58 protein-coding genes, 6 pseudogenes and 1 riboswitch (1 of these 65 running past the window's edge) are annotated in these 57,671 nt (G+C 38.4%); of the genes and pseudogenes, 56 read left to right on the top strand and 8 right to left on the bottom strand.

The window, feature by feature from the left end:
* The 28 genes and pseudogenes from COE25_RS20310 to COE25_RS20190 all read left to right on the top strand — a co-directional run.
* Positions 1-629: the 3' portion of an LLM class flavin-dependent oxidoreductase gene (locus tag COE25_RS20310; RefSeq protein ID WP_098933898.1), read on the top strand. Its footprint begins 430 nt before the window's first position; only the last 629 of its 1,059 coding nucleotides appear in the window; its start codon lies off the left edge, out of view; its stop codon occupies positions 627-629.
* A 411-nt stretch (positions 630-1,040) separates the two neighbouring features.
* Positions 1,041-1,598 (top strand): NADPH-dependent FMN reductase, encoded by a 558-nt coding sequence (gene ssuE, locus COE25_RS20305; RefSeq protein ID WP_098933897.1) that lies wholly within the window; start codon positions 1,041-1,043, stop codon positions 1,596-1,598.
* A 54-nt stretch (positions 1,599-1,652) separates the two neighbouring features.
* Positions 1,653-2,675 (top strand): LLM class flavin-dependent oxidoreductase, encoded by a 1,023-nt coding sequence (locus COE25_RS20300; RefSeq protein ID WP_098933896.1) that lies wholly within the window; start codon positions 1,653-1,655, stop codon positions 2,673-2,675.
* Between the two features lie 22 nt (positions 2,676-2,697).
* Entirely contained in the window at positions 2,698-2,967 is a 270-nt protein-coding gene (locus tag COE25_RS20295; protein WP_098933895.1) for a glutaredoxin family protein, read from the top strand.
* Positions 2,968-3,049: 82 nt separating this feature from the next.
* Positions 3,050-4,384, top strand: coding sequence for an LLM class flavin-dependent oxidoreductase (locus COE25_RS20290; RefSeq protein WP_098933894.1), 1,335 nt, complete (start codon positions 3,050-3,052; stop codon positions 4,382-4,384).
* Between the two features lie 16 nt (positions 4,385-4,400).
* Positions 4,401-6,050, top strand: a complete 1,650-nt coding sequence (locus COE25_RS20285) for an ABC transporter substrate-binding protein (protein ID WP_098933893.1) — start codon at positions 4,401-4,403, stop codon at positions 6,048-6,050.
* A gap of 39 nt (positions 6,051-6,089) precedes the next feature.
* Positions 6,090-7,004, top strand: coding sequence for an ABC transporter permease (locus COE25_RS20280; RefSeq protein WP_098934042.1), 915 nt, complete (start codon positions 6,090-6,092; stop codon positions 7,002-7,004).
* 32 nt (positions 7,005-7,036) lie between these two features.
* Complete coding sequence (locus COE25_RS20275; RefSeq protein WP_098933892.1) at positions 7,037-7,927, top strand: ABC transporter permease; 891 nt, start codon at positions 7,037-7,039, stop codon at positions 7,925-7,927.
* 13 nt (positions 7,928-7,940) lie between these two features.
* Entirely contained in the window at positions 7,941-9,968 is a 2,028-nt protein-coding gene (locus tag COE25_RS20270) for an ABC transporter ATP-binding protein (RefSeq protein ID WP_098933891.1), read from the top strand.
* 87 nt (positions 9,969-10,055) lie between these two features.
* Positions 10,056-10,394: a hypothetical protein gene (locus COE25_RS20265; RefSeq protein ID WP_098933890.1), complete on the top strand. Its 339-nt coding sequence runs from the start codon at positions 10,056-10,058 to the stop codon at positions 10,392-10,394.
* A gap of 126 nt (positions 10,395-10,520) precedes the next feature.
* Entirely contained in the window at positions 10,521-10,667 is a 147-nt protein-coding gene (locus tag COE25_RS30925) for a hypothetical protein (protein ID WP_179195791.1), read from the top strand.
* Between the two features lie 116 nt (positions 10,668-10,783).
* Positions 10,784-12,031: an allantoate deiminase gene (gene allC, locus COE25_RS20260; protein WP_098933889.1), complete on the top strand. Its 1,248-nt coding sequence runs from the start codon at positions 10,784-10,786 to the stop codon at positions 12,029-12,031.
* Positions 12,032-12,556: 525 nt separating this feature from the next.
* The gene (locus tag COE25_RS20255) at positions 12,557-14,137 is read left to right on the top strand and encodes a phytoene desaturase family protein (RefSeq protein ID WP_218964333.1); all 1,581 of its coding nucleotides are present in this window, start codon (positions 12,557-12,559) and stop codon (positions 14,135-14,137) included.
* Positions 14,138-14,440: 303 nt separating this feature from the next.
* A complete protein-coding gene (locus COE25_RS20250; RefSeq protein ID WP_088087155.1) occupies positions 14,441-14,908 on the top strand; it encodes an SRPBCC family protein in 468 nt (155 codons plus the stop codon).
* A gap of 325 nt (positions 14,909-15,233) precedes the next feature.
* Positions 15,234-15,371: pseudogene (locus tag COE25_RS20245) on the top strand (aldo/keto reductase); the annotation flags it as partial.
* A pseudogene (locus COE25_RS20240) lies at positions 15,370-15,753 on the top strand (oxidoreductase); the annotation flags it as partial. The pseudogenes COE25_RS20245 and COE25_RS20240, both read left to right, overlap by 2 nt.
* Positions 15,754-15,947: 194 nt before the next feature.
* Positions 15,948-16,043, top strand: coding sequence for a MerR family DNA-binding transcriptional regulator (locus COE25_RS32340; RefSeq protein ID WP_373605365.1), 96 nt, complete (start codon positions 15,948-15,950; stop codon positions 16,041-16,043).
* 15 nt (positions 16,044-16,058) lie between these two features.
* Positions 16,059-16,160 (top strand): annotated as a pseudogene (locus COE25_RS31725) (MerR family transcriptional regulator); the annotation flags it as partial.
* A 3-nt stretch (positions 16,161-16,163) separates the two neighbouring features.
* On the top strand, positions 16,164-16,673 hold the full coding sequence (locus tag COE25_RS32140) for a TipAS antibiotic-recognition domain-containing protein (RefSeq protein ID WP_306572798.1): 510 nt from the start codon (positions 16,164-16,166) through the stop codon (positions 16,671-16,673).
* Between the two features lie 81 nt (positions 16,674-16,754).
* Positions 16,755-17,024, top strand: coding sequence for a spore germination protein (locus COE25_RS20230; protein WP_180247558.1), 270 nt, complete (start codon positions 16,755-16,757; stop codon positions 17,022-17,024).
* 171 nt (positions 17,025-17,195) lie between these two features.
* Positions 17,196-17,333, top strand: a complete 138-nt coding sequence (locus COE25_RS20225; RefSeq protein WP_098933886.1) for a BA3454 family stress response protein — start codon at positions 17,196-17,198, stop codon at positions 17,331-17,333.
* 45 nt (positions 17,334-17,378) lie between these two features.
* Complete coding sequence (gene rpiA, locus COE25_RS20220; protein WP_098933885.1) at positions 17,379-18,050, top strand: ribose-5-phosphate isomerase RpiA; 672 nt, start codon at positions 17,379-17,381, stop codon at positions 18,048-18,050.
* Positions 18,051-18,124: 74 nt separating this feature from the next.
* Complete coding sequence (gene zwf / locus COE25_RS20215) at positions 18,125-19,636, top strand: glucose-6-phosphate dehydrogenase (protein WP_098933884.1); 1,512 nt, start codon at positions 18,125-18,127, stop codon at positions 19,634-19,636.
* Between the two features lie 24 nt (positions 19,637-19,660).
* Positions 19,661-21,655 carry a transketolase gene (gene tkt / locus COE25_RS20210; RefSeq protein ID WP_098933883.1) on the top strand — a complete coding sequence of 665 codons (1,995 nt, stop codon included), beginning with the start codon at positions 19,661-19,663 and terminating at the stop codon, positions 21,653-21,655.
* 24 nt (positions 21,656-21,679) lie between these two features.
* On the top strand, positions 21,680-22,579 hold the full coding sequence (gnd, locus tag COE25_RS20205) for a phosphogluconate dehydrogenase (NAD(+)-dependent, decarboxylating) (RefSeq protein WP_098933882.1): 900 nt from the start codon (positions 21,680-21,682) through the stop codon (positions 22,577-22,579).
* A gap of 30 nt (positions 22,580-22,609) precedes the next feature.
* Positions 22,610-23,272: a fructose-6-phosphate aldolase gene (gene fsa / locus COE25_RS20200; protein WP_098933881.1), complete on the top strand. Its 663-nt coding sequence runs from the start codon at positions 22,610-22,612 to the stop codon at positions 23,270-23,272.
* 91 nt (positions 23,273-23,363) lie between these two features.
* Positions 23,364-24,701 (top strand): glucose-6-phosphate isomerase, encoded by a 1,338-nt coding sequence (locus COE25_RS20195; protein ID WP_098933880.1) that lies wholly within the window; start codon positions 23,364-23,366, stop codon positions 24,699-24,701.
* A 129-nt stretch (positions 24,702-24,830) separates the two neighbouring features.
* Positions 24,831-26,189: an IS1182 family transposase gene (locus COE25_RS20190; protein ID WP_098933879.1), complete on the top strand. Its 1,359-nt coding sequence runs from the start codon at positions 24,831-24,833 to the stop codon at positions 26,187-26,189.
* Positions 26,190-26,444: 255 nt separating this feature from the next.
* On the opposite strand, the gene COE25_RS20185 is transcribed toward COE25_RS20190, so the two are convergent.
* Both COE25_RS20185 and COE25_RS20180 read right to left on the bottom strand, forming a co-directional pair.
* Positions 26,445-26,768 (bottom strand): winged helix-turn-helix transcriptional regulator, encoded by a 324-nt coding sequence (locus tag COE25_RS20185; protein ID WP_180247557.1) that lies wholly within the window; start codon positions 26,766-26,768, stop codon positions 26,445-26,447.
* 306 nt (positions 26,769-27,074) lie between these two features.
* Positions 27,075-27,557, bottom strand: coding sequence for a hypothetical protein (locus tag COE25_RS20180; RefSeq protein ID WP_098933878.1), 483 nt, complete (start codon positions 27,555-27,557; stop codon positions 27,075-27,077).
* A 197-nt stretch (positions 27,558-27,754) separates the two neighbouring features.
* On the opposite strand from COE25_RS20180, the gene COE25_RS20175 reads away from it, so the two are divergent.
* The 8 genes and pseudogenes from COE25_RS20175 (at position 27,755) to COE25_RS20145 (ending at position 31,870) form a co-directional block, all read left to right on the top strand.
* Positions 27,755-28,003 carry a LysM peptidoglycan-binding domain-containing protein gene (locus COE25_RS20175; RefSeq protein WP_098934040.1) on the top strand — a complete coding sequence of 83 codons (249 nt, stop codon included), beginning with the start codon at positions 27,755-27,757 and terminating at the stop codon, positions 28,001-28,003.
* A gap of 69 nt (positions 28,004-28,072) precedes the next feature.
* Complete coding sequence (locus COE25_RS20170; RefSeq protein WP_098933877.1) at positions 28,073-28,471, top strand: Ger(x)C family spore germination protein; 399 nt, start codon at positions 28,073-28,075, stop codon at positions 28,469-28,471.
* 25 nt (positions 28,472-28,496) lie between these two features.
* Positions 28,497-28,754: a Ger(x)C family spore germination C-terminal domain-containing protein gene (locus COE25_RS32335; RefSeq protein WP_180247563.1), complete on the top strand. Its 258-nt coding sequence runs from the start codon at positions 28,497-28,499 to the stop codon at positions 28,752-28,754.
* A gap of 103 nt (positions 28,755-28,857) precedes the next feature.
* A pseudogene (locus tag COE25_RS32330) lies at positions 28,858-29,088 on the top strand (GerAB/ArcD/ProY family transporter); the annotation flags it as partial.
* The gene (locus tag COE25_RS32325) at positions 29,069-29,806 is read left to right on the top strand and encodes a GerAB/ArcD/ProY family transporter (RefSeq protein ID WP_098933875.1); all 738 of its coding nucleotides are present in this window, start codon (positions 29,069-29,071) and stop codon (positions 29,804-29,806) included. The pseudogene COE25_RS32330 and the gene COE25_RS32325, both read left to right, overlap by 20 nt.
* A 276-nt stretch (positions 29,807-30,082) precedes the next feature.
* On the top strand, positions 30,083-30,796 hold the full coding sequence (locus tag COE25_RS20155; protein ID WP_098933874.1) for a pirin family protein: 714 nt from the start codon (positions 30,083-30,085) through the stop codon (positions 30,794-30,796).
* Entirely contained in the window at positions 30,796-31,068 is a 273-nt protein-coding gene (locus COE25_RS20150) for a hypothetical protein (protein ID WP_098933873.1), read from the top strand. Before COE25_RS20155 ends, COE25_RS20150 begins: the two co-directional genes overlap by 1 nt.
* A 202-nt stretch (positions 31,069-31,270) precedes the next feature.
* Complete coding sequence (locus COE25_RS20145; RefSeq protein ID WP_098933872.1) at positions 31,271-31,870, top strand: nitroreductase family protein; 600 nt, start codon at positions 31,271-31,273, stop codon at positions 31,868-31,870.
* Positions 31,871-32,130: 260 nt separating this feature from the next.
* On the opposite strand, the gene COE25_RS30915 is transcribed toward COE25_RS20145, so the two are convergent.
* On the bottom strand, positions 32,131-32,271 hold the full coding sequence (locus COE25_RS30915) for a hypothetical protein (protein ID WP_180247556.1): 141 nt from the start codon (positions 32,269-32,271) through the stop codon (positions 32,131-32,133).
* A gap of 189 nt (positions 32,272-32,460) precedes the next feature.
* Here COE25_RS30915 and COE25_RS20140 point away from each other — a divergent pair.
* The 3 genes and pseudogenes from COE25_RS20140 to COE25_RS20130 form a co-directional block, all read left to right on the top strand.
* A pseudogene (locus COE25_RS20140) lies at positions 32,461-32,595 on the top strand (NAD(P)H:quinone oxidoreductase, type IV); the annotation flags it as partial.
* Positions 32,596-32,772: 177 nt separating this feature from the next.
* Positions 32,773-33,193: pseudogene (locus COE25_RS20135) on the top strand (NAD(P)H:quinone oxidoreductase, type IV); the annotation flags it as partial.
* Between the two features lie 621 nt (positions 33,194-33,814).
* Complete coding sequence (locus COE25_RS20130) at positions 33,815-34,300, top strand: hypothetical protein (protein ID WP_098933871.1); 486 nt, start codon at positions 33,815-33,817, stop codon at positions 34,298-34,300.
* A 425-nt stretch (positions 34,301-34,725) separates the two neighbouring features.
* Here COE25_RS20130 and COE25_RS20125 read toward each other — a convergent pair whose 3' ends face one another.
* Positions 34,726-34,923: a peptidase S53 propeptide gene (locus COE25_RS20125; protein WP_098933870.1), complete on the bottom strand. Its 198-nt coding sequence runs from the start codon at positions 34,921-34,923 to the stop codon at positions 34,726-34,728.
* 44 nt (positions 34,924-34,967) lie between these two features.
* Positions 34,968-35,339, bottom strand: coding sequence for a hypothetical protein (locus tag COE25_RS20120; RefSeq protein ID WP_098933869.1), 372 nt, complete (start codon positions 35,337-35,339; stop codon positions 34,968-34,970).
* Positions 35,340-35,381: 42 nt separating this feature from the next.
* Here COE25_RS20120 and COE25_RS31715 point away from each other — a divergent pair, with 42 nt between their 5' ends.
* Both COE25_RS31715 and COE25_RS20115 read left to right on the top strand, forming a co-directional pair.
* A complete protein-coding gene (locus COE25_RS31715) occupies positions 35,382-35,510 on the top strand; it encodes a hypothetical protein (protein WP_257208906.1) in 129 nt (42 codons plus the stop codon).
* A gap of 591 nt (positions 35,511-36,101) precedes the next feature.
* On the top strand, positions 36,102-36,824 hold the full coding sequence (locus tag COE25_RS20115; protein ID WP_098934039.1) for an aldo/keto reductase: 723 nt from the start codon (positions 36,102-36,104) through the stop codon (positions 36,822-36,824).
* 137 nt (positions 36,825-36,961) lie between these two features.
* Here COE25_RS20115 and COE25_RS30910 read toward each other — a convergent pair whose 3' ends face one another.
* Positions 36,962-37,117, bottom strand: a complete 156-nt coding sequence (locus COE25_RS30910) for a hypothetical protein (protein ID WP_179195803.1) — start codon at positions 37,115-37,117, stop codon at positions 36,962-36,964.
* 73 nt (positions 37,118-37,190) lie between these two features.
* Positions 37,191-37,622, bottom strand: coding sequence for a CBO0543 family protein (locus COE25_RS20110; RefSeq protein ID WP_257208905.1), 432 nt, complete (start codon positions 37,620-37,622; stop codon positions 37,191-37,193).
* Between the two features lie 315 nt (positions 37,623-37,937).
* Between COE25_RS20110 and COE25_RS20105 the strand changes: the two genes are divergently transcribed.
* Together COE25_RS20105 and COE25_RS20100 are read left to right on the top strand one after the other, a co-directional pair.
* On the top strand, positions 37,938-38,480 hold the full coding sequence (locus COE25_RS20105; RefSeq protein WP_098933867.1) for a hypothetical protein: 543 nt from the start codon (positions 37,938-37,940) through the stop codon (positions 38,478-38,480).
* A 147-nt stretch (positions 38,481-38,627) separates the two neighbouring features.
* Entirely contained in the window at positions 38,628-39,284 is a 657-nt protein-coding gene (locus tag COE25_RS20100) for a DUF6944 family repetitive protein (RefSeq protein WP_098933866.1), read from the top strand.
* A gap of 109 nt (positions 39,285-39,393) precedes the next feature.
* Here COE25_RS20100 and COE25_RS20095 read toward each other — a convergent pair whose 3' ends face one another.
* The gene (locus COE25_RS20095) at positions 39,394-39,522 is read right to left on the bottom strand and encodes a hypothetical protein (protein WP_088087160.1); all 129 of its coding nucleotides are present in this window, start codon (positions 39,520-39,522) and stop codon (positions 39,394-39,396) included.
* Between the two features lie 155 nt (positions 39,523-39,677).
* Positions 39,678-39,822, top strand: a riboswitch (cyclic di-AMP (ydaO/yuaA leader).
* Positions 39,823-39,981: 159 nt separating this feature from the next.
* Between COE25_RS20095 and COE25_RS20090 the strand changes: the two genes are divergently transcribed.
* The 13 genes from COE25_RS20090 to queE all read left to right on the top strand — a co-directional run bounded on the left by COE25_RS20090 (position 39,982) and on the right by queE (position 57,620).
* Positions 39,982-41,808 (top strand): APC family permease, encoded by a 1,827-nt coding sequence (locus COE25_RS20090; RefSeq protein ID WP_088087161.1) that lies wholly within the window; start codon positions 39,982-39,984, stop codon positions 41,806-41,808.
* Positions 41,809-42,172: 364 nt separating this feature from the next.
* A complete protein-coding gene (locus tag COE25_RS20085) occupies positions 42,173-44,257 on the top strand; it encodes a glycoside hydrolase family 3 protein (RefSeq protein ID WP_218964332.1) in 2,085 nt (694 codons plus the stop codon).
* A gap of 400 nt (positions 44,258-44,657) precedes the next feature.
* Positions 44,658-45,683 carry an ROK family transcriptional regulator gene (locus tag COE25_RS20080; protein WP_098933865.1) on the top strand — a complete coding sequence of 342 codons (1,026 nt, stop codon included), beginning with the start codon at positions 44,658-44,660 and terminating at the stop codon, positions 45,681-45,683.
* A gap of 43 nt (positions 45,684-45,726) precedes the next feature.
* Complete coding sequence (locus COE25_RS20075) at positions 45,727-46,959, top strand: MFS transporter (protein WP_098933864.1); 1,233 nt, start codon at positions 45,727-45,729, stop codon at positions 46,957-46,959.
* Positions 46,960-47,160: 201 nt separating this feature from the next.
* Positions 47,161-47,550: a cupredoxin domain-containing protein gene (locus COE25_RS20070; RefSeq protein ID WP_098933863.1), complete on the top strand. Its 390-nt coding sequence runs from the start codon at positions 47,161-47,163 to the stop codon at positions 47,548-47,550.
* 377 nt (positions 47,551-47,927) lie between these two features.
* Positions 47,928-48,635 (top strand): DNA alkylation repair protein, encoded by a 708-nt coding sequence (locus COE25_RS20065; protein WP_098933862.1) that lies wholly within the window; start codon positions 47,928-47,930, stop codon positions 48,633-48,635.
* A gap of 333 nt (positions 48,636-48,968) precedes the next feature.
* A complete protein-coding gene (locus COE25_RS20060) occupies positions 48,969-49,544 on the top strand; it encodes a hypothetical protein (RefSeq protein ID WP_098933861.1) in 576 nt (191 codons plus the stop codon).
* 135 nt (positions 49,545-49,679) lie between these two features.
* Complete coding sequence (locus COE25_RS20055; protein WP_098933860.1) at positions 49,680-50,738, top strand: PrsW family glutamic-type intramembrane protease; 1,059 nt, start codon at positions 49,680-49,682, stop codon at positions 50,736-50,738.
* Between the two features lie 364 nt (positions 50,739-51,102).
* Entirely contained in the window at positions 51,103-54,285 is a 3,183-nt protein-coding gene (locus COE25_RS20050; protein ID WP_098933859.1) for a glycoside hydrolase, read from the top strand.
* Between the two features lie 191 nt (positions 54,286-54,476).
* Positions 54,477-55,508 (top strand): LacI family DNA-binding transcriptional regulator, encoded by a 1,032-nt coding sequence (locus tag COE25_RS20045; RefSeq protein ID WP_098933858.1) that lies wholly within the window; start codon positions 54,477-54,479, stop codon positions 55,506-55,508.
* A 253-nt stretch (positions 55,509-55,761) separates the two neighbouring features.
* Entirely contained in the window at positions 55,762-56,415 is a 654-nt protein-coding gene (gene queC, locus COE25_RS20040) for a 7-cyano-7-deazaguanine synthase QueC (RefSeq protein ID WP_098934037.1), read from the top strand.
* 3 nt (positions 56,416-56,418) lie between these two features.
* Complete coding sequence (gene queD, locus COE25_RS20035; protein ID WP_088087171.1) at positions 56,419-56,895, top strand: 6-carboxytetrahydropterin synthase QueD; 477 nt, start codon at positions 56,419-56,421, stop codon at positions 56,893-56,895.
* The gene (gene queE, locus COE25_RS20030; RefSeq protein WP_088087172.1) at positions 56,892-57,620 is read left to right on the top strand and encodes a 7-carboxy-7-deazaguanine synthase QueE; all 729 of its coding nucleotides are present in this window, start codon (positions 56,892-56,894) and stop codon (positions 57,618-57,620) included. Before queD ends, queE begins: the two co-directional genes overlap by 4 nt.
* Positions 57,621-57,671 lie beyond the last annotated feature (51 nt).

Raw genomic sequence — 57,671 nt, 5'->3', positions numbered from 1 at the left:
GGAATGAGGAGAACGTAAGCTGGGAGGGGCGCTACCGAACATCATTAACCAATGTCACGACACAACCGAGGCCTTTTCAAAAGGGCATTCCAATATGGCATGGGAGCGCATCAAGTACGCGTTCTACTGAATTGGCCGCAAAATATGGGGATCCTATTTTCTCATCCAACACTTTTCATCCCCAAGCCAAGTATAAAGCGTTAATTGATCATTATCGTGAGCGGTTGGCTTACTATGGTCACGATCCTAAGAAAGCAATCGTTGGATCGGGTGCTAGCAGTCTATATATTGCCAATACTGCTGAGGAGGCAATCAACCGTTTCCGAGCTTACTACAATGCTTTTCATGATACAGAAGCAGCGAAGCATAATAACTCGCCTTTTAAAGATCTTGAAGATAATATAGCAAATGGGCCAGTCTTGGTTGGTAGTGCAGAGCAAGTAATCGAGAAAATCTTAAACTACCATGAGGCATATGGAAATCAGGTATTAAGCATCAGTGTTGATGGCTTAACGGAATCAGAACAGCAGGAACAATTGCATAGATTTGCAACAGATGTGGCACCAGTGTTGCGGCGGGAGAAACCCAGCACCGTTTGGGAACAAACCAGTGAAGTGGCTGCCACCTAATATATCTAACATGGCTTATTTATACAAGGAATCCCATGAATCGAGATCCAGTGGTATGGATCGATAAATTAAAATAAGATTGCGCCGATTGGTCTACCAAAGGCTCCTGTTAAAAAAACAGGAGCTTTTACTTTTTTAACTCACTATTGCACACGAGATAAGTCGGGTTAGTTTTTCTAAAAAGGTTGTGTAAAAAGTCATTATTGAATTTATAGCCATGTTGATTGGAGCGGAAGGCGCGAAGACTCCTGCGGGAGGACGGGGCAGGGGAGACCCCGCAGGCGCTTAGCGCCGAGGAGGCTCACCGGACCGCCCGCGAACCGCACGCGCCTGGAGCGGAAATCAACAACTAGGTTTAACAGAGATTTTAGAAAAGATATCAATTTACACATAAGAAAGGGAGTAACAAAGATGAGTAAAATAACGATTATTTCGGGAAGTCCTTCTGAACATACGAGATTAAATGGGGCATTGGATTATGTTGTAGAGTTTTTCGAGGGAGTGAATCATTCTCCTGAAATCATCCATATCCGCAATCTTCCAGCAGAGGATTTAATTCAAGCGAGATTTGACAGCGCAGAAATAATTAAGGCAAATAAAAACGTCGAAGATTCATCTATTATTGTAATTTTAACGCCGGTTTATAAAGCATCATTTACCGGGGTCTTAAAAACTTATTTGGATCTTCTGCCACAAAATAGTTTGGTGAATAAAACGATTTTACCCATTGCCATTGGAGGATCGATCGGACATCTCCTTATGATTGATTACGCACTAAAACCAGTGCTCGCATCCCTCGGAGCTACCCACATCTTAAAAGGGACTTATATCGTAGATAGTCAAGTAAAAAAACTAGTGAATAATCGTTATGAACTTGATGGAGAAGTTGAAAAACGATTAGATACTGAATTAAATACGTTAAAGCCTTCCTTGTTATCTGATAAAGGAGTGATCAGCTCGATCATTTAACCACTTAAGCATCTTGGATTTAATAGATATTTATTTTACTAGGAGGGGATCCTTTTGGGATTGAAACTTAGCATTTTGGATCAAAGCGTCATTGCTGAAAATGAAACTGCCTTTGACGCCTTTAACCATACAATTGAATTAGCACAACGGGCAGAGGAGTTGGGTTATCAACGCTTTTGGGTATCTGAGCACCATAATGCTGAGAAATTAGCAGGATCAGTTCCAGAAGTATTAATAGCCCATCTTCTCGCAAAAACGAAACAAATTCGAATTGGCTCAGGAGGTGTGATGCTCCAGCATTACAGTCCTTATAAAGTGGCCGAAACCTTTAATGTATTAGCTTCATTATCACCTGGGAGAGTGGATTTAGGGTTGGGGAAAGCACCCGGAGGGCTTCCGTTATCAACAAAAGCCCTTCAGCAGGATTTTGATGGAAATCCAAAAGAATTATGGGAAAAGCTGGTCGACCTTAAAAAGTTTATCTCTGACACGCTTGAACCATATGATCCGTTTTATGGACTTAAAGCTGAGCCGGTTCCACCAACGCCACCCGAACTATTCTTATTGGGAGCAAGTGCCTCAAGTGCGAAACTCGCTGGTGAATTAGGATACTCTTTTGTATTTGCTCAGTTCATTAATAGTGAGGAAAGGATTCTTAATGAAGCTTTTGACGAGTTCAGCCATTTGCAGAAACGGAAAAAGTTACAGTCCCTTTCTTTTATTCTAGCACTCTCTGTTATTGTGGCTGATACAGAGGAGGAAGCAAAGGAACTCGTGGCTAATTCTAAAATCGTCAAAGTGCATCTTAAGAGTGGCAAGACCGTTACTGTAGGGAGCGTGGAGCAAGCAGAACTGTTTGCGAAGCAGGCGAATGAAAGCTATCAACTAGAAATACAAGAAGCAAACATCCTATATGGTTCAAAGGAAACAGTGAGAGAAAAACTTCTTCACCTCCAAAATATATACGATTTGGAAGAAGTTATTGTCGTGATACCTGTTCAAAATTTTGAGAAGAGACTTAAATCATACGTACTCTTAAGCGAGGCATTTTCGGAAATATCTGTTCCAGTGAAATAATAAAATTTAGGAGGAAATTGTCATGTCAAATCCATTATCAGTTGTTGTGTGGTCAAAACAAGGTTGTCACTATTGTTTAGAGGTTAAACAATTTTTAGAAGAAAAACAAGTGAATTATCAAACGGTTGATGTGACTAATCACGATGAATACCGCGATATATTAGAGGTTAAATATGGGATTCGTCATGTACCAGTGGTTGAAATTGGTCAAGACGGCATTTATCAAGGGGTAACCGAGGTGGGGATCAACCATCTTGAAAAGGTATTAGCTCCATTTTTACAGAACCGTTGAATTTTTTTGATTAAAACCAACTAAATTTATAGGATTAATTGGATTGATTTCTAAGAATAAGAGAATGAGAGGGGAAATGGTTATGTCAGAACAAAGAAAATTAAGATTTGGAACGATAATTCATGGAGTAGGCGGCAATATTTCAGGCTGGAGACATCCAGAAGTTCCATCAGATGCGAGTGTAAACTTTGAATATTATAAAGCTCAAGCACAAAAATCGGAAGAAGGAAAATTTGATTTTGTTTTCATTGCAGATGGTTTGCATATTAACAAGAACTCTATTCCTCACTTCTTAAACCGTTTTGAGCCTATTACTATTCTATCTGCTTTGGCGGCTGTCACCTCACGTATTGGTCTTGCGGGAACACTGTCTACTTCGTACAGTGAACCGTTCAATGTTGCACGGCAGTTTTCGTCATTAGACCACATCAGTGGAGGACGTGCAGGTTGGAATGTGGTGACCTCACCACTAGAAAAAACGGCATTAAACTTCAGTAAGACGATTGAAGGGCATCCTGACCATCCAAAACGATATAAAATTGCCGCTGAATATATTGATGTTGCGAAAGGCTTGTGGGATTCGTGGGAAGATGACGCATTTGTCCGGGACAAAGAAACGGGTGTGTTTTTTGATCCAGAAAAATTGCATGAATTGAATCACAAAGGTGAATTTTTCTCTGTATCAGGTCCGCTGAATATTGCTCGATCAAAGCAAGGGCGCCCGATTATATTTCAAGCTGGATCATCAGAAGATGGCAAAAATCTGGCCGCAAAAGAAGCGGATGCAGTGTTCACAGGGCATCCATCATTAGAGGAGGCACAGAAATTTTATCAAGATGTGAAGGGCAGGGCAGCATCTTTTGGTAGAAATCCAGACGAAATTCTCATTTTGCCTGGTATTGGGCCCATCATCGGTCATACAGAGGAAGAAGCAGAGCAAAAGTATCAAGAAATTGCTAACCTAGTGACAATCGAAAAGGCACTTGCCTATTTGGGGAGATTCTTTGAGCACCACGATTTCTCTCAGTATGAATTAGATGAACCCTTTCCTGAATTAGGAGATTTAGGAAGTAATAGTTTTAAGAGTGGCACAGATCGGATTAAACAAGAAGCAAAAGAGAAGAACCTGACACTCAGACAAGTGGCACTCAGTTCAGCGACAACTAGAACTCCATTTATAGGCACCCCAGAACAGGTAGCGGATCGTATTCAAGAGTGGTTTGAAGGACGCGCTGCCGATGGATTTATTATCGGTACAAATATCCCGAGCGATTTAACAAATTTTATCGATTATGTCGTCCCAATTCTTCAAAACCGGGGTCTTTTCAGAACGGAATATGAAGCAGACACTTTACGAGGAAATCTTGGTCTGCCTTATCCAATCAATCGATATGCAAAAGAAACAATAAAAAAATAATTGGGGTGAATCGGAAATGAAGTTATTAGCAAATTGGACGAAATTATTCACGATTACATCGGTTCTTGTACTCCTATTAGCGGGTTGCTCCAGTGGTGCAAGTACGAGCAGCAGCAATGAAACCAACGGCAAGAATAAAGGGAAGGCGCCTATAGGTGGAGAGCTTACATATGCATTGGCTACTTCACCAGATTCGCTGGATCCTCATCGCAGCGGTTTAGCGGTAGCGGTTCGTGCATTTAGAACTATTTTTGATAGTTTAGTTGTGCTAGCACCGGACAATACGATTCAACCATGGCTCGCAACAGAATGGACTGTATCGGATGATGGAAAAAGCTATACCTTTAAGCTGCGCAAGGATGTGAAGTTTCACGATGGGACACCCTTTAATGCCGAAGCTGTGAAATACAATTATGACCGGATCATTGATCCCAAAACAAAAGCGGCCAATGCGTTAGCGTTAATCCAACCATATGAATCATCAGAAGTCATTGATGAGTATACGATCAAAATTAACCTTTCCACCCCTTCTACATCGTTTTTAAGTAATCTCAGTCAAGGTTTACTAGGGATTGTATCGCCAACAGCGGCAGAGAAATATGGAGATCAATTTGGTAAAAATCCAGTAGGAACGGGACCGTATAAATTTGTCAGTTGGACAGAAAATGCAGACATTCAAGTGGAGAAAAATAATGAATACAAATGGGCTCCATCTATCGTAGAAAACAAAGGTGCTCCTAAGATAGATAAAATTACTTTTAAAATTATCCCAGAGGAAGCAACTCGAATTGGCAGTGTACAAAGTGAGCAAGTTCTCGCAGCCGAAACGGTACCGCCACAAAATATTCTTTCGTTAAAAAATGATCCAAAAACTCAATTGCTCCAAGTGAATACACTCGGGCTTCCGTATACGCTCTTTTTCAACCAAAGGAAAGAACCTTGGAATGATGTAAAGGTTCGGAAGGCAGTGCAGCTAGCGGTTGACGTGGATGCGATTGTTAAAACGCTCTACCTAAACACGTATGCAAGAGCTTGGTCACCACTTTCACCAGGAATATTAGGGTACGATCAATCGCTAGAAGGCAGTGTAAAGCCGGATATTAAAAAGGCAAATAAACTCCTTGATGAACTTGGCTATGAAAAAGGAGCAGATGGGATTCGAGTAAAAGACGGCAAGAGATTGGCATTGAATTATGTTGATGGGTCTCCTAACCGGGAGAAACGAAATGATATCGCTATAATCATTCAACAACAATTGAAAGAGATCGGAATTGCAGTGGAAATTAATATTACCAAAGATGTTGCCTCAGTCGTCTATCAAAACGCGGACTATGATTTGTATGGAAATAGCCAAGTAAATTCCGATCCAAATGCGCTGCGTGCCATATATCATACACAAACTCCAGAACAGGAGGCGGCCTTTAAAGGGTTAGGTGGAGGATCAAACCCAGAATTGGATCAATTATTGGAACAAGGAACAATAGAATCGGATTCAACAAAAAGGGAAGAAATCTATAAAAAAGTGCAGCAAAAAATTATTGAAGAGGCATGGATTTTACCTATTTATGTATTCCCGTACACAGTTGCTGCATCAAAGAAGGTAAATGGAATTGGATTTGATGCATTAGGTTATCCATTGTTTAACGATGTAACGATTGGAAAATAAAGAGTAGAGGAGCTGATATATGTGGCATTAGTCAATAAGATGATTTTAAAAATCTCGACTGCATTTGTATCGATTATAGGCTCCTTAATCCTTGTCTTTTGCATCAACTATTTGCTTCCGGGGGATCCAGTACTCTCTATGATTGATCCCTCTGTTGCAACACCCGAAATGGTTGAAAATTTGCGCAAGGAATTGGGGCTCGATCAACCGTTTTACATGCAATTTATCCACTATTTTACCAATATTCTTCAAGGAGACTTCGGACAATCGTTAATGAATAGCGAACCAGTCCTTCCTAAGATTTTAGAACATTTTCCTGCAACACTCGCATTAACCTTTGCTAGCGCGGTTATTTCTGTTGTGATTGGGGTTGCGTTCGGGGTGTTTTCAGCGATTTATCAGAATAAGTGGATGGATCTCATCGCTCGTTTAATTGGATTATTTGGAATTTCCATGCCAACATTTTGGTCAGGAATCTTACTCATTCTTATATTTTCAGTCTCATTGAACTGGTTTCCTGCTATGGGGTCAGAGGGGTGGAAAACCATCGTGCTGCCATCACTTTCACTTGGTTTTGTCGGGGCAGGATTAATTATTCGGATGGTTCGAAATAGTATGCTGGAAGTGATTAATGAGCAATTTATTGTCACGCTGCGTGCGAAAGGTCTATCAGAACGGGTCGTCATGTATCGTCATGCCCTTCGTAACGCACTTATTCCAGCTATTACGATTATTGGTCTGAATATCGGAGAACTGATGGCTGGTACAGTGGTAATTGAAACCGTATTTTCAAGACAAGGAATTGGGAGAATTGTGGCCGATGCGATCATGGCGAAAGATCTGCCTGTGATTCAAGGTGTTGTCTTCTTTAGCGCCATAGTCTATGTGATTGTCAATCTATTAGTGGATCTTTCGTATTCAATTATTGACCCACGAGTACGCAGGTCTCAGTAAAAGGCAGACCATCAAAAAAAGGGGTGATGACGATGAGAGAAGTGACGAATACCAAAGCAGTACTAAAGATACCAAAATGGAATTTTGCCAAATATAAAACAAACTTTTCCGTATCGAACCTATTTATCTATGTTTCTGGTTTTATTGTGTTCTTCATTATTGCTTGTGCGCTATTTCCTAAATGGATCGCACCTTATTCACCAACATTTATGAACACTGAACTTATATTAAGTGCCCCAAGTGCAGCCCACTGGTTTGGGACAGATTATTTTGGGAGAGATGTGTTTAGTCTTGTTGTTTATGGGAGCGGGGATTCGCTCATTATTGGTGCTGCTTCAGTAGTTATTGGAGGATTAATAGGTGGGGCGATAGGTGCTCTTGCGGGATATATTGGTGGTTTAATTGATGTCATTTTTATGAGGTTTATCGAAATCTTGATGACGATTCCTGGTATTCTTCTGGCATTAGCCATTGCTGCTGTGCTCGGACCAAGCTTGTTTAATATTGTCTTAGCTGTTGCGGCTGCGTCTATCCCGGGGTATGCCCGTGTGATGAGAGGACAAATGATGAGTATTAAAAAACGTCAATATGTGGATGCCTCTCGATCGATTGGTACGCCTAAATGGCGGATTTTTCTTTGGCATATATTGCCGAATTCTTGGTCACCACTGTTAGTCATGGGGACAATTGGTCTGGGAACATCCATTTTAGTGGGTTCAGGATTAAGCTTTCTTGGACTTGGCGTGATCAAAGAAATCCCTGATTGGGGGGCACTTCTTTCCCAGGGAAGAGGTTACTTAACAGTGGGTTGGTGGATCTCCACATTTCCTGGGCTAGCGATTACTCTTTTTGTCCTTTCGGTAAATATTATTGGAGATAAACTTCGGGATATTTTTGATCCGAAAACAAGCAGAATGAGATGAAGGAGAGTAAAAGATGGAGAAGCTGCTAGATATTCAGAATTTGAAAGTGGATTTCACGAATAATTATGGAGACCTTACAGCCATTAAAGATGTGTTTTTGCATATTCACCAGGGTGAAACTGTCTGTATAGTAGGTGAATCAGGAAGTGGCAAAACGGTTACATCCAAAACGATCATGAGACTGATTGATTATGAAAATGGAAAGATAACAGATGGAAGTATCGTACTAAATGGTATTGATCTGACACATCTACCTCAAAAAAAGCTTCGTTCCATTCGCGGGAAAAAAGTGGCGATGATTTTTCAAGAACCAATGGCCGCTTTCGATCCTGTTTTTACGATTGGAAGCCAGATTATTGAAACGATCCTTGAAAATAAGCAATCTAGTAAATCAGAAGCGAAGGCACGCGCGCTCTATTTACTGAAGCAGGTGGGTATATCGGATGCAGAAATGAGGATGAAACAATACCCCAATGAGTTGTCTGGAGGTATGTTGCAGCGGGCCATGATTGCCATGGCATTGGCCTGTGGTCCCGACTTACTGATTGCAGATGAGCCAACGACAGCACTCGATGTCACCATACAAGCACAAATCCTTAGGCTTCTTCAAGAGTTAAAAGAAGAGTTTGGAATGTCGATTCTCTTAATTACCCATGATATGGGAGTTGCTGCAGAAATGGCCGACCGGATTATTGTGATGTATGCGGGAAGAATTGTTGAGCATGCGGACGTCAAACAATTGTTCGAGTTGCCACACCATCCATATACCTTTGGGTTGTTGCAATCGATTACGACAATGGATAGTGATCGAAGTAAAAAACTTTATTCCATTAAAGGGTCTATTCCAGGGTTATCCCAATTACCTTCTGGATGTCAGTTTCATCCACGCTGTCCGTTTGCAACTGCACGCTGTTCTGTCGAATCACCTCCATTGTTAGAAGTGAATGGCCGCCAAACCGCATGCTGGCACGCAGAGGATCTAGTCATAACAGATAATTGGAAACAGCCTAGAGTAGAAATTAACACAGACGTATGGTCTGAAAAAGAAGTAGTTCAAACCGGATCAGAACAAACCCGTCAACCGTTGTTTACTATTCAAGAATTGAGCAAATTTTATCCGATTGGCAAGCGTGTATTTTCGCGAAATCCTTCCCATGTAAAAGCAGTCGATAAGGTTTCCTTTACGATCGAAAAAGGGGAGACTTTTGGACTTGTGGGAGAATCTGGAAGCGGAAAGTCCACCTTAGGGCGAGTTCTTTTACAGCTAGAGAAAGCAACTAGTGGAAAGGTATTTTTTCAAGAACAGAATTTGTCAGCTCTTGGTGCGAAAGAATTACGTGAAATGCGGAAGGATATGCAGGTGATTTATCAAGATCCGTACGGTTCAGTAAACCCTCGTTGGAAAGTAGGAGACATTATCGGAGAACCTCTTCGAGTCCATGAATCACTTAGTGAGAAAGAAAAGGAGGCGAGAGTCCGAGCGTTATTAGATGTAGTTGGATTAAATAAAAATGGCTACAATCAGTATCCACATGAATTTTCAGGAGGACAGCGTCAACGGATTGCGATAGCAAGAGCCATCGCACTTAATCCTCAGTTTATTCTAGCAGATGAAGCGGTTTCGGCGTTAGATGTGTCTGTACAGGCTCAAATTGTAAATTTATTACAAAATTTACAGCGTAAGCGGGATTTAACCTATCTATTTATTACGCACGGTTTAAATATCGCTCGTCATATATCTGATCGCATTGGTGTGATGTATTTGGGTCAATTGGTTGAGATTGCAACGAGTGAAGAAATGTTCTTGCATCCTGCCCACCATTATACAAAAGGGTTAATTGACTCGATACCCCATGCCGACCCAACCCGTCCTAGAGAAAGAATTTCCATTCAGGGGGAAATCCCATCTCCTGCTAATCCTCCAACAGGATGCCGTTTTCATACTCGTTGCCCAGCAGCGACTGCCCGGTGTCGGGAGGAACAGCCCCTATTTAGGGAAATTGCTTCAGGGCATTGGGTTGCTTGTCATGATCCAGTCTAGTTTTACTAGACTAACAAGTGTATTTTTTCGCAATAAAATAAATCTTTTGATAGGACCGCATTAATACTTAAAAGGAGGATATTCATTATGCATACCTCAAATTCTCGTCCTGTAGGGATTCACTTAAAAACAACAAAACAGAATTCCTTAGAAAAAAGTGAATATCTAAATCTGCCGGACTTACAGTTTTTTCAATGGTGTCATTCACAATATGGGTTAAATAAGGGAGTTTATAATACGATTGACCAGTGGTTTTACGGAATTGGAATTGAACGCGTTCAATATCGCCGTATCTTCATATTGAAATTTTTAGATTTTAGTAAAGATTTTGGGGTTGTGAAGGACCAACAGAAATTTATCCGATTTGGAAATGGAGGTCTCATTCGAAGGCTGCAGGGATTTATGCAGGGTATTAATCTTAAATAATGACGACAATCGCATACATTGATTTTCTCCTTTGTAAATATTACGTAAGATAAGTTAACAAAAATGGAGACTCACAAAGATAATTGTATTAAATTATCTATATATAAATATTAGGGAGGGCTTCATATGAGCACGAATGACAAAGTTCTTTTCGCTGGAGATGTATATACGATCATATACGATTATAAAAACGGTTTGTACGAAATTAAAAAAGAAGATGAACGGGGGAAGGTGGTATTGGTTTCTAAAAATGACATAAATAAGTTGTTTTAATTTTTATAAGAGGTGCAATCGATTCTAGAGTCTATTTTCTTTATGGAAATAGGCTTTTTTTTTAGTAAAGGAATCATAACATAACATTACATAATTATTTTTGAGGAGTGAAGTGGATGGCCATTCAAAGAGACAAAAAGTTTTTGGAAAAAGGTCATGTGGGAGTAATGATTGAATGGCTTGCTTCGTTTGGAAAGACAGAGAATGGGGGTGTGACAAGACTTTTGTATTCTCCATCCTGGCTCGATGCGCAGCTGGCGTTAAAAAGTAAAATGGACCAATCGAAACTAGATACGTATTTTGACAGTGTCGGAAATTTATTTGGAAGATTACCAGGTTCAGAATCAAATGGGAAAACCATCTTGACCGGCTCTCACATCGATACGGTAGTTGATGGTGGAAAATACGATGGTGCCTATGGAATCATTGCCAGTTTCATCGCTGTATTAAGGCTATTTCAAACCTATGGTCTCCCAAAGAAAACGATAGAAGTCGTCTCTTTATGCGAAGAAGAAGGAAGTCGTTTTCCGCTCGCCTTTTGGGGGTCGAGAAATATCAGTGGTGCCTACAACCTTGACCGAGTGAAAAAGGTCAAGGACTCAGAAGGAATTCCATTTTTAGAAGCGATGAAACAAGCGGGGTTTGATCCGGAAAAGTATACTCCTGCAGTTCGGGATGATGTGGAACGGTTTGTGGAGATTCATATTGAACAAGGAATGATTCTCGAGAAAAATAAGAATCAAATCGGGATTGTGACCCATATTGTCGGACAACGCCGTTATTCGGTTCAAATCAAGGGAGAAAGTAACCACGCGGGGACGACTCCGATGCAATATCGGAAGGATGCAGTTAGCACAGCCGCCCATTTTATTTCTTTTTTAACAGAAAAAGCGCAAGTTGTTGACCCGCAATTAGTCGCAACGGTTGGAAGGTTAAACGTCAATCCGAATGTACCGAATGTAGTCGCTGGTGAGGTAGAGTTCAGCCTGGATATTCGACATCATCAGGACGCTGTGATTGACCATTTTTGTGACGTGATTTTCGCGGAGTTTAAACGATTCGCTGAAAACTTAAATATGGAAGTGACCATCTCCCAGTGGATGGATGTAAAGCCGGTTAAGATGGATGGGGAGATGTGTATGTGGGCCCGTGAAATTGCAGAGGCGAAAAACTACCGCTATCAAGAAATGATCTCGGGTGCTGGACATGATGCCCAAGTATTTGGTGCCGTCTGTGCCACTTCCTTACTATTTGTACCGAGCCAAAAAGGAATCAGCCATTCTCCAAAAGAATTTACGAGTTTGGAAGAGTTAGAAACAGGGATTGTACTATTAACTGAACTTTTATATAAACTGGCCTATTAAAGGGAGATAATCATCATACAGAGGCCACTTCGATGATTACGAAAAGTTTCTAGATCGATAAATATGAAAGAAAAAAAGGTGCAGCTCCTCATTGGTTCACCTCATGGAGCGTGGCACCTTATTTCCTTTTTGAATAAACGGCTGGGTCTTTTATTTACTGTAAGAGCTTTATATTATGCATTTGGGTAAATGAAAGGGGTCTTACATTTACCGTGAGGCTGTTCTTTTTTGCATTTGGGTAAATGATGGGGCCTTACATTTACCGTGAGCCAGTTCTTTTTTGCATTTGGGTAAATGAAGTACCCCATCATCTGATGTTTTTTTGATATGCAAATTGACATAGAGTTTGTTCTCCCTAAATAAGATAGATTTATTGGTAAAAGTTTAGGAGGAAGAAAGTGAAAACTATTTTAATAACAGGTTCATCCTCAGTAATTGGAAAAATGTACTAGATTTAGTACTTAAATCCATCCTCCAGAATATCTTTTTACGTAGATATGGATTGATCATATTAGAGGGAGAGATATGATGGAGAACTTTGATGTCATTATGATTGGCAGCGGCCATAATGCTTTAATTACGGCTGCCTATTTAACGCGCGCGGGCCGCAGTGTCCTAGTTTTAGAAAAAAATGATCGCCCTGGCGGATTTCTGCGCACCGAAGAGCTGACGCTGCCAGGTTTTAAACATGATGTGTTTGCTGCTGCACATCCTCTCTTTACAACCGGACCAGCCTACGCTGAACTAAGAGAGGATCTAGAGGCACGCGGGCTCCGATACATAAATACGGACCTGCCGACCGGTGTTTCGATGGAAGACGGACGAACGGCTGTCCTGCCGAGTTCATTTGAAGGTCTCATAGCTGAGGCGGAACGGCTGGCTCCCGGAGACGGTGCAGCACTGGCCAGCATGTTTGAACAGTTAAATCCATATGTTAACGATGTATTTGGATTATTCAATATGGATCTCTCTAGTCCTAAAGCTGCACCGATCCTGAAGCGCTTGCTTCACAAAGGGGGAGGGGCGGGCTATTCGCCTTTCGCTGCCTCGCTAGTTTCAACCGCCCGTAATACCGTCAGTTCTTTAAAGTCACCAGTGACACGGGCAATGCTGGCCTCCTGGGTTACACACCTTGGCCGCACGCCGGATGAAGTCGGAAGCGGGATTTGGGTACCCCTGACCGTGATGGCACTGATGGGCGGCGGGATGCCGATACCTGAAGGCGGCAGTGAGAAACTGGCTCAAGCATTATCTCAACTGATAAAGGATCAAGGCGGCGAGATTCTTACACATACTCATGTCGAGCGGATCTTAGTGGAGAACGGTCGAGCGGTTGGTGTCCGAACTTCAAAGGGGAAAAAATATCGTGCTAAGCAGGCAGTCGTGGCCTCAACCACACCTGATCAGCTCTATCTCTCGCTCTTGGCCGATACGGAGATTTCACCACCACTTCGAGCACAAGCGAAACAGTATCGATACGGCCGAGGCTGCGTCCAAATTCATCTAGCTCTAAGTGAGCCGCCAAACTGGCCAGATAAACGGTTTAACCGTGTCGGGCAGCCGCATCTAACAGATGGACTGGACGGATTCACTCTAGCGATTGCCCAGGGGGCGGCCAATCTGCTTCCGTCCAACCCTACCTTTACGGTCGATTGTTCTACCAACCTCGATCCAACGAGAGCACCGGAAGGAAAAGCAATCATGCGCATTCAAGTGCTGGAAGTGCCCATCCGTCCGCGTAGGGATGCGGCTAACCTTATCGATGTCGGAGATGGTACATGGACGCATGATTTAACCGAGCGGTTCACAGAACGCGTCCTAAATGTGGTGAGCAAACATATACCAAACATCCCAAGTGCGGTGATCGGAAAATACGTCGTCACACCGGATACGATTGCCAGGTTTAACCCGAACTCAGGACCCGGGGATCCCTACGGCGGTGCGCACGATTTGGCGCAAAGCTATCTTTTTAGACCATTACCAGGGCAGCCGGGTCATCAGACAGCTATTCCAAATGTCTATATGCTCGGTGCCGCAACCTGGCCTGGGCATGGAGTGAATGGCGGATCAGGTTATATTGTTGCGCAGCAGCTACTCTCACAATAAAATATCATTTACTCATTTGAAAAGAGTAAGACCCTATTTCCCGGTGGAAGTAGGTTTTTTATTACAAAAAACAGGAGAATAAGAGATGAATTCCTTATCGTGATAGTTGTGAAAGACAAATTTCTTGGTTTTGCGGCGAGATTAGTTTTTCCTACCGCTTAGATGGCCAATCATAAAAAAGGAATGATAATAAAGAGCAGGTATCTTTTCCTTAAACAGCATATTCAGTTCCTATTAACCATTCACAATCCAATTGAATACATATAATTGATTGTAATTTTTGTGGCAATTGGAGGGGGAACAGTGAAATTCGAGTACGAATACGCATTCGGGCTGCCAAGGAACATTGTTTGGAAATATATCAAGGATGAAAAGGTGCTCCGGAACTCACTCCCTGGTTGTAAGTCTTTTTCAGAAGTGGCCAGAGGTGTATACCAAGCTGAAGTGGAGATAAAAATGGGCCCCATTCAAGATCATTTTGTCCTAGAGATTCGACTCCATGAGAAGAAGCCATCCTCCATCCTTCAATTACAAGTAATTGGAAGTGGTAATATCGGAGAAATTTCCGGTAAAGCTGAACTTTATCTTAAAGATCAACAAAAGGCGACCCAACTAAACTGTATAGCTGAAGCACAGGTAACAGGTGCCCTCGCTTTAGCAGGTCAGCGGGTGTTAGAGGGTGGAGCTAATAAGGGTTTGGAGACGTTTTTTCAAAAAGTAGAAAAGGAAATAAAAAGGAGTCTTTATTATTTGAAAAAAAAGAGCAGGTGAAAAAGGTTCCTTTAGTCGAATCGATCTCTATTCCTGTATCATCATGGTGGGAAATGTAAATGGGCAATAAATTAAACAAGGAGCAGTGGTCTAAGGCCGCTGCTCCTTGTTCTATTTATAGGATTCCTTCAGGCGTTTTATATCCTCTTTAGATGGGCGAAAGTGGTGGCGAGAGGATTAGGCAATGATTTGATAGGAATTGGATATCAGTTGCCTTATCATTTGTTGCATAATAATAAAGTACAATTCCTAGCGGAGTAATTACATTCTTTTAATGAAAATGAATGTCTTAACGAATATTATTATAAAATGGGAGGATTTTTAGATGCAAAAAGTAATCTTAAACAATGGCGTAGAGATGCCTATTCTTGGCTTTGGTGTGTTTCAAATGAATGATCCAAAAGAATGTGAACAAGCCGTTTACGATGCTCTTATGGCAGGCTATCGTCTGATTGATACAGCTGATGCTTGACTCAGGTGTAGACGGAGAAGGAAGTCTATTGTTGAAATATAAAGAAATGGACGCAGTCATTATGTATTCAAAAATAACAGATTCTTATATACCTTCTGAAATTCAAGGGGAAAATGGAAACATTATTATTGATAATATCAATAAACCACAAAAAGTAGAAATTCGTTATCGAGATGGACGCGTTGAAGATATTACACTCCCTCAATCTAACAACATCATGTATTATGAAACAAATGAATTTATTAAGTTAATTAAGACTGGTCAGTTAGAATCAAATATCAATTCGCATGCCCATTCCATGATAACTATGAGAATCTTAGAAGAAGCACGCAAACAGATTGGTCTTGAGTTTCTAGCAGATAGAGTAAAATAAAAACTAATTATAGGGGTTATATGAACAAGCAATCCTTTCAGGCGCAATTCTTAAATAAGAAGGCGTCTTTTTTTTATGAAAATTGTTTTTAATATAAACAACCAAAAAAAGTTTTAAAGAGGTACTTGAACCTAACACAATGTCAGGTTGTATAGTAATGTTGCCGGCCAAAATAATTCGTACGAAATGAGGGGGTGATTCTGAATAAAAAAACTTGGAAAGTTGGAAAATTAGCGAAGCAAACCGGACTTACAGTACGAATGCTCCAACATTATGACAAAATTGGATAGTTTTCTCCTTCGCAGTCTTCTGATAAGGGACATAGAATTTACACTGAAACAGATATTGCCAAGCTGCAACAAATTATGTCACTTAAGCAGTTAGGTTTTGCTTTGGATGAGATTAAAGAGATGATGGAAAATCCAAATTTTAATCCTGTCGAAGTTATAAAAGTGCAGCTAGAAAGTGTAAAAGAGTGTATTCGGATACAAGAACAATTGTTCAGTCGTTTGGAAAGAATATATGAATTGCTTAACAGTCAACTAAAAGTGAAGGCAGAACAATTTATAAATATAATTGAGATGATTAATATGAGTAAAGATAAATATTTTACCCAAGAGCAACAGGAAAATATGTTCAAACAGTTTGGATTAGAGGAAAGAAAGCAGTATGTAAATGAATGGTCTAAAATAACTGCAAAGATACGTGTGGAATATGAGAAGGGGAAACCACCTGAAAACCTAGACGTAACACAATTGGCAAAACGATGGAATGAATTCCTCGATAAGTTGTCTTTTAAGGATCCTGAGATATCCAAAGCAGCTGAACGTTATTATAAAGAGAATCCTGAATTAGGAGAGAAATTTGGGGTTGATAAACAGCTTTCTGACTACATCAAGAAAGCTATGTCACATAGTTAAATTCATCTTTATTATTACAGAAAAAGTCGTGAGCATTTGTATAGCAACGACTTTTTCTTTTTAAGCAATCGGGCGCAATTCTTGTACAAGGAATTGTGTCTTTTAAGTTATCATTATATAGGGGGACCTATCACGATCAATACTGTTGCCGGATCAGCGATAGTCGAGTTCGGGGATACAGTGTTTATTTTACCTGAATTTTCCTCCAAAACTTATCACGGTTCTGGCTCTTCAAATACTGCTGCTCTAGTAAATACGTTTAGATTAGTTAGTACATCAGTTACAGTACAATCAGACTTAATTGACCAGCCTATCGTTAAGGATTATAGGGTCTTCCTTGCCCCCATCTAGTATGAGTCGTCGCTTATAGAGGTGGTAAAAAATATCTCGATTCTGAGATATTTTGCTTGACGTTATTTAATTCAAGAATTATTATGGTTACGTAAAGTAACTTTAGTTACTAAAAATAACTAGGTTATAATAATTTTAATTACAATTAAAAATGATTAAGGAGTGAAACAGATGGTGGAAGTAACTGTAAAACTTAATTATAATGGGAAAAATTATTTAACAAATGTAATAGTTCATAAAAATACACCTAAAAAACAAATTATGCGTAGTATCGCAACGGAACAAATTAAGAAACAATGGGTAAATTAAATTGGCGATAAATCTTCAGGTCTTTATATGAAAGGAGTAAAGGGCTTGAATGAAAAAAGAGTAGTCGGAGAGAAAGCTGTAGATTATGTGAAGGAAGGAATGGTAGTTGGACTTGGTACTGGCACCACGGTATTTTATACCATTTCTAAGCTTGCAAAATTAGTTCAACAAGGATTTTCTATTAAAGGAATCCCTACTTCTTTACAAACAGAGAATTTGGCAAGAGAACTTGGCATTCCATTGGTTTCTTTCAATAAAATAGACCGAATTGATGTAGCGATAGATGGTGCCGATCAAGTAAACCCTGATTTAAATCTTATTAAAGGAGGCGGTGGTGCCCTTTTAAGAGAGAAAATCATCGCGAAAGCGGCAAACACTTTTATAGTTGTCGCCGACTCACACAAGTCGGTGGAAAAATTAGGATCCTTCCCTTTACCTGTAGAAGTGGTACCTTTCGGAGTTGAAATGACAAGCAAATATATCCAAGAGCTTGGAGGGATTCCGAAATTACGGCAAAAAGATGGGAGCCCTTATCTAACGGATAACGGTCATTATATTTTTGACTGCAGCTTCCATGAGATTACACATCCAGGAGATTTAGAAAGAGACCTGAATCTTATTCCTGGTGTTGTTGATAATGGATTGTTTGTCGGAATCGCCGATATGGTTATTACCTTGGATAGAAATAAGGAAGTTGGCATTAATTTCCGAAAATAGGTTGGGTTCGGAAAAGAAAAAATAACTTCAGTATTGCGCATAATGATAATTTGCAAAAATGAGGAGATATAAATATGGAATCAATGACCTTTGTATTATTTGGAGCAACGGGGGATTTGGCTAAGAGAAAAATATACCCTGCTCTTTACAATTTATATTTAAATCAGAAGTTGCCTCAACCTATATCCATTATTGGACTTGGTAGAGGTAATTTATCACATCTCGATTTTCAGGAAAAAATTAAAGAATCAGTATTAGAGTTTTCACGTCGTTTAGAGCATGAAGCGGATGAAATGGGAGATTTTCTAGACGCTTTTCGTTTCAGTTCTTTAGATGTAAATAAACCAGAGGATTATCAAAAATTACTGCAGTTGGTTAAGGAAAGAGAAGACGAACTACAAATTGCGGAAAACCGCATGTTTTACCTCTCTGTAGCACCAGAGTTTTTTGATATCATTGCGTTTAATGTTAAAAATAGTGGACTTGGTGCAACGAGTGGATGGAAACGATTAATCATCGAGAAACCATTTGGACATGATCTTCAATCTGCTCGCGAGCTAAATGAAAAACTTAACAGTGCGTTTGATGAAGAGGAGATCTTTCGAATCGACCATTACCTTGGGAAGCCAATGGTTCAGAACCTTGAAGCTCTTGAATTTGCGAACCCAGTTCTACAGTCCATCTGGAATAGAGATCATATTGCGAATGTTCAAATTACAGCTAGTGAAACTGTGGGTGTTGAACAAAGAGCTGGTTATTATGATCAAGCAGGCGCAATACGCGACATGGTGCAAAATCATATGTTGCAAATGCTCATGATGACCGCTATGAACTTGCCTTATAAAATTAACGCAACGGAAATTCGAAATGAAAAACGGAAGGTGATGGAAGCTCTTCGTCCGGTAAAAAAAGAAGATGTCCTATTCCATATTGTCCGGGGACAGTACTCTTCGGGTGAGATGAAGGGTGAGTCGGTGTCAGGCTATAAAGATGAGCCGGGAGTAAATCCGTCTTCTCAAACGGATACATTTGTCGCTGCCCGTTTATGGATTGATAATCCATTTTGGAGTGGAGTTCCATTCTATATACGGACAGGGAAAAGAATGAAGGAAAAGTCCACCCGTATCGTCATCGAATTTAAAAACACGTTAAAACTTCATTATAACCAAGATCAAAAAGTGGAGCCTAATTTATTGATTATCGAAATCAGCCCCGATGAAAATGTCGCTCTGCAATTGAATGGTAAAAATCCAATGAACGGGAAAATAGAACCTGTAAATATTAGTTTTTCTTGTGAAGATTCAGTACGCAATGGCTCAGGGGTCCCTGAGGCTTATGAAAGACTTATCTATGATGCTTTAATCGGCGATTCTACATTCTTTGCCCATTGGAAGGAAGTTGAATTATCGTGGGAATGGGTACAACCAATCCTGAACGCATTTGAGGAAAATCTTCTGCCTCTACATGAATATTGGTCCGGTTCATTTGGACCAGATGCCGCTGATTCCCTATTAGCTGAAAATGGGTTCAAATGGTGGTTAGATGAAAAAAATCAAGAAAACAAAGAGACATCACTTCAGAAATAAGGAATTGTCTAGGAGGAAAATGACATGTCACAAACCATTGAAAATTTAGCGGTAACAACCATTCGAACTTTATCAATTGATGCTGTCAATTCTGCAAACTCAGGCCATCCGGGTCTCCCGATGGGGGCAGCGCCAATGGCCTATGCATTATGGGCGAACCATTTGAATCACAATCCTGAAAATCCGAACTGGTTTAATCGTGATCGATTCGTTTTATCTGCAGGACATGGTTCCAGTTTATTATACAGCTTGCTTCATTCATTTGGGTATCATGTCTCGATGGATGATTTAAAAAACTTCAGAAAATTAAATAGCAAAACGCCAGGGCATCCGGAATTCGGTCATACTCCAGGTGTAGAAGCAACCACTGGACCATTAGGACAAGGGATTGCCAATGCTGTAGGGATGGCTATGGCGGAAGCACATTTAGCAGGCAAGTTTAATAAAGAAGGGTTTCCTGTGATTGATCATTATACCTATGCCTTAGTGGGGGACGGCGACCTAATGGAAGGTATTTCCTATGAAGCAATGTCAATGGCAGGTCATATGAAGCTAGGAAAGCTGGTTGTCTTATATGACTCCAATGATATCTCCCTTGATGGTGAATTGAACGTTTCCTTCTCCGAAGATATCAAGAAAAGAGCTGAATCTGCCCACTGGAACTATTTAAGAGTAGAAGATGGCAACGATATTGAGGCCATTTCAAATGCCATCCAATCAGCAAAACAAAACACTGACCAGCCAAGTTTGATTGAAATCAGAACGATCATCGGATATGGAAGTCCGAAGGTTGCAGGAACGAATAAGGCCCACGGTGCACCACTCGGAGCAGAAGAAGGGAAAGCGACTAAACAAGCCTATGATTGGCTTTATGAGGAAGATTTCCACGTTCCAGAGGAAGTCAAGGCTCATTTTGAACAATTAAAGCGTAATGGAGTCGACAAGGAACAAAGTTGGAACGATTTATTCGATTCTTACCAAAAAGCGAATCCAGACTTGGCAGAACAGTTAACCAATGCGATTTCTGGAAAAGTTCTCATCGATGTGAAGGATATACTAACGTTTGACACCGGAAAAGCTGTATCCACTCGTGTGGCGAGCGGGGAAGCTATTAACCATTTTGTGAAATCAGTGCCAGCCATTTTTGGTGGTAGTGCGGACCTTTCCCACTCCACGATGACTGAGATTAAAGGGGAACAAATTTACGCCGTCGAATCCTACGGTGCTCGTAATGTTTATTTCGGTGTACGTGAACATGCGATGGGTGCAGCAGCAAACGGGATGGCTTATCATGGCGGATTAAAGCCTTTTGTTAGCACATTTTTTGTATTTAATGATTATCTGCGTCCTTCTATTCGATTAGCGGCTTTATCAAAGCTTCCGGTCATCTATGTGTTTACACATGATTCCATTGCAGTTGGGGAAGATGGACCAACTCATGAGCCGGTTGAACACTTGGCTGCCCTTCGTTCCATCCCGGGCCTCACTGTTATCAGACCTACAGATGCGAATGAAACAGCAAGTGCTTGGGCGTATTCGCTTCAACAATCAGAAGGACCAGTCGCCTTGGTCTTAAGCCGTCAAAACTTGCCGGTATTTAATGAAACAAAAGCGAATGTAGAAAATTTATCTAAGGGCGCTTATGTATTAACAGAGACCAATCCGACCCCGGACGTCATCTTAATGGCAACAGGGTCTGAAGTTTCATTGGCAGCGAGTGCCAAAACCGAACTGGAAAAAGAAAATATTTCTGTACGTATCGTAGCAATGCCAAGTTGGGAGTTGTTCGGCAAGCAATCTGCTGATTATAAAGAGGCTGTGCTCCCTTCTTCGGTTACAAAGCGTGTGGCAATCGAAATGGGAATTTCATTTGGATGGGAACGCTTTGTTGGCTTTGATGGAAAAGTATTATCAATTGAGACATTCGGTGCATCTGGAGATGGTGAAGCCGTTATGAAGCATTTTGGATTTACGACTGAAAATGTGGTTCAAACTACAAAAGGTATTTTAAATAAGTAAAAAATAAATTTGGAGGAATTAATGATGAAAGTAGGATTAATCGGTTTGGGAAAGATGGGCTTTAACCTAGGACAAAATCTAATCGAGCATAATCATGAAGTGGTAGCATTCGATGTTAGCCCAACAGCTGTGGAAGAAATGAAAAAAAACGGAGCTGTAGGAGTTTCGAGCTATAAAGAACTTATTCAATCATTAGAACAGCCAAGAATTGTTTGGATTATGGTCCCTCATGGCGTTGTTGATTCGGTTATTGGTGAGGTTCTACCGTTCTTGAACGAGGGGGATATTGTCATTGAAGCTGGTAATTCCCATTATAAAGAATCCATCCAGCGTTATAACGAATTAAAGGAACTGGGGATCCGATTTATGGATGCAGGCACTTCAGGTGGTATGGAAGGTGCTCGTCATGGTGCATGCTACATGGTTGGCGGCGATCCTGAGGCGTGGCAAATCGTTGAACCCATCTTCAAAGATACATCCGTCGAAAATGGTTATCTCTATGCAGGCAAAGCTGGAAGCGGTCACTTCCTCAAAATGGTTCATAATGGAATCGAATATGCCATGATGGCTGCCATAGGGGAAGGATTTGACGTACTGGAGAAAAGTGACTTCGACTATGATTATAAAAAAGTAGCAAGAGTTTGGAATAACGGGTCTGTTATTCGTTCATGGCTGATGGAATTAACGGAAAACGCATTTTCAAAAGACCCACATTTGGATGAAATTAAAGGAATTATGCATTCTTCAGGTGAAGGGAAATGGACGGTTGAAACAGCCCTGGATCTTCAAACCGCTACTCCTGTTATCGCCTTGTCATTATTAATGCGTTATCGTTCCTTAGAGAATGACACCTTTACAGGAAAAGTGGTAGCTGCATTAAGAAATGAATTTGGTGGACATGCTGTCGAAAAAGCAAGCAAATAAAATATATTATATAAATCGGAGGAAATCATCATGAAATTTTTTATTGATACAGCGAATCTAGACGATATCAAAAAAGCTTATAAAATCGGGGTTTTATCAGGCGTTACTACAAATCCTTCCTTGGTCGCAAAAGAAGGAGTTAAATTTGAAGATCGCATTGCAGAAATTCTAAATGCCGTTCCCGAGGTTGAGTCTGTATCTGCCGAAGTAACTCCAAACGCTTTAACAGCAGAACAAATGATTGCTGAAGCAAATGAACTCATCAAAATAAATGGCGGGGATAAAAATATTACCATTAAACTTCCAATGACATTGGATGGTTTAGAAGCGTGTCGCTACCTAACAAAAAAAGGTGTAAAAACAAACGTCACCCTTATTTTTTCCGTAAACCAAGCCCTCTTGGCAGCACGTGCCGGGGCCACTTATGTGTCCCCATTCTTGGGCCGTTTAGATGATATCAACGAAGATGGTGTAGCACTTGTTTCAAGAATTGCTGAATTATTCCGTGTTCAGAATTTAGACTCTCAAATCATTGCAGCATCTGTTCGTCACCCAGACCATGTAACTCGTGTCGCATTGGCGGGAGCACATATTGCAACTATCCCATTTAATGTAATTGAGCAATTATCTAAACATCCTTTAACAGACCAAGGAATTGAAAAATTTGCAGCGGACTGGAAAAATGCTCTTTAAAAACTTATAAAAGTCTCAGAGCGTTAGATAACTTCGACGGTAAGATTCTAACGCTCTGCACGCTAAATCAGAATTAAAGGAGATAAAATAAATGTCAATTTCATTTGATTATACAAACGCCCTATCATTTATGCAAACGAGTGAAGTGGATAATCTTAGTGAGTTTGTAAAGGTAGCTCACAATATGCTTCACGAGAAAAAAGGTCCAGGCTCTGATTTTCTTGGATGGGTCAACCTGCCGCATGACTACGATAAAGAAGAATTCGCACGAATAAAAAATGCAGCTGAAAGAATTCGCAATAATTCCGATGCCTTAATTGTTATTGGGATTGGAGGTTCATATCTTGGTGCAAGAGCAGCAATTGAAGCACTTTCCCATACCTTTCATAATCAAATAGGAAATAAAACACAAATTTATTTTGCAGGACAAAATATTAGCGCTACATATCTCTCTCACTTGCTTGATGTAATAAAGGATAAAGATATTTCCGTTAATGTCATATCGAAATCAGGTACGACAACAGAGCCAGCTATTGCTTTTCGGATATTCCGGGATTATTTAGAGAAAAAATATGGAAAAGAAGAAGCAAGAAAACGTATTTATGCCACAACAGACCGCGCTAAAGGGGCGTTAAAAACACTTGCCGATGAAGAAGGCTATGAAACCTTTGTCATTCCTGATGATGTAGGAGGTAGATATTCTGTTTTATCCGCAGTGGGTTTATTGCCAATCGCAACAGCAGGTTTAAATATAAACAAAATGATGGAAGGGGCAGCAGGTGCAGCAGATAAATACAATAATCCGGATTTGGAAACAAATGAAAGCTATCAATATGCGGCTGTAAGGAATGCCCTTTATCGAAAAGGAAAATCAATTGAACTCCTTGTTAACTATGAACCATCCCTTCACTATGTCTCAGAATGGTGGAAACAGCTATTTGGTGAGAGTGAAGGAAAGGATCAAAAAGGTCTATACCCAGCTTCGGTGGATTTTACAACTGATCTTCATTCTATGGGTCAATATGTACAGGAAGGTCGTCGTGATTTAATTGAAACAGTCATATCAGTTAAAGAGCCTAAACTGGATATCACGATTGAAGAAGAGGCTTCTAATCTTGATGGCTTGAATTATATTGCCGGCAAAACCATGGACTTTGTCAATAAGAATGCCTTCCAAGGTACCGTATTAGCGCATGTTGACGGAGGGGTTCCAAACCTATACGTGGAACTGGGAAAATTAGACGAATATACATTTGGCGAAATGGTGTATTTCTTCGAGAAGGCATGTGGCATTAGCGGTTTGTTAATGGGCGTTAACCCATTTGATCAACCAGGAGTAGAAGCTTATAAAAAGAACATGTTTGCCTTACTTGGAAAACCAGGGTTCGAAGAAGAAAGAGCTGAATTACTAAAACGCATTTCTAAATAAACTCTAAAAAACAACCCTTATCTTGTGAAGATAAGGGTTGTTCAGACTGTAGACAAACTCGAAAAAAACGAGCTTGCCTACAGTTTTTTTGTTGTAAAATAGTAGTAATAAAATCTTGAGGTGATGACAATGCTTTCGAAACATAATTCTATTCAACGAGATCAAATTGAAATGATTGCTTTAGACCAGCTTGTACCAACGAACCATCTGGTTCGTAAAATTGAGTCGGCAATTGATTTCTCTTTTATTTATGACTTGGTGAAAGATATGTATTCAGAAGTAGGTCGCCCAAGTATCGATCCAATCATCTTGATTAAATTGACCTTCATTCAATATACCTTCGGTATTCGCTCAATGCGTAAGACGATTGAAGAAGTTGAAACAAACATGGCCTATCGTTGGTTCTTGGGTTACGGCTTCCATGATAAAGTACCGCACTTCTCCACATTCGGAAAAAACTATGAGCGTCGCTTTAAAGATATAGACCTATTTGAACAGATCTTCTATCGTATATTAAAGATAGCTACCGAGAAAAAGCTGATTAGTGCGGAGCACGTCTTCGTTGACTCCACCCATGTGAAAGCCAGTGCGAATAAACGCAAATTTGAAAAGAAAGTTGTTCGCAAAGAGACACGCGCATATCAAGAACGCCTTCAAGAAGAGATCAATCAAGATCGGGAAGACCATGGAAAAAAGCCATTCCCACCTGATAAGTTCGATAAGGATGATTCGAAAGAAATCAAAGAGAGTACAACCGATCCAGAGAGTGGTTACTACGTCAAAGACGAACGGACAAAACAGTTCGCCTATTCATTTCATGCGGCCGCAGACCGAAACGGTTTTGTCCTAGGCACGATTGTGACACCGGGTAATACACATGATAGTAATATGTTAGAGCCATTAGTTGAACAAGTAGTTGAGAATGTCGGAAAACCTGAAGCTGTTGCGGCTGATGCAGTTTATAAAACACCTGCCATTACAAATTATTTATTAGAAAACGAGATAACTCCTGCTCTACCATATACACGCCCACGTACAAAAGAAGGGTTCTTCCGAAAACACGAGTATGTGTATGATGAACACTTTAACTGTTATCTGTGCCCGGCGGGCGAGGTCTTGAAATATTCCACAACGAATAAAGAGGGATATCGCGAGTACAAATCCCCGAAACACATCTGTGCTACATGTCCTTTATTAGCACAGTGTACCGAAAGTAAGGACCATCAAAAAGTGGTGACACGTCATATTTGGCAAGCATATGTGGAAGAAGCAGACCATCTCCGTCATCACAAAGATGTAAAACCAATTTATGCGAAACGCAAAGAAACAATAGAGCGTGTATTCGCAGATGCAAAAGAAAAGCATGGCATGCGTTGGACAACTTTAAGGGGACTTAAAAAATTGTCGATGCAGCCGATGCTTACTTTCGCTGCCATGAATTTAAAGAAAATGGCCAACTGGACTTGGCAAGGTCCACAAATGGTCTAAGAAGAGACCTCGGAGAGGTCTCCCTCTAACTAAATAGGTTGAAAAACCGAGAAAAAGTCTAAAAGGGGTTCGGAATGTGAGCATTCCGAACCCCTTTTGTCGACAATCTGAACAACCCTTATCTTGTGAAGATAAGGGTTGTTTTCAAAGTAAATTAAAATTTTTCGATCATTTCCTTTACGGCTAAAATCGTTCTTTCTTTGATTTCATTTGCCTTTTCTGGGGATTGTAGATATTTATTTATATTCCAATCATTTATTTCTCTTTCATCCAGTTGGCAGCCCATTGACTAATGGGTCCCAGTATTTTTGCTAGTTCGCTTCCTTTTTTAGTTAATAAATATTCCGTTCTAACTGGGCGCTCTGGAATAACATGACGTAAAACAATCCCATGCTCTTCTAATTCTTTCAATCTTTCCGTTAATACCCGCTTACTTAAATCAGGGATGAGTAAATTGATTTCACTAAAACGTTTTGGTCCGCTTAATAATACATATATGATTAGTCCAGTCCATCTTTTTCCTATTAACTCAAAAGTCTTTTCAACCTCAGGACAAAGTTCTGCCTTTTCTTCAATCATAATAACACTCACCTCTTTCAATTAGATTGAATTTTGTTCCTTGTATACTTATTGTAACTAAGTTTCATTTGATTACAATCTAAAAATACATAATTTATTTTAAAAAACTCCCACCGTACATAAAATTGTCAAGGAATTGCCATAAATGATTTGTTTTTTAATTATTAGAGGAAACAAACCATAGTGGACTTATTAAAAATGAAGATGATATTAAAATAGGGAAAAGCTCTATGTTAGTCTTAGCTTTTCCCTGCATTATGAATCTCTAATTGTAATTAGAAAGTGGTTATACATCATCAATCATTTTTAACTTAGAAAGGCTATTTGAACATCTTCATAACGGATTTTTAATAATCTTTCTAATAATTCTAGCTTTGTTTTTAATTCTTTAATTTCTTTTTCGCAGATTACATTTGCTTGTTGGATGTCATTTATCATTGCCATTACTAAGTGTTTAAAATTAGGAGATTCAATTAATACATGCTCAATTAATTCAATTGCATCTTGTTTTTCCTGTTTATTCTTGACAGCAAAAATACTTTGTTGATTCGGTTCAAATACGGTAATAGATTGAAAATCAACAGAGGTTCGTATTCCAAAGTACCTTCTTTCTGTTCCATAAAATTCATTTTCTCTTATCCGCATTAAATCTAAGCCAACCAGAAATTCATAAAAAGGAAAGCCTTTTTTTGGATAATTAATACTTTCAATTTCCATATTTGAAATGTTATCTATAAATATTTCTTTTTCTATTTGTGTTTGAATTACTTTTGATTCTAATAAGCTCATTTTAATGACCTCACTGTGTGTTTTATTTTTTAAAATAGACCTTGCAAAATAAAAAATGTGTATAAAAAGTAACCTGGTTACAATTTCATTATAATGAAGTGGCTAATATAAATCAATCATAAAGTTTTATGATTGATTTATATAATTATCAAACAAAAATCAAATACTATTTATACAAAATAAAAAGGGATAAATTAATGATCAAAATTATAGCATTGTGTATTTTAATATCGATTTTTGTTTTCAATAAATCAAGCGTAACAAATGCTCAGGTCATTCATGAAACACAATCAGGGGATACCTTAAATAAAATTGCATTACAATATAAAACAAAACGAGAAAGTATAGCAAAATTAAATGGTATAAAAAAAGATGCTCATCTTGTTTTGGGACAAGCTATATTAATTTCGGGTACTACTTATGTTGTACAGCAGCGGGGGGGATAACATTGCTAAGATTAAGACCTCTTTCATTTAAGAGATATACACCAAATAAGGTTAAGGATGATATCAACGATGAATAGTCAAAAGCGGAAAATAATAAGGTTGGCTGTTTTGCCCCTTTTAATTTTTATTCCTGGCTGCACTTATCCTCAGCAGAAAATTATTAATGAGGTACAACTTCAAACGATACTGGGGTTTGACAAAGCAGATAATCAGTATGTCGGGACAGCACTTTATTCTGATTACACAGGGGTTGAAAAAAAAGGGGGGAGTTTTACTTTACAAGGAAAAGGAAAGACAGCCCATATTATCAGAGAATCTATTAATCGGCAATCACCCAAACCGATAGAAATTGGAAAGTTGATTCTTCTAATTTTTGGTAAAGAGCTAGCGGAAAATGGAGTGTCTTATTTTGTTAAGACAATTTGTAGGGATCCACTAATTGGAAGTAATATGTACCTCGCTATTTAAGAAGTACCAGCAACAGAATTAATAAATAAAAGTAAAGGAAAAAACAATAAATTACCTATATAAACTGATTGAACAAAATTACAAAAATCAAAATACACCAATTCCGACATTGCATAGTTTTTTACTTAAAGAACACCATGTTGATCCTTTAGGTATAGGTGATTTAGCAAGAGCATATTCAAAGAAATGGAACGAAAGAGAGTTCTATGAAAAGGTATACCCAACAATTGCTATGGATGTAAATTTAAAATTGGATCTCTATCAAGCAGGGATCGGTGAGTAAAAGAATAGGTGATGATATGAGTATACAAGTTAAAGAAAGTTTAACTGTTTCTCCTTTTTTTTTGTTTTTTCTAATTCATAGTACGTAAACCGGCGTAGGCTTATTAAGCTTTCAAAGCAAAATAATAAAAGGAGCAGAACAGGATGCATGGGTTTCACTAGTATTAGTCGGTATCAGTTTTCATTTGATCATATGGATAATGTTTTTCATATTAAAGAAATCAAAGAACGGGGATATAATCTCCTTACATCAACAACTATTTGGGAGATGGATAGGTAGCATTTTAAATCTTTTTTTTATGGGTATAGCTTTTAATTGTTTCAACTGTCGTTAGATCCTATTTATCAGTTCTGATTACTTGGGTGTTTCCATATACGCCGATTTGGTTCTTAACTACAATATTGATATTTGCGATTTCATATATTGTAATTGGGGGCTTTAGGGTTATCACAGGTATATGTTTTTGGGGAGTGGTGATTCCTACTTTACTTTTATTAACATTATATTTCCCGTTACAATATTCTTATTGGACCAATTTATTACCCGTTTTTAATCACAGTTTGAATGACTTTTTTATTTCAGCTAAGAATAGTGTACTTATGTATTCAGGACCAGAATTTTTACTAATTTATTACCCTTTTGTAAAAAATAATAAGAATTCCCAAAAATGGGCACACATTTCACAGGCCTATACAATGATTTTATATTTATTTATTACAATCATATCATTAGTTTATTTTAGTCATGGACAACTTGAACATACGATTTGGCCAACCCTTATCATGTCAAAAATAATCAATTTCGCATTCGTCGAAAGATTTGAATATATCTATATTTTTACTTGGCTTTTAGTGATTCTACCACCTTGTTGTATTGCACTATGGGGAGGAGTTCGAATCCTGAAAGAATCCTTTAAATTCAGAGCTAAAATGTCACTGTGGATGTCTATTATTATTATCTATTTTATTGTTATTAATATCAAAAGTAAAACGGATGTTGATAAGATGAGCTCCATCCTAACCTTAGTTAGCTCTATCGTCATTTATATTTAAATACCAGTACTGTTTATGTTTTTGGTTATTATCGAAGTGGTAAAAAAAATGTAGATAGAAGAATGCAACCTTAAAATCGCATTTACAGTAGAGTACTACATAAAAAAATTAATATAGTGTAAATAGAAATGATAAGTTTTGAGAATTGATATAAATAGATAAAAATTAAACAATATTATATTAATAAGGTTGACAAAAAAACTTAATCAATTAAAATTATCTCTAATTTGAAATGTTTTAGTTTGAGATAAATAATTTAGTTAGGAGTGACACACATTGATTGAACTTTATCCTGTAGGTACACGCTACACAGTAAAAAATGATTGGCTGGAAAGTTCTCTAAGTTTTTCTTTTGGCGAGTATTATGATCCAACTAATTTAGGATTCGGCCCACTGCGGGTTTTTAATGATGATACCGTCCAGCCGGGACGAGGCTTTGGAATCCATCCGCATCGTGAAGCGGAAATAGTCTCAATTATCTTAAAGGGACAGCTTAAACATGAAGACAACTTAGGAAACTCTGGAACCATTAGTCATGGTATTATTCAGCGAATTACTGCTGGGACTGGAGTGCTTCATTCTGAATTTAACGCTTCAAATGATGAAGAAGTACAATTTTTACAGCTATGGTTTTCACCAAATGAAAAAAGGTTAAAACCCTCATACGAAGACATTTCATACGATATGAGAAAATTACATAATCAACTACTACCAGTCATCTCTCATACTGCCTCTGATCAAGTAGCTGAAATCCATCAAGATTTAACACTTTATTTATCACAATTAGATGGAAAGAAGACTTTGAACTTTAATCAGGAATCAGGCAGGAAAATTTACGTCTTTAATATTGAGGGAGAAATTTCAATAAATAAGGATTTTATTTTAAAGTCAGGAGACGCTGCCCGAATTACCGACATTCATGGAATTACAATTCAGGGAAATCAAGATAGTTTCTTTTTATTAATCGATTTACCTGGGGGTGACTTTTAATGTTGATGATTCGTCACTCTATTGGCAGTAGATTGCTGTACCAGGCTAATATATACAATATTGAAAAGCAAGACGATCGTTGGCTAATCTCCGTCTCTTTTGATGAAGAAACTGCTTCGACAGTTTTAGACTTTAATGATGAGTTAAACATTTTTGAAGTAAAGGAAAATGAGAAGACCTGGTTTTATTCCTCTGATGCACAAATTCATTTTCAACATAACGAGAAACAATTAATTATACTTGCTGACCATAAAACTGTATATCCAACTTAATGAATTCTAATTATTGTTATAAAACTGACTATAATTTCCCATAATATAAAATAGCGGGGAACAGTAAATGTATCATTGTTAATTTTCAACAAAAGGAAGTCAAAAGGTTAAACAAATAAATTGACATTTAATATTAAATTCAATTATTATGAATTCGAGATATTTTACTTCAAAATATAACTTTACTGGAGGATATAATGCTATGACTAAAGATTTTTATTCTGTTTTAAAAGAAAGACGTTCATTCTATGAAATCAATAAAGATGTACAAGTATCGGATGAGAGAATTAAGGAGATTGTAGAATTTGCAGTAAAATACACACCTTCTGCTTTTAACTCGCAAACAGCACGCCTTGTAATATTGACAGGGGAATCCCATGATAAATTATGGGATATTACTACTGAGACCTTAAGAGAGTTAGTTGGAAATGGAGACTTTTCTGGAACTCAACAAAAAATGGAATCATTTCAGGCAGGGTACGGAACTGTACTATTTTTTGAGGACGAAGCTATTATTAAATCTCTTCAAGAACAATTCAGCACATATGCTGACAACTTTCCCGGTTGGTCAAACCAATCATCAGGTATGCACCAATTAGTTGTTTGGGCAGCGTTAGAATCAGAAGGGCTAGGAGCATCGTTACAACATTATAACCCACTTATTGACGAAGAAGTGAAAAATGAATGGAATATTCCTTCTAATTGGAAGTTAATTGCCCAGATGCCTTTTGGTAATCCGAGAGCTCAACCAGGTGAGAAAGAATTTAAGCCAGTAGAAGATCGGGTGAAATTATTTAAATAAGAAATATAGACGAAGAGTTTTCTTCCATAAAAAAGCCTGATGGGAATTACCATCAGGTTTTTTATGTACGCCCGGGATGGGTGCAGTCTATAGCGTGTGAGCCCCGAACCGCCCTGTATCGAAGAGTACATAAGATGGAGAGAGGTCAGGGGTTAGTCACCCCCTCCTCCTTGATTTATTAAGGTTTTCCCCTTCAATATAATTAATAAGTTTTTAAGGGGTTCTTTACTTTATTAAGCTTGTTTGCATTCTATCTAATATTATATACGTTTTAACATTTCTACAATTTCCTTTCGGTCATCTTCCTTTTTCATTTCTATAATTGCTCGTTTCTGACAAAATTTACATTCACACTCTTTATCATGTTGCTCCAAATTTTTATTTTTATTGTCCATCTTCATACCTACACTCCTTCCAATCTAATGAAACGTATCTTAAACCATAAAAATATAAACAACAGGGTATAGAATTGTATCTGAATTAAGCATTCCCATAATTACAGAGACAATACTTGAATAATATGATTAAGGTACATTCAAATGGGATAAGGGAAATTTAAGCGAACGTTCAATCAATTGTACTGCTTTATGGGTTTTAACCCATATGGAACAAGCGTTACCGTTGGTCAAGATGGAATTATGATTGAAGATGTTCAAGCAGCTGTAAAACATCAAGCGAAAAGGACTGTTACAGTCGAAGAGTGGGTTAAAAAAGCGAATCAATAAAAGAAGAACTAATCGGAAAGAATCTTCCGTTTTGTTTTTTTATAAATAAAAATTATCAAGAGAGATGGTGAACTGGAATTGAAATTTAATGCAGGGGAAACAATATAGAGGAAGAAATGTACAATAAAGTTTTAACAGATTTGAAAATCCCACTAAGTGAAAAAGAGAATGGCATTCATGTCAAATGGTGTAAACCTAGCAATCATTTTGTAGTTCAACAGGTACAAATTATCAATTACACAATTGGCAATGGAGGCAGCAAGGGAAGTAGTTGGAGCGATGTAAAGGTTTTAAAAGTTCCAGAATTAGCACCTCAATCAGTAATTGAATCAAATCCTGCTTGGAAACATTATTCTGAAGAAGTTGCTTCTTGTGTTCCAACTGTTTCACTAGATGATCTAGAATGGGCAGATGCTATTATTTCCAGCGTATCAACTCGATTTGGCATACTGATCCAGTTATTTTCGGTGCAGGAGGAAACCCATACGGAACAAGTGTAACCGTTGACCAGGTTGCAGACTTTTCAGCTGTTCAAGCAACAGTAAAGCACCAAGCTAAACGAACTGTTACGGTTGAAGAATGGGTGAAGAAAGGGAATATATATAAGCAGAAAGAACTGATTGACAAGTCAAATTTTCTCTTTTGTTTTGGCTTTTATATTTGTTTCCATTATAGGAACTTAATATTGAACGATCAATTAAAGGAGCAAGAATATGTTTAATAATAAGAAAATGGCATTCGCCTTAGGAATGCTAATCATTCCATGATTAACTGTACCTTTTCTTGGAAAAAAATCATTTTTTCGGTTTTTACCTGTAGCAAGTTTTACTAATTTATTCATAAGTGTGTTCAGTGTCATAGCTAATAAGAGAAAATGGTGGATAAATAAAAATCCTCTATCTCCCGGTTTGGTTGATTTTACATATATATTGGGTCCTTTTTTTGTAGCAACACTATGGATATTTCCTAAAATATTTTATAACAAATGCAGTATTGGATGTTATTTGTGCATATCCTTTTGCTGAAATATGGGAACGAGTAGGAGTATTTAAATTAAAAAAATTAAGTCATACGATGTGGTATGTGTTTTGTATTTCTTTAGCAGTTATTATATATGGGTTTCAGAAAGTAGTAGAAAAATCGATAAGGGAAACAAACAGTCCCGAATCAAAATGTTAGGATAAGCATCACATATACCGATTTTAAAGGCTGATATAAAATGAAAAAGACAACTAAATTGGAGGCAATTCTTTGGAGCATTGCTTTTCCGGGATTTGGACAACTTTTAAATGGTCACCTTATTAAAGGAATCTTGTTTATCATTTTAGAATTTACTATTAATGTTAACAGCTCGTTTAACCAAGCTATCATGTTCAGTTTTCTAGGGAAAATAAAAGAAGCGGCAACAGTTGTGGATCACCAATGGCTTATGTTTTATCCTTGTGTTTATATGTTTGCCATGTTTTATGCTTATAAATTTGCGGAAGGGGAAAATCCGCCCTTATCGTTTATCCCATTTGCTTTTGGTGCCTATTTTGTCACAATAGGTTTAATGTACTCACCTAAAATAATTTATGGTATATCATTTGGTCCTATCTGGCTTCCAATGTTGTCTCTGCTTCCAGGTTTAGGAATTGGATTTATCATTCGTCATATTATAATTAAAATTGCTTCTAAGCCTAATTATAGTGGGAGACCTTCCTAATATCCAAAAGGACAATGGGCAGGTTATCTTTTAAAAAATCGGCCCAAAGATAGTCTTACTGTATTTTTATCGGTATTTAACAGTAATACTATTCGCTGCTGTTTAATGGATATAGAAAAATGTGAATTTAAAGCGCAAATAATGCATTTTTTCGTCTTCACTTTTTCTATTAAATTGGGGTTGAACTTTCATGTTTTCCTCTATGTTCTCTTCGTTAGCTGGTTCGCTTTCACATGGAGTGTCATTTCCCTCCCAATATTTTAATAATAGTTTTAAAATATATTGCAACATATATGCTATTTTATATTATATCTTATCATATAAGTTATCTTTAATTTCGTTGACCATATCATGATTACTATTAAATAATACATATAATGATATTAACCATTGGAAAAAGTTAACTTTATTGGTTATAAACAAATTTATTTTTGATCTATAGGGTCAGCCTCTCTTTTCTTAGTGAATTTATTAGCAAGAGCTGAGATACCTGGTGTACCAAGTCCCGTAGCCTGGTTATAAACCGTACCAGGAGTCCCAGTGTATAATCCGTTATCGTTAGTATTTTCAGATGTGTTTAACGGATATAATGGTGAATCGGATTGCCATGCAAAACGGTACATTTGAGTGTTCCAGAATCCAACTTTCGTATAATTATGACTATTAATTAAGGCAGATAAGCAGCATAACTGTGGTGAAATAAAGGAGGTTTCCCCATATGTTGCATACAATTCGAACCAGGAGCACCTGGATCACTAATCCATACCTTGTACCCTGTGTAAGGATATGTATACATTGAAAGATTCGGCATTTTCCCTCCCTTTCCTATGCCTGCTACAATCGATGCACAAGCGTTAGGAGTCCATTGGTCCACCCCTGTATATCTTTTTACACCTGAAACCCCAAGTTGGTAATCTGGGGTTTCAAACAACTGGCTAAAGCCACTGCCTCCTCCTCCTGCAAGGTATCTACCCGATCGGTCGTCAGGATTGTTTAATCCTCGTGCATCAAAATAATTATAAAGGTAATCCAGCTCCATTCTCGTCTTGTCGTTGTTAACATCCGTATTATACGCACTAGAATGGAAGTGGAAAGAAAAGAAGAACCATCTGCTGCTGTAATGAAAGGACTATCAGCAGGGCTATCTACTGATAAAGAAGCTGCATCAGTAATTCCAGAGTTTAGCCCGAATTCTCTTGCTGCATCATAAACACCATCGTCTCCGGCTGATGTTCACATGGAGATGCCTTGAGATGCTGCGTGCATATACAAAGTCCAACCGAGTTCCGTCACCCCACCGCCGCATATCCATCCTGCATGTGAAGAAGGGTTTTAAGTATTGGAGAATAGATTGAGTTTAAAGTTCAAGGAGAAGTAATACGTGCTGAAACTGGGACCAGCATTATGGCTCCCATCGGTGTTCCTTATGCGTTTTATATTCCAACAGACAAACCTGCCCAGTTTCTTATTACAATCGGCAACACAGTACATCCATTATTAAGAAAGTTAGGAAACCAAGATGTTGTATGCTGTTAAAAGATAGCAAAAGCAGAACAACCACAGCCCCTCATTACGTGGATAGTATGACAAAACCGATAGTGTACCAGATATCCTAAAAATTAACTCTTTTATAAAGCCAAACTATTAAAGCTAATGAAACAGTATCGGATAATTGAAAAGAGCTGTCATGATTCCATACAGGATCATGACAGCTCTTTTTAGTTAAAGTATTCACAAGGAAAATGATGAGGGATATTAATCATCTTTGCGTACGGCTATACCCATACTTTCTAATTTATCTATGACCTCTGCCTCTTATTTAAATGAAGAAGCAGTGGGTAGAGCAATTAAGCGGAGTGGTGTACCAAGAGAGGAATTGTTCATTACCACAAAACTATGGGTTCAGGATGCTGGTTATGAGAGCACAAAGAAAGCATTCGCAAAATCACTGGAAAGACTGCAATTGGATTATTTAGACTTGTATTTAATACATCAGCCATTTGGTGATGTATACGGTTCTTGGCGTGCGATGGAGGAATTATATCGGGAAGGTAAAATCAAGTCTATCGGAGTGAGTAACTTCCATCCAGACCGCTTAATCGATTTAATCATTCATAATGAAGTGATTCCTGCTGTTAACCAGGTGGAAACGCATCCTTTCAACCAGCAAATAGAAAGTGCTCAATTCATGAAAGAGAATCATGTGCAAATACAGTCGTGGGGACCTTTTGCTGAAGGTAAAAATGATATCTTCCAGAATGAAGTGTTAGTTTCAATTGCGGAAAAGCATAATCAATCTGTTGCCCAGGTGATTTTACGTTGGCTGACACAAAGAGGAATCGTTGTCATTCCTAAGTCTGTCCGCAAAGAAAGAATCATCGAAAACTTCAATATCTTTGACTTCGAGTTAAGCCAAGAAGATATGGAGAAGATCTCTACGTTAGACACGAAACAGAGCTTGTTCTTTTCACATAGAGATCCTGAAATGGTGAAATGGATTGGTACAAGGAAACTCGAAATTTAATTATACAAAACATCGCTGTCCCACTTTTATATTGGGGCAGCTTTTTTATTGTGAATCATTGGACGTAAGCTAACGGGGGCGTGTACTCCACGGGTGAAAAAGTGAAGGAAAAATAAAAAACCACTCAGAGTGGTTTTTTAATCTTGCATTGCTCCTGCCTCTCGGGAAGTCATTGCACCTTGTCCTTGACTTACATCCTTTTGAATTTCTTGCTTTACTTTTTGTGCATCAGTACCGGCAAATTCCGGTCTCATAATAGAACCCACATTCTCTTTATCTTGTTCCCGTTGCATAGAATTCCTCCGCATTTTATTATTTAACAATCTTATTATTTACAAAAAAACACTCGGTATATCCAGAGGATTTTTACCCCTTTTTTATTAGTCGCCTTACAAACCATACTTGTATAAATAGTATCTCGTATAAGAATGGATAGCATAAAGCTGAATGCCACCATTTCCATCCACCGTGAAAGTGTTCATATCCAGAAAGATAAAAAGAATACTCAAATGCAGTTGAAAATACAGACCATGCAAGGATGTATGTAACCTTGACTTTCCTGGTTCGTTGATAAGGATACCAATTAATCAAAAGAATTGTAGCTGCTGGATAAATACCTAGAATAATAAGGGTAGTTTCCCAATCAATAACCTGTGGATCAAAGAATCCGTACCAGTCCCATTTATCTGTCCATCTGTCAGTAAATTCTGCTGAGAATAGCCCCCAGAAGATCGAAGCATAATATACAATAGCTTGTAACTTCTTTTTGGTTAATAAGGCTACGGTATTAAAGGTCAATACAGAAACATAAAGATACCATATAATCTCCCTCTTTTGTCTGTTGATAAGTATAGGATGTGTTTATGGTATTTTTTTATTATCTATTATGTTTGTTTTTTCTACGCCTTACGAACCTTTCTGACTAAATTGTGGATACATATATGTTAATAATTCGAATATTTGGTTATCTGCTATTCCATATCCATTTTTTTATACTCTGTTGTTAAGAATCTAAAATTTATTCGCTGGTTAGATAGAACGAAACAGTATAACGCTGGGAAAAAAGGTTAATTTAATGAAAGAATTTCAGATGATGAAGAAAGAGGAGTAAAAATGTACACTCAAATTGACAAAATGGGAAGCATATTTAATTCAATACAAAGAGATATTTGGCTTCATCACGATTTATTTAGTCCTGGATGGTGGGGTATTGTTATCTTTAATGTTTTATGTCTTATTTTGTTCTTATTTTTAATGGACCGTTATAGAAGGTTGTTAATTTCTTTTGCTTTTTTAGTGAATTTTGAAATTGTGGGGCTTGTAAATGAAATAGGCAATAATTTCGATTTTTGGAGTTATCCCCACCAGTTAGTTGTTTTGTCACATCGTTTTAATGCGGTAGATTTTGCAACGGTTCCAGTAATTATGTCTTTGACCTATCAATTCTTTAGTAAATGGAAAGCCTATTTTCTCGCTACTATTGTTATATCAGCAATAATGTGTTTCATTGGGGTACCCATCTTTGTTTATTTTGGATTGTACAAGTTAGAAAATTGGAACTATTTATATTCTTTTTTAGTTACAGTTTTAATGTTAATAATATCTAAGTTAATCATTGAATTTGTAAGAAATAATGCGAAAAGACATTCACATTAAAATCTTCTGTAGTTGCTTTTTCTTGTTCAACTTGTGTTTAATCTAGGTCGTCAATCCTTGACTAATCCATTGATTTGTATCTTCATGTTAACTAATACAATTTCATGAATAACATAATAATACCTCGATGAAGGAGTGTTTAGGAATATGGATTTTCAAGGAGAGGACCTTGTCATTGCAGGAAAATGGATACTTGGTGTTGGCTCACTAATTGATGCAATCGGGCAAACACAGCAAAGTTTATCGGGGAGCGACCAGGGTAAAGATTTAATCGCAAAAGGAAATGGAATTGAAGCTTTCGGAAATTCCTTACAAGCCATCGGGAGAACTAAGTTGTTAACACCAAAGAGGGAACTATCACAAATATATACCATCTTAGGTGCCTGGCTTCAGGCTGCTGGTAATACTACGAATGCAGTTGGTGTAGATATTGAAATATACGGTCCAGGAGAGGAAGGAACTGTGATAGATACCCTTGGTAGCGGAATACAAGGCCTTGGTGCAGCATTTGAAGCTGTAGGTGCAACCCTTTTAGAAGAATCGGACTATAGGACTCTTACAATATTTGGAGGTGGTTTCATTTCTTTAGGCGCTTTTTTAGGATCGATCGGAAATATCTATGTTTTAAACAAAAAAAATGTAATAGGGGAACAAATATTATTGGTTGGCAGCTGGTTTCAAGTTCTGGGTTCATTTTTGTTAATTAATGCCGTTACCATTGAGTTCGAACACAAGCCACCTTTAAAACCTGAAACCGACTATTCTTATCCCTATTCTTATAATTCCTTCTCTAATATTGAATAGATGTACTCAAAATAAAGGGTGCAATACTAGAAGTTCCAGCTGCCATTTTGGCAGTTTTTCTTGTTGTGCTATCATTCAATATTTAAGTTATACCGTCTTAGCGTGCAATTTAATCAATATCATTGTTAGTAGGCTCTACATATTGTTCATTTGTAGGACCTCCAAATTGTTTGTTAATCTCCTTAGCTAATTCATCTAAAAAGTCATCAGATAAAAAGGGACTATTTTCTTTGAACATATAATTCCTCATTTCCGTGTGGAATTTTAAAATATTCTACGAGGTTGAATTAAAATCTATATTACTAACATTACCACTGACCTAAAGTTTTAATCTTTTTACATAAATTTCATTTACTTTTGCTATCTACAGGAGTAATATGATCACAGTTTCAAATTCTTAAGTCGCTGAAACCATATGGTACGGGGGAACCATTTTTGTGGGTTGTTATTTAATCCACGGGGTGAATCCTTTTAAGGTAGGGCTACTCAATGGTCCGAATCCGACAGCTAACCTCGTAAGCGTTAAATGAGAAGGAAGGTGGAGCTTGTGACACAAGATAAATGACGTGTCTACAGGTCTATTTACTATGGCTTGTAGGCACTTTTTTTATTTATATAAAAAAATTGTTTTTTTTGTGGAAATTACTGTTTAAAGGGTAATATAAAACTATTAACACTATTGGGTGGTGAGTATTTAATGATTTCAGCCTTAAAAAGGTTTTTAATTGGACGTCCTTTAAAATCCAATGAATTAGGAGAACAGAAACTTAACAAAACGAAGGCATTAGCTATCCTTTCATCTGATGCTCTATCATCGGTTGCATATGGTCCTGAACAAATACTGATAGTTTTAGTTACAGTTGGTGCAGCTGCATTTTGGTATTCAATTCCTATCGCAGTTGGTGTATTAATACTTTTAACAGCTCTTATCTTGTCTTATAGGCAAATCATCTTCGCGTATCCTCACGGTGGGGGAGCATATGTGGTTTCAAAAAATAACTTAGGTGTAAATCCTGGCTTAATAGCTGGAGGCTCTCTATTGGTAGACTACATACTAACTGTTGCTGTAAGTGTGTCTGCTGGTACTGACGCGATAACATCTGCCTTTCCGACCTTACATAAATTTAATGTCGAAATTGCGATTGTATTCGTCATTTTAATTACAATTTTAAATTTAAGAGGAGTAACGGAGTCCGCATCAATTTTAGCCTACCCCGTGTACTTGTTCGTATTAGCGTTGTTCATATTAATTGGTGTGGGAATTTATAATATTCTAACAGGAGGAGTTTCGCCTGAATTACATCCCCCAATTGGTACACCTGTTACCGGAATCAGTTTGTTTATACTTTTAAGGGCGTTTGCCTCGGGAAGTTCCGCCTTAACTGGGGTTGAAGCTATATCCAATGCCATTCCTAACTTCAAAGATCCCGGACCTAATAATGCTTCCAAAACGTTAATGATGATGGGCGCATTACTTGCCATATTATTTTCAGGAATTATTTATTTAGCCTATTATTATGGGATTACGCCAAGCGCAGAGGTAACCGTTGTATCACAGATTGCTGAGGAGACTTTCGGACGGAATTTCATGTACTTTTTTATTCAAGGTACTACAGCATTAATTTTAATCCTTGCTGCAAATACTGGTTATTCTGCTTTCCCATTACTGGCAGTTAATCTTGCAAAAGATAAGTTTATTCCAAGGATGTTTCTTGTTAGAGGAGACCGATTGGGATACTCAAATGGCATTATCATACTTGCCATCACTTCAATCATTTTAATTATTGCTTTTCAGGCAGAAACAGAGCATCTAATTCCTCTTTATGCTGTTGGTGTGTTTATTCCATTTACCTTGTCCCAAACCGGAATGATCGTTAAATGGATTCGAGAGAAGCCTCAGGGGTGGCTTCCAAAACTAATCATAAATGCAATAGGGGCCTTTATTAGCTTTATTGTGTCAATGATGTTCTTTTTAACTAAATTCACTCAAGTATGGTCGGTTTTAGTTTTTTTACCAATTATTCTTTTTGTTTTCTACCGAATTAGAAAGCATTATGAAGCAGTCGGTGCCCAGCTTAGCCTTACAACTTGTGAACCATTGATGCCAATTGAAGGAAATGTACTAATAGTTCCTGTTGCTGGCATGACTAATGTGGTAGCGAATTCGATCAACTATGCAAAATCACTTTCTCAAGATCAAATTATTGCAGTATATGTCTCCTTTGAAAGAGATGACGAGAAAAACTTTGAAGAAAAATGGAAGAAGTGGCAACCAGATGTAAGACTGGTGACGCTTCACTCGCATTACAGAAGTATCATTAATCCCCTTACCAAATTTGTTGATACTATTGAACATAAAGCTAGTGAATCGAATTACCGAGTCACAGTAATCATCCCACAATTTATAACAAAGAAAGGTTGGCACAATATTCTGCATAATCAATCAAGTTTACTGATTCGGGCCTTCTTACTGTTTCGGAGAAATGTAATTATCACGACTGTTCCTTATCATTTAAAAAAATAAATACTATAAAAAATATCAATTCTTTCAGGCAGCTCTACTTTATTTAGAGTTGCCTTTTATTTTAGACAAAAAATACATAACTTCAACATAAAAATTTTTGATTTTATTGTAGGAGGATCTCCAAAACTGTCACTTTTTTACTAAACTATCCTACCCCGTTATTTGAAGAAGAAAAAAACGACCCTCGATGTTGAAGAATCGCACCCGAAAGTGCCTTTATTAGCAGAAAAGAGCCTTCATTTTTCCACAATTCTTTCGTTTTGCCTCGGGTTGAGAGGATAATTTTTTCTAATAAAGAAAAAATTAGGTAGATAAGGGAGACTAAAACATCAACCAACATGAATGATTGAATTGAGGGAAATGGATGAATTTGAAACGAAGAAAGGTTCTCACTTATTTAATTACAATGGTTTTATCTTTTCTTTTTATCATACCTTCGGTGGATGCCCAAAATGTTAAGCCAGAGGTCTTGGTACGAGTAAAAGAAACACTTACTGTCAATGGAAAAGTATTTAAAGATTTAAATTCAAATGGAAAACTTGATGATTATGAAAACTGGGAGTTACCAATAGATAAGCGAGTCTCTGATCTTGTATCCCAAATGACACTTGAGGAAAAAGCCGGACTAATGATTATACCTGAATTTCATGAAATTGAAGGGTCAAAGATGGAACAGCCGAATAATACGATTGATCAACATGCACGTTATTTTGTCTATCGTAAGACACCTAGTGCTGATGTTATTGCCAATACAAATAATATACTGCAAGAGAGAGCTGAGGGAACAAGATTAGGAATACCGGCAGTTCTTATTTCAAATCCGCGAAACCATTTCACTATGATCGCAGATATTACAGATTTAAAAAAAGCAGAAGATTACTATGTACCCGCAAAAGATGGTCCTGATCATTTTTCCATATGGCCAGATTCCTTAGGACTCGCTGCAACCAGAGACCTTGATTTGGTTAGAGAATTTGCTCAAATTGCACGAAAAGAATGGATATCTTCTGGTCTTCGTAAAATGTATGGCTACAATGCTGATGTTGCAACACAACCGTTATGGCCAAGGATCTTAGAAACATTTGGAGAAAGTCCTAAACTTGTGTCAGATATAAACTATTCGTTAATCAAAGGTTTTCAAGGTGAAGAACTTGACAAAAACAGTGTTTCTTTGACTACAAAGCATTTTCCTGGTGGTGGATCAAGATATTTGGGGAAAGATCCACATTTTGAGGAAGGAAATTTTAATATTTATCCAACAACAGGTAGCTTGCAAAAGTATCATCTGCCACCGTTTAAAGCAGCCATTGAAGCTGGAACAACTTCAATACTACCTTACTATGCATATCCAAGTAATAAAAGTGCAAATCAAGGGCTTCCTCCCTATAACGAAAAACAGCAATTTGAAGAAGTCGGTTTTATTTTTAACAAAGCTTTTTTAACCGACATATTGCGCGAGAAACTTGGTTTTATAGGATATGTCATCTCAGATACGGGGGCAATAATTGATATGGCATGGGGTGCTAAACAATTGTCGAAGGAAGAAAGAATTGCTAAAGCATTGGAAGCTGGAGCAAATATTTTTTCCGGACAGAATGAAACACAGCCATTAATAAATGCAGTAGAACAAGGTTTGGTAAGTGAGGAGAAAATCAATCGATCCGTGGCATATTTGCTCACCGAAATGATGGATTTAGGTTTATTTGAAAACCCCTATGTGGAACCGAAAAGGGCACTTCAAGTGGTAAATAATCCGGAATCAAAAGAAAAGGCAGACTTAGCCCATCGGAAGTCTATAGTCTTATTACGCAATGATCAGAATCTTTTGCCCCTAAATGATAAAAAAATAAAAGATTTGAAACTTTATGTCGAGTCGTTCCCAGCTGGTGTACAGAATGCAAATACGATTGCATTTAAAGAAACCATTCAGAAATATGATCCGGGCATCACTTTGACGGATCATTTGGAAGAAGCCACACATGCACTTGTTTGGATAACTCCCAAACAAAATCTTCTTTCAAAGCAACCATTGATTTCCATAGGACCGAATACGCATATTCATAATAAAAATCGGATGATCAAAATACAGAAAACTGTACCGACTATTACTGCCATCAACTTTAGTAGTCCTTGGCTGATTCAAGAAATTGAACCGAATGCAGCAGCTGTCATTGGAACGTTCGGAGTGAAAACGGAAGCTTTAATTGATGTGATTCGTGGGAAATTTAATCCGACGGGGAAACTGCCTCTAACAATTCCAGCAAATCAGGAAGCCGTGGCAAACGACAAGATGGACGTACCAGGCTTTGATGAGGCCCCTTCCTATGCATACCAAGCAAAATTTGGTGACAAGTATCGTTACGGTTTTGGACTATCCTATAATACAGAGCATAAGGAAGCAAAGTCCGGCGGTATCGGTGAATTCTTGAGTAGAATTTTCAAAAATTAAAAAGAAGTGGACCAAAAGGCATGATCAAGGCTATCTCAAAAGTAATTAAAAATGAATCTTACATTCGATGTAATAAATAATAATTGCAAAACACGGCATGTTGATAAAAAGGGTAAAACAAAAAGTTATATCCTAAAAAAAATTAAATGCTTATTAAACTAAAATTGCTCGTTAGCCATTCATTCAGCACTGATTTTTGCGCTTCATGGATGGCTAACGAGTGCTAGCGCTCAAAGAAGGGTCGCTTGTATACAGAGCCATTCCATTAAAGATCTCCATTGTTTCCGGTAAAATGATATGCTATATTATTAACATGACTTATTAAAGAGATTTAATAAGTTTTTTGATCGATACTTATTAAAGTTCTTTAATAAGTGCATTCTAATAGGCGGTGACCCTTATGAACACGACTCCAAAATCGATAGGGAAGGAAATCCTTCGCGGTATTCGTAAATCTCTTTTAGAACTTGGGAGTGCAACAAAAGTTGAACTTAGCGATAAATTAGGAATTAGTTTTCCTACCATAAGTAAATTCTTAACCCAGATGGAAAAGGATGGTGAACTGATTTCAGTCGGTCTTGATGATTCGAGTGGAGGAAGAAGGGCAAAAAGATATACATATAATCCAGAGTATATGTTAGGTTTGGCAATCTTTTTAGAGAGGACAGAGACAAATTATATTGTCTTTAACTGTTTAGGTGAAGTGAAGGATGTTGGAAAAACCTCAAGTCTCTTAGTAGATATAGATTTACGATTATTAATCTACTGTGTTGAAGAGATAAGGGAGAAATATCCAAAAATAAGTTGTGTATCCATTGGTGTACCTGGTTCCGTAGATAATGGACGGATTATTTATATACCAGGGTATGAACACCTTCAAAACTTAGATTTGAAGGGATATTTGGAAAGTCGTTTCTCAATACCTGTTGTAATCGAGAACGATATGAATGCGGCGGTGCTTGGATATCACGATAGTAAGGGAAATAAGAAAGATAAATCCCTTGTTTATTTATATTCAGGTCAAAATGGTCCAGGTGCTGGAATTATGGTCAATGGAGTCGTGGTACGAGGCAGTACTAATTTTTCAGGAGAGGTGTCATTTGTTCCACAGTACGATAACCAAAACTTTGGCCAGGCTTTGCAAAATGAAAAAAGGACTAAGGGAGCATTTATATGTGAGGAATATGAGATTGACGCCATTAGCAGATTAGTAGCTTCCTTTGTATCTATTATTAATCCTTATACCATTATTTTTTGCGATGATGAAGTCAACCAATTTATCCTAGACCAAATTTTAGACCGAAGTGCAAAGTATATTCCAGCAGAGCATCTTCCAGAACTGATAATGAGTGATTGGAAACAAGATTATTTATTTGGATTACAAAGTCTTGGTCTTGATCTCATGATCACCAGAATAAACAACTAAGACAAATCAATACCTATTATAAAAATTTAAAGGCGGGGTTATATTGGCTACATTCTTTTTAGTAATTATCTTCATGGCTTTTATCAGCTTGGGTTTACCTGATTCATTGTTGGGAGTGTCATGGTCTTTGATGCAATCGGAACTTGGAGCTCACTTTGAGACAGCCGGATTGCTTTTTATGACAATCGCTGGGGGAACGATCATTTCCAGTTTTGCTAGTGGAGTTGTACTTAAACGCTTCGGAACTGGCATTGTCACATTTTTCAGTTGTTTAATGACTGCAGGAGCACTGCTTGGGTTTTATTTTGCTCCTTCGCTTTTTTGGCTATTTATTTGTGCCATACCACTTGGATTAGGTGCAGGTGCCGTTGATTCGGGATTAAACAATTATGTAGCGACACATTACAAAGCACACCACATGAGTTGGCTTCATTGTTTTTGGGGAGTTGGGGCTACACTTGGTCCCGTAATTATGGCTCAGTTTATTTCAGGGCAACATTCTTGGAGAAACGGGTATCTTGCCATCGCTGGTCTGCAGTTTGCATTAGTTGTCATTCTTTTCTTCACTTTGCCTTTATGGAATAAGGTTAGAGGAAACAGCATTGTGAACTCAACTAATAAGACAGAAAATACAGATGATGGATTATATGGAGCAGAAGCTAAAAATCGAAAACCTTTGCAAATTAGGGGAGTTAAGCTAGCTTTGATATCTTTCTTGTTTTATTGTGGTGCAGAGTCAACTATGGGACTTTGGGGAAGTAGTTTCCTGATAAATGTTAAAGAATTATCCGTAGATGCAGCGGCAAAGTGGGTTTCCTTGTATTACGCGGGTATCACAATCGGAAGATTTATTACAGGCTTTATTACCTTGAAAATGAGTAACCGTATGCTTATTCGGGTGGGGCAAATAATAGCATTAACTGGTGCCGCATTCCTACTCCTACCTTTGCCTTCCACTTTCTCGCTTGTCGGCTTTATTATGGTTGGATTAGGATTGGCACCGATATTTCCGTGTATGTTGCATGAAACGCCAACACGATTTGGGCAGGAACATTCCCAAACAATCATGGGGTATCAAATGGCCATTGCTTATACAGGTAGTACGTTCCTGCCGCCTCTTCTTGGTTTCATTGCAGTACACTCGTCAATTGGAATCTTCCCATTTGTCATTGCAGGTTTTATTGCAATAATGCTCTTGGGTTCCGAAAAATTAAATATCAAATTGAATAGAAACAATTTATTAAGTGTAAAAAAGAAAAACTCCATAGTAAATTAATGTATATATGCTGGTGTATTAGGATTACGAAGAACAACTAGACTGGAAACATATTGTAGAAGATCGTCATTAGCGTCGATCTTTTTTCTTTGTCGATGTTTCAGATAAAAGATTTACTAATTGAAGTATTGTAACCCAATTTATAGTGATAATATTTTATGAATTGGAAAACAATAGTGCTTAGGAAAGGAGGGATTGAGAATGTATGTGAAAAAGTGGTTAACTGGATTGGTCGTTATGTTTGCGATGATTGTTGTGATGACAACTCCAGGCTCACTCGATGTATTCGCTGAATCCGGCGTCGTAACACAGCCTGTTGAGACAGTGAAAGCGATAGAGGTCGAGTTGCTCGATGATTCCTTTAATCCGAGAGTCATCACGATTCCGAATGGAATTACGACAACACTGATTTTGAAAAACCAAGGTAAGAAAGAACACACCTTCACAGTGGAAAAGCTCAGTATAGACACCGAAGTCCAGCCGGGAAAAGAAAAAACCATTACCGTGAAACCGAATAGTCCCGGTACATATGAACTGATATGTAGGTACCATTTCCAGGAAGGTATGGCTGGAAAAGTAATTGTCAAATAACAAGCAGGGCCAATCGGCCTTGCTTGTTTAATAGGCAAGACTGGAATGATTCACATTTTTCGTTTTAAAGACAGCCAGTTTATCGAACTGGCTGTTTTTGCTCATTTTTTAACCTTGCGACAGAGATTTTCTGTCAACTGCCTACGGTTGTTTTTCTAACCATCTATGTTTAACCAAAATTTTGAATTGTGGTGTTTTTTGCGAAGTATACAGGTGTCCTTTTTTAATCTAAAAACACATACTAGTAGCCTTACTCTATTCACTTCGCTTAATTCATAGTAAAATTTATTAAAATGGTGTAATTGATTTGCATGATCAAAAGGATAAAAAGTAGGATAGTTCATTTTAATGGATGAAAAGGAAGGAAGGGCAAAACGATGGATTTCGAAATGGTTATGCAGGAACTCGAAACGCTTAGCAAGGAACGAATGAAAAAGACTTACATAAGCAATGGTGCACACGAGCCGGTTTTTGGGGTAGCTACAGGTGCCATGAGGCCGCTCGCAAAGAAAATCAAGAAAAATCAGCCTTTAGCCGATCAGCTTTACGCCACCGGGAACTACGATGCCATGTATTTTGCAGGCATCATTGCGGACCCAATGGTAATGACTGAGGCTGATTTTGAGCGTTGGATGGATGGGGCGTATTTTTATATGCTTTCCGATTATGTGGTTGCTGTAACGTTGGCTGAAACTGATATTGCGCAAGATGTTGCCGATAAATGGATTGCAAGTGGTGAAGAACTTAAAATGTCGGCAGGCTGGAGCTGTTACTGCTGGCTTTTGGGTAATCGACCGGATAGTGAATTTAGCGCCAGCAAGATTGCCAGTATGCTTGATCAGGTGGAAAATATGATTCACGATTCTCCTGAACGAACAAAATCCGCTATGAATAATTTTATCTATACAGTCGGAATTTCCTATTTGCCGCTCCATGATAAGGCGGTTGAAACTGCAAAGGCAGTAGGCCCAGTAGAAATCAAGCGGGACAAGAAAAAAAGCAGTATTCTGCTTGCTTCCGAAAATATTCAAAAGGAAATTGATCGAGGGAAACTTGGTTTCAAACGCAAATATGTAAGGTGTTAGCATAGTTTGTAGTGTAACTACTCTAACTGGGAATGAGAGCTCCATACATGATGTAGAAGCTTTAAAACAATAAAATAAAAATGGCTTAGTATTCACTGTACTGAGCCATTTTTTTATGACGAAAATCTTAAGCAAAAATTCGATATCATTAAGGCTGCATTTCGAATACACGACAAATTATTCATTCTATTATGGGACTATATAATTAAAAACCATGAAAGGTGAGGAATTTTGAAAGAATTAGCAGGATTTTTGATTTAAATAAAGGAATATATTCTATATAATTTCGAATTATTCATCAATTCTATCAAGATATGAAAGAGGGTATCCGATATGAATGAAAATTTCTTTGCTGATTATAAAAACTATATTGTTGTACCGGTAGATGAAAAGCATGTTGGAAATGAAGTATTTGATCCCAAAAATTTTGAAGCCTATTATATACTAACACTGTCCATTTTTGATTCCCGTTTATCGACCTGGAAAGATGCAAGTAAATTTGAAATTGATGTTGAAAAAAGTATCAAAATAGTTCTGAGGGATTTCAATCAAATGGAGCGTGAGAAGTACCATCTTCAATTACTAGAATTTGATAAGTATAAAAACTATTTTATCTTGGCCCTTTCTTCTAAAACAAAATTTAATACAGGGGAAGAAAAGGATCGTATTAATGATCTCATTGATAAAAAAGTAACGAATCCATTTTATGTTGGGCAAAATTGGTTCAACCTCATTGGTGATAAAGGAAGAGTTGCCCGTAAACTCTTTTGCTGCTCCTTTAAGGAATATATGGCCCAGGACCAAAACCATTTAAAAAGGGAAGAAAAATACGAAAACATCAGTGAATTCATCCCTAAAAAAGGAGAAATGAAGCTGATTAAAAGCTCGTTGAAAAAGGATATTCTCTAACTGCACAGGTAACCGGTGACTTGCCTTGGCAGGTCAGCGGATTTTTGTGGATAGAACTTGTATTCAAATAATTTACCTATTATTGGGCATCCTCTATTTGAGGATGTTTTTGCTAACCAAGAGGGGTGAAGTTTTTTGAAATGCCCGCAATGTGTTTTTACCAATCCAGATGGTGTGAAATTCTGCTTAAGCTGCGGAGAAAAGTTTATTAAAAATAACACACAAGAGAATGAAAATAGCTTTTTTTATGAGTTTGCCCATTACGTTGATATGGTCCCAAGATTCCAACGATCGATTGAACCAAAATTTCAAAACATATTTTCGCGTGTTTTCCATAATCATAGCGAACTGGAAGCGGACCGGCTGTTTATCGTAGGAACTGCGCTTACGACACCAAAAATTTCGGAAGTGAAGGACACCTGGCCAAAACCATGGCTTTTTGCAAGGGTATTCATCATTTCGCTTCTTGCATTCGTAGGCTTTTATATAGGTGTGAGCTATTTTAGAAATGTGAACTTTATACCCGGACTCATTATTGTTGGTGCTTTTGCTGTTCCGTTTACAACGTTAATCTTCTTCTGGGAGATGAATGCTCCGCAAAATATTGCCTTTTATCGAGTGATATACGTCGTGATGATCGGTGGGATTCTCTCCATGTTAGTCGCACTTGTATTTTTCGATATATTGAAAAACAATATCAATCCGATAACGATTGGAATTGCTGAGGAACTTGCCAAAGCAATTACGGTCATTACGTTTGTTCGATACCGAAAATATAGATATATTCTAAACGGCCTTCTTATTGGTGCTGCAGTTGGAGCCGGTTTTGCCGCGTTTGAAACAGCTGGATATGCTCTAAGGGCACTGCTTTCTGGGGATGGTGCAACTCTCTACAACACGATCCTATGGAGAGGGATCTTTGCACCCGGCGGCCATATTGCCTGGGCAGCACTGACTGGTGCAGCATTCTGTAGAGTACAAGGAGACCATCCATTTAATCTTAACATGCTATTCCGCTTTAGGTTTTTACGCGTCTTTATCTTAGTGGTTCTGATGCATGCATTATGGGACACTCCTATAACAGGAATGTTCCCCTTCGGACAGATTTTTCTAATGCTAGCTTCATGGGTAGTTGTCTTCCTGCTCATCCGTGCTGGTCTTAAGGAAATTGGAGAAAGAAAAATAAATGTTTAAGGAGCAGAGGAGAGTTCTTCTGTTTCTTTTTTTATATTAAGCAAATGTCTTTGTAGTCCCTAAGTCCTATTTTATATAGGAACAATGAACTAAAATTATCCTTTCATATTGACAGCATCCATGGCAAATTTTATATTAATACTCAAGATAAGTATTCAGAATTAACAGACATCTATTTCAAATAGAAACCGGTTTCTATTTGAAAAAATAACAGCACGTATCCTTACTTAAAATTTATTCATACAAAACTACTAGATATATTTTTTTTCGTTAGTATAGAAACCGGTTTCTATACCAACAAATTTAGGAGGTAATCATAAAAGTAACTGTCTCAATCTAGGAAAATAGTAAAAGGGGGATTAACATGGTAAAAGCTAATTTTAAACAAATGGCTAAAAAGATTTTAACATGCGGTTCGGCCACGGCCCTTACCCTAAGTTTGCTCGCACCTGCAGCACCTGTAGCAATTGCCGCCGAAGAAGCCCAATCGAACACTGTAACAGAGAAGGTGAAATTAGACCCAAGTTATCAACAGGCACCATTTGATGGCTGGGGAACAGCACTTGTATGGTTTGCTAATATTACGGGAGGCTGGCCGGATGAAGTAAAAAATCAATTAGCCGATGCCCTTTATGGCAAGGATGGACTTAATTTTAATATTGCTCGATATAATATAGGCGGTGGTGATTCACCAGAGACCACTCCGTACATGCGTCTTGGCGGAGCAGTCCCAGGTTATTGGAATCGGCCGGCCGAATTTGGACCGCCCAATGGTAACACAGCAGGCTGGACAGAGCCGAAGAATTGGTGGGACCCTAAAAACCCTGACCATTGGAACTGGAGCGCTGATGCCAACCAGCAATGGTGGCTGAAAGCAGCTAAGTCTAGAGGGGCTGATACGTTTGAAGCCTTTTCAAATTCGGCACCATACTTTATGACGCAAAGTGGATACGTATCCGGAAACTGGGATGCAAACAAAGATAACCTGAAGCCTGATCAATACACGAATTTTGCCAGCTATTTAACGGGAGTTGTGGACCATTTACAGCAAGAAACAGGGATTAAATTTAAAACGCTTTCACCGGTAAATGAACCCAATACTAACTATTGGGGAGCCAAAGGCAGACAGGAAGGATCACACTGGGCACCGGCATCACAAGCGAAAATGATTAATGAGGTGAAAACACAATTAACCGAAAAAGGTTTGAATACCGTTGTCTCGGCAATGGACGAAACCAATCCATCAAAATTCCGATCCAATTGGGATGCCTACAATACGGAAACCCGCAATAATATTGGACAGTTGAATGTACATACGTACGGAACGGGAGAAAGAAATGGTGCCAGAGATATTGCCAAGGGTGCGGGGAAAAAACTATGGATGTCCGAGGTTGACCTAAGTGTCGGCGGCCAGAATCATGAGGACATCAAGCCAGGGATTGCTATATCAGAAAGAATCCAGGCGGATATCCAGCAGCTCGAGCCGGAAGCATGGGTGCTTTGGCAAGCAGTTGAAGATGAAGTAAACATGAGGCCTGAGCATGAAAATGGCAACTGGGGTTTGATTCAGGTTGATTTTGCCGCAAAGGATTTCAGCAATTTTAAAATATACAAAAATAAAAAATACTACGCAGTGGGCAACTACAGTAAATTTATCCGCCCTGGCGACCAGTTTATCAACACAAACAACCAAAATACCTTGGCCGCCATTGATGCGAAAGATGACTCCGTTGTCGTCGTTTATACCAATTCAACTGCGGAACAAAAAGTAGTCAACTTAGACTTATCTGGATTTGAAACGATAAATGGTACAGCATCGGCAACGCCATATGTAACATCGGCCACCGATAATTTGCAGAAAAAAGAAGACATCAAGGTAAAGGATGAAAAATTAGCAGCGGTGGTTCCCGCACAATCGATTACAACATTCGTCGTATCCGGTGTTTCTGGAGTCAACAAGGATGCCGGATTCTTAAATAATCATGATAAATACAAAATTAGCAATCTAAATAGTGGAAAGGTCCTGGATATCACTCAGGATGGCAAGATTGTGCAAAAATCCTATGACCGCGATAAAGCGAGCCAGCAATGGAGCCTTCAAAAAGTGACCAATGGATACAGCTCCAAGGAATTATATAAAATCGTCGACACCAACAGTGGCAAAGTAATTGGTGTAGAAAATGGGTCCGCTGTGGAACAAACCTATCAAAACACTGTCAGCCAAAAGTGGATGTTATCCACCTCAGGCAATCAGCAATACACTTTCATTAACGCAGCAAACGGTCAGCTGCTGGAAGTTGGCGGCGCGTCAACAAAAGAAGATGCTGGTGTGGACGTCTGGTCAGCGAATGCTGGAAAGAATCAGAGTTGGAAAATCGACAAGTCCGGAATTGTAGAAATTGAGCCTGCCAATGTCGTTGTCACGAAGAAAAAAATCGCACCGGAACTGCCACAGGAGATAACTGCTATTTACGGTGACGGGATAAAAGTGCAAAAAGCGGTCCAATGGGAGCCGATTGTACCTGATCAATATGACAGGGAAACCTTTTTTACCGTGAAGGGCACGGTAGAAGGAACGAACATCCCAGCAGTTGCCAATGTTACCGTCAGCAAAGTGGAAAGTGTCGAACCAATTAAAGTGAAAACTGTTCCAGGTAAAGCGCCGGAACTGCCTGAATTTGTTCCTGCTAAACTTAAAATCGGTACAGAAGGAAACGTACGTGTGAATTGGGAAACAATTGACCCAAGCAAGTATGAAACGCTTGCCAAATTTACCGTAAAAGGCTCGATTCCGTATAGTCCGGTTAAATTAACTGCCAATGTGCAAGTCACCAAACCGGCATTGCAGAACATTGCCTTAAACCTTCCAGGCTCTGATCAGGAGTTTCCAAAGGCAACCGCTTCCTTTACAGGACAGTATGATAAAGCCGAAAATGTTAACGATGGTGAAATCTCTTCCATTCGCTGGACGAATTGGGATCCAAACAGCTGGAGGTCAGAAGATTGGGTAGCAATTGATTTTGGGAGTGAAGATACGATTTCTACACTCGATTTGCATTTTTATGATGATGGGGGTGGAACGAGACCACCAGCATCCCTACAGCTTGAGTACTGGGATGGTACCGAATGGAAGGCCATCGATGGTACCCAATTAGATGTGAATGCGAAAAAGGACTTAACGGTGAATTTTGCACCAGTAACCACATCGAAGGTCCGAGTGGTGATGAAAGCGATGCCGAATACATGCATTGCGATTTCGGAAATTGAGGTATTTGGAAAAGGAGATGTCACGAAGGCTGAACCAAGCATTGGCGATGATGCAACACTTGAGAGCATCTTAATCGATGGGAAGCCGCTAAAGGATTTCCAACCTGACCAATTTACTTATGATGTGAAGGAAAAAGCATCGAATTCTCCTGTTGTTACTGCAGTAACCAACGACCTATTTGCCTCTTATCAGGTATCTGAAGTAGAGGACGCTGCTGTGATCACAGTAAAATCGGAGGATGGGCTCCGGACTGAAACCTATACGGTTAAATTTAGATAATCCAATTGGTCATAGTTGAGGATGCAGTAGTCCACAACTATGACTTTTTATTGCCATTTTTTCCCCCGCCTTCACGTTCACCCTATCGACTACCATCTTTCTATTAAAATAGATTACAATTGGAAGAAAGATACTTAAGATAAAACCGATTACTATATTTAGGTTTATATCTCTAAGAAGGGGGGCTTCAGTTGGACAAAAAAACGTTTACCATCTATGATATTGCCAAAGCCACAAATGTATCTCCGGCAACTGTATCGCGGGTCCTAAATGGCAATTATCCAGTCAGCAAAAAAACAAAAGAGAAGGTGCTGGCGAAAATACAGGAATATAATTTTCAGCCAAACAGTATTGCAAGAAGTTTATCAAAAAAAGAAACAAAGATGATCGGGCTGATTTTGCCAGACATCACGAATCCATTCTTTTCAAGCTTCTGCATGAAATTGGAGAAATACGCTCAAAAAAAGGGATATACGATATTCTTATGTAATTCTATGAACGATAGCGAGATGGAGTCCGTTTACCTAAAGGTTCTCTCGGAACGCCAGGTCGAAGGGATCATCATGATGGGCGGCCGGATTAATAAATCGTTAACGGATGCGGAAGATGCCGCTGAGGTGCAAGAGGTTATGAAAAAGATCCCTATTTTGATGGTCAACGGAGAGATGGACGGTGTCGATTGTTATAAAGTGAAATCCGATGAGCTGTTGGGTATGAAGATGATTGTCGAGCATTTAGTCGAAATGGGGCACAAAAAAATTGGCTTGCTGGGAGGAAAACAGGGGATCACTTCAACCGATATAAAAGTAGAGGGATTCAGGCAGAACCTGGTGGACAATGGTCTAGTTTATCATCCTGAATGGCATATTTACAGTGGTTTTTCGGTAGGAAGCGGACAAAAAGCGATGAACATGCTGTTAGAAAACAAGGAGCTGCCAACGGCCATTATTTGTATGAATGATATGATTGCCTCCGGAGCTTTAGTTGCGTGCAATCAGCAACAGATCAATCCCAAGAAATTTGCCTTTGTAGGCTATGATGATTCGTTTGTCGCAGATATCTTGACGCCGAGCCTTACCTCGATTAACCATGATTACGAAAAACTTGGCAGGGTGGCACTAGATTTAATAATCAACGCAAAAAATGAGCAAGAAGTACCCGAAGTAACAAAAGAAGTAACGATTGAACCCTTTCTCACCAAGAGGAACTCCACTGATTGGTGACTACCACGCTGCTGGCAGGAAGAATTATGCTGGTGACTTCGTTAATACTTCAAGTCATTGATTCTAAAAATGTGCACAAATAGGTGAAAAAATTGAAAAAATGGTTTATAATCATTTAGTCATTTAAAATTATATAGTTCGCATTTTGCGAAAGTGGTTCTAGCCCCCCACATTAAAAAAACTAAGATGAAGCAGCACTTCTATCTTGGGGTGCTGTTTTTTTCTATTTGAAAGGAAGTATTCGATATACATGTTGAAAAACGAAAAGGCAATTGTTGTGTTTAGTGGTGGACAAGACAGCACCACATGTTTATTTTGGGCATTAAAGCAATTTAAAGAAGTAGAAGTAGTTACATTTGATTACAATCAACGGCATAGTTTAGAAATTGTATGTGCCAAAAATATAGCCAAAGAACTTGGTGTGAAACACCATATTTTAGATATGTCATTATTAAATCAACTAGCCCCTAATGCGTTAACACGTTCAGATATTGAGGTGACTGATGGCGGCGAAGGGGAACTGCCGTCTACATTTGTGCCAGGTCGTAATCTGTTATTCCTAACCTTCGCAGGTGTTTTAGCACGTCAGATCGGTGCCAAGCATTTAGTCACTGGTGTTTGCGAAACAGATTTCAGCGGGTACCCAGATTGTCGCGATATTTTTATTAAATCACTTAATGTCACCTTGAATCTATCGATGGACGATAATTTTGTAATTCATACACCATTAATGTGGTTAAACAAAGGTGAAACATGGGCCATGGCAGATGAATTAGGAGCGTTTGAATTTGTTCGTGAAAAAACATTAACCTGTTACAATGGTGTGATTTCGGATGGATGTGGAGAGTGTCCAGCTTGCGTCTTAAGAAAAAGAGGGCTTGATGACTTTCTTAATGGGAGGTTTTAAACGATGGGTTTCAGAATCGTCGATAAACTTCAAAAAATAAATGAGGACATTCAACCTCATCAATTAAAATATCATTCGAAACGTGTGCTAGTGAGCAAGGAATTTACCTTTGATGCTTCACACCACTTGCATTGCTATGAAGGGAAATGCAAGAATTTGCACGGCCATACGTACAGAGTTATTTTTGGATTAAGTGGTTTTGTTGATGAACGCGGCTTAATGATCGACTTTGGCGATATTAAAGACATTTGGAAAAATGAAATCGAAATCTATCTTGATCATCAATACCTAAACGAAACCCTTCCATCGATGAATACAACAGCCGAAAACATGGTTGTCTGGATATATGAGAAAATGAAAGATGCCTTAGCAACAGAAGAACGTAGGAACCAATATCATGGTGCAAGAGTGGAATTTGTCCGTCTGTTTGAAACCCCAACAAGCTACGCAGAAGCGAGAAGGGAGTGGATGGAGGAATGAGTAAGATTCCTGTATTAGAAATTTTTGGCCCAACCATTCAAGGAGAAGGCATGGTCATTGGTCAAAAGACGATGTTTGTTCGGACAGCCGGCTGTGATTATTCATGCAGCTGGTGTGATTCTGCCTTTACATGGGATGGCAGTGCCAAAGAGGATATTCAGCAAATGACCGCTGAAGAAATTTGGGATGAATTAAAAAGAGTCGGTGGGGACAATTTCTCGTTTGTGACGATCTCAGGGGGAAATCCGGCGCTATTGAAAAACTTAGATGTGTTTATCGATTTATTAAAAGAAAAAGACATCAAAATTGGCATCGAAACACAAGGAAGCAGATGGCAGGACTGGTTCCTAAACGTCAATGAACTGACCATTTCACCAAAGCCGCCGAGCTCTAACATGGTAACCAATTTCGAAATATTAGATTCTATTTTTCAAAATTTAAACGACAATGATTTTAAACATCAAGTGAGTCTAAAAGTCGTCATCTTTGATGAAGCCGATCTTGAGTATGCGAAAAAGGTTCATAGCCGATACGCAGATATTCCTTTTTATCTCCAGGTTGGGAACGATGATATTACGAATTTTAATAATAATGAATTGATTCAAAAACTACTCTTGAAATATGAGTGGTTAGTCAATTGTGTGGTTTCGGACCCTCAATTGAATGATGTAAAAGTATTACCACAATTGCATGCACTTCTTTGGGGAAATAAGCGGGGCGTGTAAGGACAGGGACCATGAAGGACCATGGGATCATGGGGACGGTTCTTACAGGGT

This window comes from Bacillus sp. AFS031507 (genome assembly GCF_002584635.1).
Lineage (GTDB): Bacteria > Bacillota > Bacilli > Bacillales > Cytobacillaceae > Neobacillus.
Note: the sequence above shows the minus strand (reverse complement) of the source record. Positions and strands in the feature narration are given on the sequence as shown.

What these genes read in the sequence shown, in the direction of transcription:
- COE25_RS20095 (WP_088087160.1), bottom strand. Translation starts at nt 39,522, where the DNA reads ATGTTCAAAGAAAATAGTCCCTTTTTATCTGATGACTTTTTAGATGAA.
- COE25_RS20125 (WP_098933870.1), bottom strand. Translation starts at nt 34,923, where the DNA reads ATGTACCGTTTTGCATGGCAATCCGATTCACCATTATATCCGTTAAAC.
- queD (WP_088087171.1), top strand. Translation starts at nt 56,419, where the DNA reads ATGGGTTTCAGAATCGTCGATAAACTTCAAAAAATAAATGAGGACATT.
- zwf (WP_098933884.1), top strand. Translation starts at nt 18,125, where the DNA reads ATGGAATCAATGACCTTTGTATTATTTGGAGCAACGGGGGATTTGGCT.
- COE25_RS30915 (WP_180247556.1), bottom strand. Translation starts at nt 32,271, where the DNA reads ATGAAGATGGACAATAAAAATAAAAATTTGGAGCAACATGATAAAGAG.
- fsa (WP_098933881.1), top strand. Translation starts at nt 22,610, where the DNA reads ATGAAATTTTTTATTGATACAGCGAATCTAGACGATATCAAAAAAGCT.
- COE25_RS20115 (WP_098934039.1), top strand. Translation starts at nt 36,102, where the DNA reads ATGACCTCTGCCTCTTATTTAAATGAAGAAGCAGTGGGTAGAGCAATT.
- COE25_RS20270 (WP_098933891.1), top strand. Translation starts at nt 7,941, where the DNA reads ATGGAGAAGCTGCTAGATATTCAGAATTTGAAAGTGGATTTCACGAAT.
- COE25_RS20175 (WP_098934040.1), top strand. Translation starts at nt 27,755, where the DNA reads ATGATCAAAATTATAGCATTGTGTATTTTAATATCGATTTTTGTTTTC.
- COE25_RS20105 (WP_098933867.1), top strand. Translation starts at nt 37,938, where the DNA reads ATGTACACTCAAATTGACAAAATGGGAAGCATATTTAATTCAATACAA.
- COE25_RS20225 (WP_098933886.1), top strand. Translation starts at nt 17,196, where the DNA reads ATGGTGGAAGTAACTGTAAAACTTAATTATAATGGGAAAAATTATTTA.
- COE25_RS20290 (WP_098933894.1), top strand. Translation starts at nt 3,050, where the DNA reads ATGTCAGAACAAAGAAAATTAAGATTTGGAACGATAATTCATGGAGTA.
- COE25_RS20280 (WP_098934042.1), top strand. Translation starts at nt 6,090, where the DNA reads ATGATTTTAAAAATCTCGACTGCATTTGTATCGATTATAGGCTCCTTA.
- COE25_RS20145 (WP_098933872.1), top strand. Translation starts at nt 31,271, where the DNA reads ATGACTAAAGATTTTTATTCTGTTTTAAAAGAAAGACGTTCATTCTAT.
- COE25_RS20070 (WP_098933863.1), top strand. Translation starts at nt 47,161, where the DNA reads ATGTATGTGAAAAAGTGGTTAACTGGATTGGTCGTTATGTTTGCGATG.
- COE25_RS20185 (WP_180247557.1), bottom strand. Translation starts at nt 26,768, where the DNA reads ATGATTGAAGAAAAGGCAGAACTTTGTCCTGAGGTTGAAAAGACTTTT.
- COE25_RS20130 (WP_098933871.1), top strand. Translation starts at nt 33,815, where the DNA reads ATGAAAAAGACAACTAAATTGGAGGCAATTCTTTGGAGCATTGCTTTT.
- COE25_RS20050 (WP_098933859.1), top strand. Translation starts at nt 51,103, where the DNA reads ATGGTAAAAGCTAATTTTAAACAAATGGCTAAAAAGATTTTAACATGC.
- COE25_RS20100 (WP_098933866.1), top strand. Translation starts at nt 38,628, where the DNA reads ATGGATTTTCAAGGAGAGGACCTTGTCATTGCAGGAAAATGGATACTT.
- COE25_RS20060 (WP_098933861.1), top strand. Translation starts at nt 48,969, where the DNA reads ATGAATGAAAATTTCTTTGCTGATTATAAAAACTATATTGTTGTACCG.
- COE25_RS20120 (WP_098933869.1), bottom strand. Translation starts at nt 35,339, where the DNA reads ATGGAGCTGGATTACCTTTATAATTATTTTGATGCACGAGGATTAAAC.
- COE25_RS20170 (WP_098933877.1), top strand. Translation starts at nt 28,073, where the DNA reads ATGAATAGTCAAAAGCGGAAAATAATAAGGTTGGCTGTTTTGCCCCTT.
- COE25_RS20285 (WP_098933893.1), top strand. Translation starts at nt 4,401, where the DNA reads ATGAAGTTATTAGCAAATTGGACGAAATTATTCACGATTACATCGGTT.
- COE25_RS20190 (WP_098933879.1), top strand. Translation starts at nt 24,831, where the DNA reads ATGCTTTCGAAACATAATTCTATTCAACGAGATCAAATTGAAATGATT.
- COE25_RS20275 (WP_098933892.1), top strand. Translation starts at nt 7,037, where the DNA reads ATGAGAGAAGTGACGAATACCAAAGCAGTACTAAAGATACCAAAATGG.
- gnd (WP_098933882.1), top strand. Translation starts at nt 21,680, where the DNA reads ATGAAAGTAGGATTAATCGGTTTGGGAAAGATGGGCTTTAACCTAGGA.
- COE25_RS31715 (WP_257208906.1), top strand. Translation starts at nt 35,382, where the DNA reads ATGGAAGTGGAAAGAAAAGAAGAACCATCTGCTGCTGTAATGAAAGGA.
- COE25_RS20295 (WP_098933895.1), top strand. Translation starts at nt 2,698, where the DNA reads ATGTCAAATCCATTATCAGTTGTTGTGTGGTCAAAACAAGGTTGTCAC.
- COE25_RS20255 (WP_218964333.1), top strand. Translation starts at nt 12,557, where the DNA reads ATGATGGAGAACTTTGATGTCATTATGATTGGCAGCGGCCATAATGCT.
- COE25_RS30910 (WP_179195803.1), bottom strand. Translation starts at nt 37,117, where the DNA reads ATGCAACGGGAACAAGATAAAGAGAATGTGGGTTCTATTATGAGACCG.
- COE25_RS20195 (WP_098933880.1), top strand. Translation starts at nt 23,364, where the DNA reads ATGTCAATTTCATTTGATTATACAAACGCCCTATCATTTATGCAAACG.
- COE25_RS20265 (WP_098933890.1), top strand. Translation starts at nt 10,056, where the DNA reads ATGCATACCTCAAATTCTCGTCCTGTAGGGATTCACTTAAAAACAACA.
- queE (WP_088087172.1), top strand. Translation starts at nt 56,892, where the DNA reads ATGAGTAAGATTCCTGTATTAGAAATTTTTGGCCCAACCATTCAAGGA.
- COE25_RS20090 (WP_088087161.1), top strand. Translation starts at nt 39,982, where the DNA reads ATGATTTCAGCCTTAAAAAGGTTTTTAATTGGACGTCCTTTAAAATCC.
- COE25_RS20085 (WP_218964332.1), top strand. Translation starts at nt 42,173, where the DNA reads ATGAATTTGAAACGAAGAAAGGTTCTCACTTATTTAATTACAATGGTT.
- COE25_RS20180 (WP_098933878.1), bottom strand. Translation starts at nt 27,557, where the DNA reads ATGAGCTTATTAGAATCAAAAGTAATTCAAACACAAATAGAAAAAGAA.
- COE25_RS30925 (WP_179195791.1), top strand. Translation starts at nt 10,521, where the DNA reads ATGAGCACGAATGACAAAGTTCTTTTCGCTGGAGATGTATATACGATC.
- tkt (WP_098933883.1), top strand. Translation starts at nt 19,661, where the DNA reads ATGTCACAAACCATTGAAAATTTAGCGGTAACAACCATTCGAACTTTA.
- allC (WP_098933889.1), top strand. Translation starts at nt 10,784, where the DNA reads ATGGCCATTCAAAGAGACAAAAAGTTTTTGGAAAAAGGTCATGTGGGA.
- COE25_RS20150 (WP_098933873.1), top strand. Translation starts at nt 30,796, where the DNA reads ATGTTGATGATTCGTCACTCTATTGGCAGTAGATTGCTGTACCAGGCT.
- ssuE (WP_098933897.1), top strand. Translation starts at nt 1,041, where the DNA reads ATGAGTAAAATAACGATTATTTCGGGAAGTCCTTCTGAACATACGAGA.
- COE25_RS32140 (WP_306572798.1), top strand. Translation starts at nt 16,164, where the DNA reads ATGATGGAAAATCCAAATTTTAATCCTGTCGAAGTTATAAAAGTGCAG.
- COE25_RS20065 (WP_098933862.1), top strand. Translation starts at nt 47,928, where the DNA reads ATGGATTTCGAAATGGTTATGCAGGAACTCGAAACGCTTAGCAAGGAA.
- COE25_RS20080 (WP_098933865.1), top strand. Translation starts at nt 44,658, where the DNA reads ATGAACACGACTCCAAAATCGATAGGGAAGGAAATCCTTCGCGGTATT.